Here is a 56093-nt window from a genome sequence, read left to right as displayed (position 1 = left end):
ACGGCGGGGCGGCCCTCGGCCTTGTAGGCGGCGATCTGCTCGGCGCTCAGGTCGCGGTCGAAGTTGTCGTAGCCGAGCTTGGGATCGCGGCCGGCGGCCTTGTGCCGGGCCTCGACTTCCTCAGGGGTGGAGAAGGATTCGTAGGCCTCCCCCGCCGCCAGCAGCTTGGCGACCACCTCGAGATGAAGGTCACGCCGCTGCGACTGCCGGTACGGCGCATAGGGACCGCCGACCTCCGGCCCCTCGTCCCAGGTGAGACCGAGCCAGCGCAGCGCGTCGAGGATCGCGGCGTAGGACTCCTCGGAATCACGTGCGGCATCGGTGTCTTCGATACGGAAGACGAAGGTGCCGCCGTGGTGGCGCGCGAAGGCCCAGTTGAACAGGGCGGTGCGGACCAGCCCGACATGCGGTGTGCCGGTGGGGGACGGGCAGAATCGGACCCGGACGTCAGTCATGTCTCTCTCTCGATCAGCGTTTGGCGGCAACGGGATTGGTGAGGGTGCCGATGCCCGACACGGTCACCGACACGCTCTGACCGGCCTGGACGGGGCCGACGCCCTCCGGGGTGCCGGTGAGGATGACATCGCCCGGGAGCAGCGTCATCACGGTGGTCACCCATTCGATCAGCTTCGGAATATCGTGCAGCAGAAGTGAAGTGCGGCTGCGCTGCTTCACCACGCCGTCGAGCTCGGTGACGATCTCCAGATCCGAAGGGTCCAGGGAGGTCTCGATCCACGGGCCCAGCGGGCAGAAGGTGTCGTAGCCTTTGGCGCGGGTCCACTGGCCGTCGTGACGCTGCTGATCGCGCGCGGTGACATCGTTGGCGACGGTGTAACCGAGGATCACTTCCTGGGCCCGAGCGGCCGGAATGTCCTTGCACGGCTGGCCGATGACCACGGCCAGCTCACCCTCGTAATCGACCTGAGAAGAGCTGGGCGGCAACACGATTTCCCGGTTCGGGCCGATGATGGAGGTGTTCGGCTTCATGAAGATAACCGGGTCGGCGGGGGCCGGGCCACCCATTTCCTCGGCGTGCGCCGCGTAGTTCTTGCCGATGCAGATCACCTTGCTGGCCAGGATCGGGGCGAGCAGGCGCACATCGGCCAGCGGCCAGCGCCGACCGGTGAACGTCGGTGTACCGAACGGGTGTTCGGCGATTTCGCGGGCGACGGCGTCTGAACCATCGCCTTCGATGCTGACGAAAGCGACTCCATCTGGGCTGGCAATTCGACCTAGGCGCATGGCCAGCATCCTATCGACCGGCCTCGACCTGCCCGAACGCGCCCGACCGCGGGGGTGGGGCGGGCCCGGCGCGCGGGCTCAGCGCACCGCCCGTCACCGCCGCGGGCGCACCGGCGTGCCCGCCCGCATCGGGGTCCCGCAGATGTGAAAAGCCCTTATACGCAAGACAACTCGGTACCGCAAGAGCCTTGATCAAGATCGGCTATCAAGTGTGAGCAAACAAACAGCGTGCCTCGGAAACGGCTTTGCGCATCAGGTGTACCGTAAGGTGCGAGTTCCAAGAAGTAAGATATTGGTTCCACATAGTGAGACACGAGGTGATGGTCATGGCCGCCGTACTGGAGCTGAGCTCGACCAAACGGTGGTCCATGCTGGCGCTCGGCGTCTTCGCGCAGACCGCGAGCGCGATCTTCGTCAATGGCACCCCCTTCCTGCTGCCGGCGTTGCTGGAGCGCGGCATGCCACTGCCCACCGCCGGTCTGCTGGTAGTGATGCCGCTGGTCGGGCTGTGCTGCACGCTGATCGCCTGGGGCTATGTCGTCGACCGCATCGGCGAGCACAAGGTATTGGTGGCCGGTCCGCTGCTGATGCTGGCCGCCGGGGTGGCCGCGGCGAACGTGACCGGCTATGTGGCACTGGGCATTCTGCTGTTCGTCGGCGGTATGGGCGCGGGCTCCACCAACGGCGCGACCGGCCGGGTCATCGTCGGCTGGTTCCCGCCGGATCAGCGCGGCCTGGCCATGGGCATCCGGCAGACCGCGCAGCCGCTGGGGGTCGGCATCGGCGCGCTGAGCATCCCCGCTGTCGCTGCGGCACACGGCTTCTCGGCCGCCGTCCTGGTCCCCGCGCTGATGGCGGGCGCGGCCGCGATCGGCTGCCTGGTCGGCATCGTGGATCCGCCGCGCCCCGAATCCACCAGCGACACAGGCCGTCCCGCCAATCCGTACCGCGGCGACCGCACGCTGTGGCGCATTCACGCCGTCTCGGTGCTGCTGGTCATCCCCCAGGCGACCATCTGGACCTTCGCCCTGCTGTGGCTGCACACCGACATCGGCTGGTCGCTGGGCGTGGCCGGAGCGCTGGTGCTGGTGGCCCAAATCCTGGGTGCTGGAGGGCGAATCGGGGCGGGCATGTGGTCCGATCGCGTCGGCAGCCGCCTGCGTCCGCTGCGCACGGTCGCCATCGCCGCCGGGGTCGCCATGGCCGGCCTGGCCTTCGCCTCCTGGCTGCACCTGTGGTGGCTGGCCGTTCCGGTCATGTTGGCCGCTTCGGTCATCACCGTCGCCGACAACGGATTGGCCTTCACGGCCGTAGCCGAAATCGCGGGCCCCTACTGGTCCGGTCGCGGCCTGGGCATCCAGAACACCGGCCAGAACCTGGCCGCGGCCGCGGTGGCCCCGGTCTTCGGCGCCCTGATCGACGCCTCCGGCTTCCCGATCGTCTACGCCCTGTCCGCCCTGATCGCCCTGGCCGCAGTCCCCTTGGTCCCCACCGCGTCCCGCCCGAGCTAACTTTCCCGCAAATCAGGAATGGCTGCGCCCGTTAAGTTTTCGCATCCGAATGCATGAATGCGATATTGCTCACGGCCGCACCAGGTTTGAAAAAACAAGGAACCCCTGGGTCCGAATTGCCTTCGGACCCAGGGGTTCTTGACGCTGTAGAGCTAGATCGCGGCGGCGATCCGGCTACCGATCTCGACGGTGGAGGCGGCGCCGGTGCGGGAGGCGAGGTCCTTGGCGATGGCGGCCTCGATGCGGGCGGCTTCCTCGGGCTTGCCGAGGTGGTTGAGCAGCAACGCGACCGAGAGGATGGCGGCGGTTGGGTCGGCCTTGGACTGGCCCGCGATATCGGGGGCCGAGCCGTGCACGGGCTCGAACATCGACGGGTTGGTGCCCGAGGCGTCGATATTGCCGGAGGCGGCCAGGCCGATGCCGCCGGAGACGGCGGCGGCCAGGTCGGTGATGATGTCGCCGAACAGGTTGTCGGTGACGATCACGTCGAAGCGGCCCGGATCGGTCACCATGTGGATGGTCGCGGCATCGATGTGCTGGTAGGCGGTTTCGATGTCGGGGTATTCGGTGGCGACCTCGGCGACGGTGCGGGTCCAGAGCGCCCCGGCGAACGCGAGCACATTGTTCTTGTGCACCAGCGTCAGGTGCTTACGACGCTTACGCGCGGTCTCGAAGGCGTAGCGCACCACGCGCTCGACGCCGAAGCGGGTGTTGGTGGAGACCTCGGTGGCGACCTCGTGCGGAGTGTTCACGCGGATCGCGCCGCCGGTGCCGGTGTACGGGCCTTCGGTGCCCTCGCGCACGACCACGAAGTCGATGTCCGGGTTGGCGGCGAGCGGGCTGGTGACGCCCGGGTACAGCTTGGACGGGCGCAGGTTCACGTGATGATCCAGTTCGAAGCGGGTGCGCAGCAGCAGGCCGCGCTCGAGCACGCCGGACTGAACGGACGGGTCGCCGATCGCACCGAGCAGGATGGCGTCGTGTTCCTTGAGTTCCGGAATCACATTGTCGGGCAGGATCTCACCCGTCGCATGGAACCGCTTGGCACCCAGGTCGTATTCGGTCTTCTCGACGCCGGGGACGACCACGTCGAGCACCTTGAGCGCCTCGGCGATGACCTCGGGACCGATACCGTCGCCGGGAATGACAGCGAGTTTCATGAGTTCAATGCTCCGTTCGGATATGCGTCCGCCACTTCGACGGCAACCCTAGCCGGTAGCCGTGTCAGCCCTGTCACCAGGGCGAACCGCTCCCAACCATTGGGATATGAGGGATGTCTCGAGACAGCACCGCGCCCCTCCCACCGGAGTGGAAGGGGCGCGGCGGGAGTTACTTTCAGTCCAGGTTGACCTGGGCGACCTTGACGGCGCCGACGGCCTCGGCGATCGCGGCCTGCACCTCGGCCGGGACCTCCTTGTTGACGCGCAGGATGACGGTGGCACCCTCCGCTTCGAGGTCCTGGGTCAGCTGGGCGGCGAGGATGTCGATGCCCGCGTCGCCGAGCTTGGTGGCGAGGCGGCCGAGCTGGCCGGGCTTGTCCTCGTAGTTGAGGACGGCCAGGTTCAGGCCCTCGGCGCGCATGTCGTAGTTGCGGCCGTTGATGTTGACGATCTTCTCGACCTGAGCGGGCTCGGTCAGGGTGCCGGCCACGTTCAGGGTGCGGCCGTCGCCGAACACGGCGCGCAGATCGACCAGGCTGCGGTGCGAGGGGCTCTCGGTCACGGTGGTGACGGTGGCCTCCAGGCCGCGGTCCTTGGCCAGCGCCGGGGCGTTGACGAAGGTGACCGAGTCCTCGATGAGGGCGGAGAAGACGCCGCGCAGGGCCGAAAGCTCCAGCACCGCAACATCTTCGGAGGAGAGCTCGCCGCGCACCTGGACCTCGAGGGAGACCGGGAGCTCGCTGGCGAGGGCGCCCAGCAGCGCGCCCTGCTTGCGGACGATGTCCAGCCACGGGGCGACGGTCTCGTTGACCGAACCGCCGGTGACGTTGACCGCGCCGGGCACGAACTCACCGGCGAGGGCGAGCTGCACGGACTTGGCGACATCGGTGCCCGCGCGATCCTGGGCCTCCGAGGTGGAAGCGCCGAGGTGCGGGGTGACGACGACCTGCGGCAGGTCGAAAAGCGGGCTGTCGGTGGAGGGTTCGGTCTCGAACACGTCGATACCGGCGCCGCGCACGTGGCCGGAGGTGATGGCGTCGGCCAGGGCCTGCTCGTCGATCAGACCGCCGCGGGCGGCGTTGACGATGATGACGCCCTTCTTGGTCTTGGCCAGGGTCTCCTTGTTCAGCATGCCCTTGGTCTCAGGAGTCTTGGGCAGGTGAATGGAGATGAAGTCGGCGCGCTCGAGGACCTCGTCCAGGGAGACCAGCTCGATGCCGAGCTGCGCGGCGCGGGCCGGGGAGGTGTAGGGGTCGTACGCGATGATCTTGGTCTCGAAGGCGGCGAGACGCTGCGCGAACAGCTGGCCGATGCGGCCCAGGCCGATGACGCCGACGGTCTTGCCGAAGATCTCGACACCATTGAACTTGCTGCGCTGCCAGGTCTTCTCGCGCAGGGTGGCATCGGCGGCCGGGATCTGGCGGGCGGCGGCGAGCAGCAGGGTGACGGCATGCTCGGCGGCGGTGTGAATGTTGGAGGTCGGGGCGTTCACGACCATGACGCCGCGCTCGGTGGCCGCGGGCACGTCGACGTTGTCGAGGCCGACGCCGGCGCGGGCGACGATCTTCAGGTTCTTACCGGCTTCCAGGACCTCGGCGTCGACGGTGGTCGCGGAACGGACCAGCAGCGCGTCGGCCTCGGGCACGGCGGCCAGCAGCTCGGGGCGGTTGGGTCCGTCGACCCAGCGCACCTCGACGCCGTCGCCGAGCGCGTCGACGGTCGACTGGGCGAGCTTGTCGGCGATCAGAACAACAGGACGGCCTGCTTGGCTCACTGTGGGGTACTCCTGAGGAAGAGATCCGGGATTTACGGGCGTCAGCTTAATGGGCGTGGATTCGGCCCGGCTTACCGCCTGGTAGGCGGATGCCATCAATCCTGTGACGTGCGGGTTTTCCCGGGCAGCGGAATCACTTCTGGTCATTTGACCGATTGCCCTGCGAAAGTGACTCGGCCATGGTTAAGTTCCCGCGCATGTCTCGGACGCATCGAATGGTCGCCGCCGCCGCCCTGGCCGCCCTCCCGCTGACCGCCGCCGCCCCCGCGCCCGCCGCACCCACCGTGAACAAGGTCGTGGTGATCGGCATCGACGGCACGCTCTGGAGCGAAGTCGAGGCTGCCAACGCCCCCAATCTGGGCCTGCTGGCCGCGCAGGGCACCCTCGCTCGCACGTCGATCGCCGGGCACACCACCATGTCCTGCGTCTCCTGGGCCACCGCGCTGACCGGTGTATGGGACACCAAACACGGCATCCAGGACAACGACTCCACCTGCACCGCAGCGCCTTTCGCCACCTACCCCACGGTGTTCACCCAGCTGGAGCGCGCGCAGCCGAGCCTGTCCACCGCCTCGCTCGGCACCTGGGACAAGATCGGCATGATCGCCCGGACCGGAAATCCCAAGGCGGACAAGGTAACCGTCACCCAGATCGACCCCACCGGCGCGGGAGTCTGTGAGACGACGGCGGATTCGAATGCCGCGGCACAGGTGGTCTCCGCGATCGGCGACGGCACCGATTTCACCTTCACGCATCTGGATCAGGTGGACATCACCGGCCACACCCTGCGCGGCATCTGGCCGCAGGCGTACCGGGATGCCATCAACCGGGTGGACGGCCTGGTCGGCAAGATCACCAAGGCGGTGGACGAGCGCGCCGCCGCGCACTCGAACGAGAGCTGGACGATCCTGGTCACCACCGATCACGGGCACAAACCCGAGGGCGGCCACGGCGGCCAGAGTGCTTACGAGACAGCCAGCTTCGTGATCGCACGCGGGGCGGGCTTCGCGGCCGGGGCCAAGGACAACGCCTACACCCTGGCCGATATCACCCCGACCGTGCTGGATCTGCTGGGCGCTCCCGCGGATCCCAACTCCGACGGCCGTTCGATGCGATTGGGCGGCTCGGGCAATTCTTCGGCTACACCCCCGAACACCCCCGCCATCGACTCCGGCGTCACCGGTTCGTCAGCAGGTTCCGCCGAGATGCTGATGGTGAACAATCCGCTCTGCCTGGTGGCCAGCGGCTCCGGCGGCGGCTCCTTCGGCAAGTAACCGGCGGTAGCCACCACCTGCGAAAAGTGGCCTCCGACACAGCAAAGCCGGTCACGGGTATAACCCGCGACCGGCTTTCCGGCTGCGTCCGACCCGGCGATCAGGCCGCCGGTTCCTCGGCGGCGATCATCAGATCGGCGACCGCGCCGTACGCGGCGGCCCAGGTCTGCGCCAGTTCCTCGGTCCACGCGTCCCCGTGGAAATGCTCCAGCGTGGCCAGTAGCGAAGCACCGGCAACCGGGTAGTGATCGGCCACCACACCCAGCTGCGCGTGCCGGCGGCCCAGCTGCTGCACGAACGACGGATCCTCGCCCAGGGTCTGCACATTGGTGAGGATCCGGCCCAGTCCGGACAGGAACCGCGCCCGCTGCTCGGTCAGGTCCTCGGCGAACATGCCCCGGACCTCGGGGTGCGCCGCGAAGAGGTGGTCGTAGAAGTACTCCACCGCCTCCGGTCCCACGGCCTCGACATTCTTCCAACTGGATTGCAACGCTTCGATATTCATAGGGCTGTCCCCCACTTCCGTTCCATGCGTGGACGAGTCAATTCTGTGACTGGTATCCGGCTCCGTCGACCGGTAGGCCCGGCGGCCGGAGCGAGTCACCGGACAGCACACCGGCGGTGGCCGTGGTGCCCGGCAGCGGGAGCAACGCCAGCTTGTCGACCTCGACCGCGAGAGTCTGGATCATCGCCTGCAATTGGCTGCGCAGCAGGTCGGAGTAGGCGCGCAGCTGCTCGTAGCGCTGGTCCTCCGATTCCGGGTCGAGGTATCCGCCGAACCGGTTGGCCCCCGCGGATTCCCTTGCCTGCTGCAACATTTCGCGTTGCTGCCCGCGCGCGACCGTCATCAGGTCGCGGGCGTGTTGTTCGGCTTGTTCGATAATGGCGTCGGCGGAGAGCTGCGCGCGATTGAGCACCGCCACGGCGCGATCGCTGATGCCGAGCTCGTCCTTCTCCAATTCGCCTTGCAGCCTCGCGATCTCCCAGTGCGCGTTCGCCAGCTGCTGTTGCAGTTCGGCGACCTCACCGGCCGAAGCCATGGTCTGCATCTGCATCTGCATGGCCTCGCTCTTGGCGGCCAGCTGCATGTTCTCCCGTTGCAGCCGGGAGAGTTCGGCGGAGTTGCTGGTCAGCGTGAGCTGCCGGTTCTCGCGCGCGACCCGCGCCATGGCGGCGCTGACCTTGTCCAGGTAGAGGTCGACGTCCTCGGCGTCGTAGCCGCGGCGGCCCAGGCGCGAGCCCTTGAACTTCGCGTTTCGAATCTCGTCGGGTGTCACATCCATTGGGCAACCTTGTCGGCGGTGCGCGGTTCGGCGGCCGGGGCCTGGCCGAACGTCTCGAATCTGATGGCGTGCCTGGGCATTCCGGCTCCGGTCAGTGCGGATACGGTGGCGGCGACCATGGCCGGGGAACCGCAGACCAGCGCGGTGACGCCGGCGAGTTCCCGCCCGCGCGCCGCGACCGCGCCGACCGCGCCCTGCACGCCGTGGAATCCGGAATCCTCGGAAACCACGGGGGTATAGGAGAACCAGGGATTCTCGGTGAGGGCGGTCAGCGCCTTGTGGTCGTAGAGGTTCCAGGAGGTGCGCACGCCGTGCAGCAATTGCACCCGCGGCACCACGTTCCCCCGCTGAGCTTCGCGTTCGATGCGATCGACGACGGCGCGCATCGGCGCGAGCCCGGAGCCGCCGGCGATGAGCAGCAGGTTGTCCACGGCATCGGGCGGGATCACGAAGGCGGTGCCGACGGGCGCACCCAGGCGGATCCGGTCCCCCGGCCGCACCTGGCGCGCGAAGGTCGCGCTGACCTCGCCGCCGTCGACGACCTGCACGTGAATATCGAAGGTGCCGTCGGATCGCGGTGCGTTGGCGGGTGAGTAATAGCGCCACAGCCGCGGCCGCTGCGGGATCTCGATGGCCAGCGACTGCCCGGCCTCGTAGTGGTAGTGCTGCAACGGCCGCACGGTGTGCACGGTGACGTCGATGCTGCGCTTCTCGGTGGCCACGATCTCGGCGTCCCACCAGGCCGGGGTGTCCTGTGCGGCCTGATCCGCGGCGGCGATCATGATGTCGGCGACCGCGAAGTACGCGTCGGTCCAGGTCTGGGCGAGCTCGTCGGTCCAGCGATTGCCCAGGACGTGCGCGAGGGTGGCCAGCAGCGAGCTGCCCGCCGCCGGGTAGTGCGCCTGCACCGCGCCGAAGCGCCGATGGTCGCGGCCGAGCTGGGCGACGAATTCGCTGTCCTCGGCCAGGGTGTGCACGTTGCTGACGATGCGGCCGAGGGCGGCGAAGAATTTGGCGCGCTGCCCGGTCATCCGGATCGGGAACATCTCCCGGACCTCGGGGTGCGCCAGGAACAGGTGCGCGTAGAAGTACTGGACGGCCTCGTCACCGGCCCGTTCGACATGACGCCAACTGGACTGCAATGCCTCGACGTTCATCCCTCACTCAACAACTCTCCACCGTTCCCGCCGGGCACGGCGCGGCCGCGTGAGCAGCTGCGCCGAATCCCTGGACGACCGTCCGAATAACGGCCAACATAGGGCATCGAGTGAGCGCTGTCGAAACGAAAGTACGCCAGCGACTTCCGGCTAACATTCAGCGAATCATGTACGCGCGAGGCGGATTTTAGTCATGCTAACCGACTATCACGGGAGCATCACAGATAGCCGAAAGCCCGGCCTCGGAGCTGCGGAGCCCAAGGCCGGGCTTTCGAAGTCTGATTATCAGACGGTCAGCAAGTTCACTTGCCGAACGAACCGGTCCACAGGGTGCTCAGCAGGCCGTGCAGGGCGGCGGAGCCGGTGTCGAGCAGGCCGTTCAGAGCAGCGGAACCGGTGTCGATGATAACGGGGATCATTTGAAGCCTCTCATGAATACCAATTGAACTTTCTGACATGAAGCGTATCGGGAGCATTTCGGGGCCTGTTACGGGTATTAGCACGTTGTGATGGGCGTCATAGGCAACTGGTCATGTGACCTAATCCATAGTTTTACCAATAACCCGTCTATAACGGGCAGATCACGCCCCCAATTCCGGGGGCATCGGACCGCATACGCGTGGACCGGAGCCGGGCACCGGGCTAGCCTCGAGCTCCATGACCCTGCGCTCGATTCCCTCCTCCATGGATCCCGCCGTGGTCGCCACGATCGACCACGAACTGGACCGGATCGAGCGCGACGACCGGGTTTCGGTGCTGCTCGCCATCGAGAGCGGCAGCCGCGCCTGGGGGTTCCCCTCCCCCGACTCCGATTACGACTGCCGCTTCGTATACCTCCGGCCGATCGAGGACTATGTGACGCCGTGGCCCGGCCGCGATGTCATCGAGCGGCCGCTGATCGGCCTGCTGGATGTGAGCGGCTGGGATCTGATGAAGGCGCTGCGGCTGCTCGTCAGCGGTAATGCGGTGCTTATCGAATGGCTGATGTCGCCGATCGTGTATCGCGGTGACGCGGAATTCCGCACGGAACTACGGGAACTCGCCGATGCGGTGGCCGAGCGCAATCGGGTGGCCCGGCACTATCTGCACCTGGGCCGGCGGCAATGGCAGCTGTTCGATTCCAATCGATCGCTGAAGAAGGTGTTCTATTCGCTGCGCCCGGCCATGGCATTGCGCTGGCTGCACGAGCATCCGGAGAAGTCGGTGGCGCCCATGCATTTGCCGACCCTGCTGGCGGAATGCGAGGTGCCCGCGGATTTCACCCGCGCGGTCGCCGAATTGACCGAGCTCAAATCGCGTACCCGCGAAATGGGTTCCGGCAGCGTCCCGGAACCCATCGCGAAATTCATCGGCACCGAATTCGAACGAGCCGCAGTGGAATTCACCGCCGACTCTCCGGAGCAGCGCGAGCGCGCCAAGGCGCTGGCGACGGCGTTCTTCAGAAGCCGCCTGCTGTGATCACGCGCACGCGTACCGCCTCCGGCCCCGGCTTGGTGCGGCGCACCTCGAATTCCACGCGCTGACCCTCGGCGAGGGATCGGAAGCCATCCCCTTCGACGGCGGTGTACTCCACGAACACGTCGGGACCGCCGCCGTCGGGGCTCAGGAATCCGAAGCCCTTCTCGCTGTCGAACCACTTCACCGTGCCGTGAACCATGCACCGAACCTTTTCGAACGTCTGGATGACCCCCGCGGACCGCGATCCATGGTGTCATGGGCGCGCATCGGCGGTGCGGTCACCCGGCACGGACATCACCGGGGCGGTCCTCGTCGCCACGCGACTCGGTCCCGGAACCACGCATGGCATAGACCCGTTCGAGGAAATCGCGGTGCGCGCGCAGCGTGGCGTCGAGCAGCTCCCGCCAGGTGCGGCGGTCCACTCGCTGGTCGCTGGAGAGCGAGGAGAGCGAGGCCGGGCCCAGGCGATCGATGTGATCGACGATGAAGGTGAGCCGCCGGCGCGGGAACTGCGCGCCGATGCGCGGGTTCTCCTCCAGAAAGCGATCGAGTTCGTAGAGGTAGTTGACGGCGCGGTTGTACTCGTTGTCGGTGAGGTGATAGTCCATGCGCTTGATCTCGACGATCCACAGTTCCCCGGAGTCGTGCAGCAGCACGAAATCCGGTTCGCGTTTCTCGCTGCCGATGGTCGAGGTGTGCAGGGCGACACCGAATTTCTGCGCGTACCAGCGTTCGAAGCTGGCGCGGACGCGTTTGAGCGATTCGTTCATGCCCAGCGGCGTCCATTCCGGGGCGAGCAGCCACGGGGCGCTTTCGATGAGTTCCTGGAACGGCCGTTCGAGGGAGCGGCGATCGTCGATGAGGGCGCGCAGCCGGTCCACGACGGCGACGCGTTCGCTGGCGATCTGGCCGAGGGAATAGATCTCGGCCACCCGGGCGCGCTCGAAAAGCGCCACCACCACATCCAATCCGGGATCGGCTTCGTCCTCGGCGATCTCCTTGAGCGTCTCCAGCAGGCTCCGTTGCGGGCCCAGGGAGAGCGCCAGGCGGAGCATGTTCTCGATATGCGCGGGATCGTCGAGCGAGGCACGGTCCTTGTTGGCCACCAGGATTCGCGCGGCGTCGATCACCGAATCGCGGAACATGCGGTCGCCCGGGGCGATCGCCTCCAGGGTCTCGTGCAGCCGCGAGCGCTCCACGAACTCCTCCCAGACCCGGCGGCGAATGGATTTCTCACCGAGCCTGCCGATCTCCTTGATCAGCGCGCGGCCCCAGAGCGCGAGCGCCTCACCGCGCTGCGAGCCCCACATGATGTCCTGGCGGTCGGAGCGGACCAGGTCCTCCTCGTCGTCGAGCCAGTCCACGTGCACCGCGCCGACCAGGTACGAGCGCAGCTTGAACTCGCCGGTGAAGCCGGAGCGGATACCGAAATCGCGGGTCTGGGCGACGATCTTGCCGCGGGCGTAGATGCGCACCCCCGCCATCGCCTCGTCACGGTAGGGCTGTTTGGAGTAGGCGATCCAACCGCTCACGGGCAGATACTGATTCCCCAGTCGCACCGGCACCCGCGACACGTCCAGGCGCGTCTCCTCCATCACGTCGATGGGCAGGTCGCTGAGCGTGAACGACTCGTCGCCGATGCTGTTGTGCACCTGCACCCGCCAGTCCGAGCGCTCGATGCCGAAGCGCGCCGCCAGCTGGCGGCTCAGCTCCGAACCGGAGTTGACGCGCTTGCGGGAGAAGTTGCGCAGGATGACGGTGGTGCCGCGTTCGGCGGCGTAAGTACCGTCCAGCGCACCGGGTTTCGGGTAGTAGTCGCGTTCGGTGTCGGAGAGCATATCGTCGAGATCCAGCACCAGATGCGCCACCGGCCAGCCGAGCGGAGTGCGGTCCTCGGAGCGGCTGCCCGCCGAGATCACCTCGATGGTGCGGCAGATCCCGAAGGCCGCCAGTTTCCCGATTCCCTTGCGCCCCATGACCGGTCGCCGCCGCTCGCGTGAGAGATCCGAGCCGGTGCGCACCCGCCGGTCGGAGCCGACCATGAGATAGTTCCGGTTGACCTCGTCCGCGGTCATGCCGTGGCCGTTGTCGGAAACGATTATCTCGTAGGGCGGTTCGTCCGCGGCCCGCACATTGCCGGTGAGCGTGACGCCCCACGGCAGCGTGACATCGACCTCGGTGGCGTCGGCGTCGTAGGAGTTGGCGATGAGCTCGGCCAGTACCGCCGAAACCCGGTCGTAGAGCCGGATACCCAGCTTGTCGATAGCCAGTCGGCTGATGCGCATCGTGTAGCGATGGTCCTCGTACTCGTACGCGGCCGCATGCACCCCTTTGTACATGGTGGGCCCCCAATTGCCCTCTCGGCAGCCTTCGTTCAGCTACCTCTGAAATCGATGCAACGCTCTTGTTCTAACAAGGGGCTTAACGTTTGCCGACCAGTTGATAACGGTGCCGTTCCGAGATTCACCGCCGGATTGCCGCATGCAACCGCAAGGTCTCGGCTATCACCGGTTTTTCGCCATCGCGGCTTCGTATGCGGCGGCCAGGCGTTGGCTGGCGCGCGGGCCGCTCCGCTTCGGAAGCGTTGTGCCCAAATGGGATTCGCGCAGCTCGTCCATGAATTCGGCCCAGAGCTGCGGCCCGCCCTGCTCCAGCAGTTCGGCGCGCACCCGCAGGCGCTCGGTGGTGGGGCGGTGGCGCAGGCCCCAGGAACCGAGCGCCGCCATGACGGGCACCAGCTGGATGGCCGGTTCGGTGAGACGGTACTCGGCCTTCTGTCCGGGCTTGGCGTCGTCGCGGCTGAGCAGTCCGGCGGCCACCAGGCGCTTGAGCCGATCGGACAGGATGTTCGAGGCGATGCCCTCCTCGGACCCGGCGAGCAGTTCGCGGAAGTGGCGGCGATTGCCGAACATGACATCGCGCAGCACCAGCAGCGTCCACTTGTCGCCGATCACCTCGATGGTCGCGTTGATCGGACATCCCGACCTGGGCTCCATCCGTGCCTCCCATAGTTTTTCACACCAACCGATTGCAAATCGCAACCGCTTGCTCCTATCATAACTACCGATTGCAAATCACAACCAGTTAGGGAGCAGATCATGCCGAAACTCCGCGTACACAACCTGTCGATCTCCCTGGACGGCTACGTCGCCGGCCCGAACCAGAGCGAGGAGCATCCGCTCGGGGTGGGAGCCGAAGCCCTGCACGAATGGATCTTCGCTACCGACTTCGGCCGGGCGATGATGGGCGAGGAGCCGACCGGCGTCGGCGGACTGGACGAGGAGTACGCCTCTCGGTGGGGAGTCGGCATCGGGGCAACCATTATGGGCCGCAACATGTTCGGACCAATCCGCGGCGAGTGGCCGGACTATTCGTGGACCGGCTGGTGGGGACCGAACCCGCCCTACCACCACGACACCTTCGTCCTCACCCACCATCCGCGGCCGTCCCTGGAAATGGAGGGCGGCACCGTATTCCACTTCGTCAACGACACCCCCGAAGCCGTCCTGAAGCGCGCCTACGAAGCGGCCGACGGCAAAGACGTGACGCTCGGCGGCGGCGCGTCGACCGTGCGCCAGTTCCTGCGGGCGGGCCTGGTGGACTCCCTGCACCTGGCGCAGGCGCCGATCCTGCTCGGCGCGGGCGAGCGACTCTTCGACGATGTCGGCACGCTGCCGGGCTACGAGTGCACCAAGCTGGAGAGCTCCCCGGCCGTCACCCACCTCACCTTCGAACGCGTGGCGCGCTGAAATCGACGCCGGCGGGCACACCCGGCCACTCCGCCGGAATGCCCGCGGCATTAACCGGGCGGGCCGCCCGCGCCGGCACAGCGGTCGCCCACGTCAGCAAGGTGGCGCAGACCAGGCCCGCGGCAGCATTTCCGCGCGCCCGGTGAGGTCGGTGGCGGCCAGGCCGATCGATGCCGGGGCGGCCGTTCCACTCGTGCGAGACAACAATGATTCCGTGCCAGACGCTTCGAAAGCCGCGTCGACCGCTGCTCGTATTGTCCTGCTGCCCAGTGACAATGTGCGGTCGGTGTGGGCAGAATGCGGGCGGCGGTTCGTCCGCTTCCGATCTAGGTGAGGGGCATACGGGTGGCGAGTTTTTCCGGATTGCGCGGCATGGCGAAGCTGGGCGGGCGGTTCGCTCCGGGGGTGATCGAGCCGCCCACGCTCGCGGCGACCATCGCGGCGCGGCGGCGGTTCTTCGGGGATGCGGCGGTGGACCCGGAGACCGGTGCGGTGCGGGCGGATCAGGTGCTGGTGGCATGGTTCGGATGCGCGTCCTTCGCGATCGCCATGGGCGGCACCGTGTTCCTGTGTGATGCCTGGGTGCCGCGCGGCGTGACCTCCGGATATGTGCCGACCACGCCCGCGGAGGTCGCGGCGCTGCGGCCGGTGGCGATCTTCATCGGGCACGGGCATTTCGACCACGCGGCGGATGCCGGGCCGATCGCGCAGGCCAGCGGGGCGGTGGTGCACGGGACGGCGGAGCATTGCGCCACCGCGCGCGGTCAGGTGCGCGGCGCCGAATTCCCTTGCAAGGAACTGGGTTCGGCCGATTCGTCACCCGGCGATCGGTATGACTTCGAACTCGCGCCCGGGTTGTCGGTGACCGCCATCCGGCACATTCACTCGGCCCCCACCCGCCGCGCTGCCGGGCCGGGCGCCTCAGCGCGCGTCATTCCGGCGCCTTGCCTGTGCGACATCCGCACGCACCCACCGACTCTCGCCGACGCCGGCCATCTGGCGCGCAATATCTCGGCTCCGGAAGGCGGGGTGCTGCTCTACCAATTCCGTACGGAGAGTTTCACTCTCACCTGGCACGACTCGTCCGGACCACTGGTGGAGAAAGCCCCGCACGTGCTGGATGTGCTGCGCGGCCTGCCGCGCTCGGATGTGCACATCGGAGCCATCCAGGGGTTCAACCAGTTCACCAACGGCCTGCGCGATCCGCGCACCTACATCGAGGCGCTGCGGCCGAAGGTGTTCGTGCCCAACCATCACGACAATTGGCTACCGGTGATGACCGCGCGCGGCGAAGCGATGCGGACGCCGTTCCACGATGAGCTCGCGCGCATCCCGGCGGCTGATCGGCCGGAGGTCCGCATGCTGCTGGACCCCAGCGACTACCTCGCGTCCGGGCGGCTGGCGTTCGACGCGGGCTGATTCGCCGGTTCGCCCGGCGATGTGGACGCCGGACTTTTGCTCCACTTTTGCCCTCCCTCAGCACTTTTCGCGCAGAAACCGGCTGACAGTGGAGCAAAAGTCCGCCCCGGACGACCGGGCCGTGCGTCAGCAAAAGCGCAGTACCATTGTGACGCTGGTACCGCCTGCGGCGTTGGTGATGTCGCTGCCCGGCAGGTCCTGGAAGCCGAGGCGCTGGTACAGCGCGCGGGCCGGATTATTCAGGCGCACACTCAAACTCAGCGCATCATGTCGCTCGCGGGCGGCGGCGATGAGGCTTTCCAGCAGCGCCGTGCCCAGACCGGAGCCGCGCGTTCCCGGGGCTACGGCGATCGCGAGTTCGGGCGTCCGCTCATCCACGAATCCGTAGGCCGCATTATCGGCGGTGAACAGGCGCGCCCACGCCGCACCCGCCGGGCTGCCGTCCACATCGGCGACGACGCCGAAATCGCCTGGCGCACCCCAGCCTTCGACATACCGGGCCAGGGCGGGGATGTCGCGGAGTTCGTCCGGACTCGTCCGGCCCAGGTCCGCGGAGTGCGAGGCTTCGAACAGCATCGCCCACAGGAATTTCTCGTCATCGGCCACGGCGGGGCGGGTTGTCATCGCGCACATCGACGCGACTATACGAAGGGATCGCATGCCGTGCATGCCCTTATCCGGCCGCCCCGGTCACGACGTGGTCGCGGGGAATCCGGGCCCGGCCTCGGGAATCACATCCCGCGCGCTCATCTCCGCGCCGCATTCGTCGCAGGTGAGCCGCGCGTGTGCTTCGCCCGTGCAATCGCGATGCCGGTAGTGCACGGGCTTGCCGTCCGGAGCCATGTGCTCGTCGCCCCAATCCCGGAAGGCGATCAGGATCGGGTACACATCATGTCCTTTGGCGGTGAGCCGGTATTCCTCGTGCGCGCCGGTCTCCGGGCGCTGTTTGACCAGGATGCCGTGCTCCACCAGCCGGTCGAGGCGATCCTGCAAGCGCCCTTTGGAGATTCCGAGATACGCCTGGAAGCCGTTGAAGCGGCGCACGCCCGAAAAGGCGGCCTTGAGGATCAGCAGTGTCCACCGATCGCCGAAGACCACCAGCGATCGCGTGATCGAACACGGCTCCTCGGCCAGCTCCTCATAACGCATCTTCCGATCCTACCGAATCGGTCTTAATATGAGACCGAATACAACCGGTCTCGAAATGAGACCAACTACGAGGGGAACCGCTGTGACCGACCGCTACACCACGCTGCAATCGCTGCTCGACGAGCGCTACACCTGCCGTGCGTTCCGGCCCGACGCCGTCGACCGGGGGACCATCGAATCGATTCTGCGGCTGGCCCAGCGCACGCCGTCCTGGTGCAACACCCAGCCGTGGCAGCTGGTCGTCACCGAGGATCCGGCGGCGACCGAGCGGTTCCGTAAGTCTTTGCTGGAGCACGTCAACGGGGCCACACCGCAATCCGACATTCCGTTTCCGGCCGCGTACAACGGGGTGTACCGCGATCGGCGGCGGGAGTGCGGCGGGGCGCTGTACCGGGCCGTCGGCGTGGAGCGCGGCGACGGGGCCGGGTCGATGCGCCAGATGCTGCGCAACTTCGAGCTCTTCGACGCACCGCACGTGGCCATCCTGACCACGGAGGCCGACCTCGGCGTCTACGGTGCGGTCGACTGCGGGCTGTATCTGACCTCGTTCCTGCTCGGCGCGCAGAGCCTGGGCGTGGCCACCGCACCGCAGGCGGCGCTGGCGACGTACTCGCCGTTCCTGCGCGAGTACTTCGATCTGCCGGCGCATCGGCAGGTGGTGGCCGCGATCTCCTTCGGATACGCCGATTCCGAGCATGCGGCCAATGGGTTCCGCACCAGCCGAGCCGATCTCGGTGAGGTTGTCACCTGGCACGCGGGCTGACACCGCGCGACACACCGCGGTGGCGGCGGGAGTTCGGGCAAAGCGGCGAACCGGTCAGCCGCTGTGTAAGGATCCGTGGCATCTGAACAGGCATTTTCCAGCGATTGCCGCTGCCCGAGAGGGCCGCCGTCGAGAGCGGAAAGCATGTGAAAAGCGCACCGCGACTACTTGCCCGGCTCGCCGCGACGCTGGCCCTCATGGCCGCGCCGTTGTTCCCCGCCGCCGGGCACGCCGATCCACTGGGTGAGCTGATCGACCCGCCGCACGAGCTGGCGGCGGTGCTGCCGACGGCGCTCGACGATCCGTTCTACGTACCGCCCGGCGGTTGGCGGGAGCGCCGGCTCGGCGAGGTGCTCACCGTGCGCGCCGTACCGAGCTGGTTCCTCACGCCGGTGCGGGCCCTGGAAATGCTGGTGCGATCCACCGATGCGCGCGGGCGGCCGGCACCGGTGAACGCGACCGTCTACCTGCCGCGATCGCCATGGACCGGCCCCGGGGAGCGGCCGCTGGTCTCCTACAACATTCCGACCTCTTCGCTCGGAAACACTTGCACGCCTTCGTATCAGCTCAAGCGGGGGTTCCAGGCCGACATGGTCTCGATCCAATTGCTGCTGTCGCGGGGTTATGCGGTGATCGTGCCCGACCATCAGGGGCCGCGGCAGGCGTACGCGGCCGGGCATATGGGCGGGCACGCCGTACTCGATGCGGCGCGCGCGGCCCTGCGCCTGAGCCTGACCGATCTGGGCCCGCGCAGTCCCGTGGTGTTGAGCGGCTACTCCGGCGGCGCGATCGCCACCGGCTGGGCCGCGCAACTGGCGCCCGCCTACGCACCCGAACTACCGCTGGCGGGCGTCGTGATCGGCGGACTCCCAGCCGATTACGACATGCTGCCGCGCACCATGGACGGGAATGCGGCCACCGGTGTCTTCCTCGGCGCCACGCTCGGCTTGGCACGCGAATACCCGGAACTGCTCGCCTTGCTGAACGACAACGGGTGGCGGCTGGCGCACGCGCTCCGCGACGCCTGCGTGGGACTGCAAGCCGCGCTCGGGCTGGCCGCACCGCTCACGCTCGACACCTTCACCGATCCGCCGGACCCGCTCGCCTCGCCCATCGCCCGAAAAGTGGTGTCGGAGAACAAGCTCGGCGCGGCGGCACCCACCGTTCCAGTCTTCCTCTACCACGGCCTGGACGAATTCTGGATTCCGCTGGCCGGCGCCGAACAGCTCTACGAGAACTGGTGCGCGAACGGCGGATCCGTTCGGCTGCAAACCTTTCCGGGCGAGCACTTCACGGTCGGCATCATCATGGTCCCGACCTTGAGCCGCTGGGTGGACGAGATCATCAGCGGCAAACTGGTGCCGCCCGGCTGCGTCCGCTGAACCCTCAATCCGTCCGGCGCTTCAGCTCGGCGAGATAGCCCCGCAGCCCGGACTTCAACTCGCGCAAGATATCCGGATCACCGTTCGAATCGAGCCGAAACGCCTCCTGCATGAGCGCATCGGCCATCAACTGCACCGCCACGCTCACCTGCGGCAGCCATTCCCGATCCGGAAGTATGTGCTGCGCCAGGATGATCCGCCGCAACCCGTCCGCCATCTTGTGCTTGTGCTCCCGATCGGCAACCCGGATCGCCTCCGACATGTGCCGCCCGAACCACAGCGCCCGGAACCCCGGCTCCCGCCGGTACACCTCGGCGAAAACCTCCACCAGCCCATCGATCGGATCATCCCAATGCTGTTGCCCCGCAGCATCGATCAGCTCCGCCATAGTCCCTTCGATCCGCTCCAGATACTCCCCCGCCAAAGCCTCCAGCACCGCATCCCGATCCGGCAGATACTGATACAGCGACCCCACCGAAACCCCGGCCGCACTCGCCAGCCGCACCATCCGCAGCGCTTCCACCCCCTCGGTGGCCAATATCCGATCCGCCGCCGCCAGCACCCGAGCCACCCGCTCTTTACTCCGCGCCTGCTGCGGCACCCGCCGCGCCGTCGTCTCCACCACGCCCTACTTCCCGAACCAGAATGCGAATCCCATTCAGATTTCGTACATTAGCCCCATGCCCACCCCCGCGCTCGCCGACCGCCACCAGATAGCAGCAGCTTGTCACCGCCTGGCCGCCGCCGGGCTCTTGATCGGCACCGCGGGCAACGTGAGCATGCGAGTAGGCGACGAGGTGGCCGTCACCGCCACCGGCGCGGTCCTCGCCGAACTCACCCCCGACCAGGTGACCTTGGTGAACCTGGACGGCACCGTGACCTCCGGCGATTACGCCCCCACCTCCGAACTCCAACTCCACCTGGGCATCTACCGCTCCCTCCCCGCCGGTGCGATAGTCCACACCCACGCCCCCAAATCCACCGCCTTCGGCTGCGTCCTGGACGAACTCCCAGTCCTGCACTACCAGCAACTGGTGCTGGGCGGTGCCACCCCGGTCGTCCCCTTCCACCCCTTCGGCACCCCCGAGCTAGCCGAAGCCGTGCTGTCCTCCCTCTCCACCGGCAAACAAGCAACCCTCCTCGCCAACCACGGCGCGGTAACCCTCGGCTCGTCCCTGAACCAAGCAGTCGAAAACGCCCTCCTCCTGGAATGGGCCTGCGCCCTCTACCTCGACGCCGCCACTCTGGGAACCCCCCGCCCCCTCACCGCCTCCCAACAGCAAGCCGTAATCGACGTAACCCTCCGAACCGGCTACGGCACCACCAAATCCCTCGCCAAGGACCACCAATGAACGTGATCTGCATGGGCGTCCACGTCCTCGACGTCCTCGTCCACCCCGTCTCCGAACTCCCCACCGGCCAGCAAACCGCCCTGGTCGAAAACATCCGCATGACCCCCGCGGGCACCGCCGCCGGCACCGCGGTAATCCTCGCCAAGCTGGGCGCCACCGTCCGCACCGCCGGCGCCATCGGCACCGACCCCACCGGCGACCTGCTGCTGATGCTGTTGGAGCGCTACGGCATCGACACATCCCTGGTGGTCCGCAAAAGTGGCGCCCCCACGTCGACCACAATCCTCCCCATCCACCCCAACGGCGACCGCCCCACCCTTCACCTCCTCGGCGCCAACCCCTTCTACACCCCCGAAGACATCAACTGGGATGCGTTAGCGACAGCCGACCACCTCCACCTGGGCGGCCCGGAATTACTAGGCGCCCCGAATGCGGCGCGAATCCTCCAGCAAGCCAAAGCATCCGGCCTCACCACCTCCGCCGACCTCCTGGCCCCCGGCTCGCTAGGCAGCATGGAAGCCATCGCCCCCGCCCTCCCCCACCTCGACTACCTCCTCCCCAACGAAGACCAAGCCCTCGGCTTCACCAACACCACCGACCTGATCGCCGCCTGCCACGTCCTCCACTCCGCAGGAGTAGGAGCCCTGGCCATCACCCGAGGCGCGGACGGCGCACTCCTCTTCGCCCCCAACCAAATCCAAGAATTCCCCGCCTACCCCACCATCGTGGTCGACACCACCGGCTGCGGCGACGCCTTCTCCGCCGGCTTCCTCCGCGCCCTCTCCCTGCACCGCGACCTCCCCGCCGCCGTCCGCCTGGGCGCCGCCACCGCCGCCCACGTAGCCCAGGGCCTGGGCACCGACTTCGGCGACTACACCCTCGCCACCATCGACGATTTCATTGCGACCCACCCGATCTCCACAACCGAAGACGTCTCCACACCCCAGCCATAACCCCAGCTCACCAAGCTCCCGTACCCGATTGGCCCTGCGACCCTCAAACGGTGATACATACCCGCGCACAACTGCTCGCCACCGGCATCCCCTCCAGCACCATCCACGCCCGCTGCACCAGCGGCCACTACACCCCACTACTCCCCGGCGTATACACCACCGAATCCCCCACCTACTTCGCCAAAATCCAAGCCGTAATCGCCTGGCTCCCACCCGCAGTCATCTCCCACACCACCGCAGCATGGCTCCAAGGCATGCTCCCCGAACCGCCCCTGATCCACGCCACAGTCCCCAAAGACGTGCGCCGCACCACCCCACCCTGGCTCCGCCTCCACCGCCGCACCCTCGACCCCACCTGGACAACCGATCTCGACGGCATCCCCCTCACCACACCCGCATTGACCCTGCTGGACTGCGCCCCCCCCTCCCCAAACCTGCCGCAGCCGCCCTGATAGACCATCACGTCGGCCAAGTCGTCTCCCCCCAATCCCTACTCACCCTCTGCACATCGAATGTCCGCGGCTCCCCCACCCTCCTGAGGCAACTCCGAGAAGCAGCCACCAATTTCGCCTCCGAACCCGAACGCCTCTTCGCCCGAGCTCTCCACGAACGCGGCCTCCACCCCCTCCCCAACCACCCCATCGGCAACTACTACGCCGACTTCTACGACGAACCGTCCCACACCATCATCGAAATAGACGGCCGCGAATTCCACAGCGCCCCAACAGTCTTCCGCCAAGACCGCCGCCGCCAAAACGCCCTCCTCCTCTCCGGCTACCTGGTCCTCCGCTACGCAGCCGCCGACATCTTCCACTCCCTCCCCGCCTGCGCAGACGAAGCCGCCACCGTCATCCGCCGCCGAAGGCGAGCCCGCTGGAAGCCATAACTTGGAGTTTTGCTCCACTTTCACCCCATCCCAATCAGTTTCCTGACTGAATCACCCCCAAAGTGGAGCAAAACTCCAACTACCCCCTCTCCCCCACCAACCCCACCAACGCCGCCCGCACCAACTCCGGCCGCTCATCCGCAATGAAATGCCCACACCCCGCCACCGTCTCCAGCCGATAGTCATCAGCCCGCGCAGTCTCCGCCGCCGCCAACGACACATGAATCGCCCCATCCTCCACCCCGAACAACGCCCGCACCGGCACCGTCGCCCGTCCATGCTCCGGATGCCGCACCGCCGCCGGCACCTCCCGCAACAAGAACGTCCGATACGTATCCGTCGCAGCCCGAGCCACCACCGGATCCCGAAACCGCTCCGAGTAAACCCGAACCGTCTCCCGATCCACCTGCGCCCCAACCCCGAACAGCCACTCCAAATACCGCGTCCGCCGCTGCAAAGGCACCCCGAAGGTGGCCACCAACGGCTGATACAACAAGAACCGCCAAGCATGCCGAGCCATCGTCTTCGCCGGCACCCAAGGATGCGCCATATTCAGCACCAGATACCCCCGAAACCGCTCCGGCTCCCGCAACACCATCCGATACCCGATATACCCACCCCAGTCATGCCCCACCAACACAACCTTCTCGTCCAACCCGAGCGCATCCATCAACGCCAGAATGTCACTTGCGACATCATCTTTCGCCCACCGATGCGGCGGAGGCCCGGACCACCCGTACCCTGGCAGATCCGGCGCAATGATCCGCAATCCCTCCGGCGGGTTCGCCAACAGATCCCGGTATGCGTAGTGATGTTGCGGCCACCCGTGCAGCGCGAGAACCGGCGTCCCACTTCCTGCTTCGGTCACATGGAACCGGACTCCCCGAGCTTCGACAAACGTCTGCCGTACACCGGCGATCACGGGTGGACTCTGATCGACAGCCATAGACCACGCTATCCCAGTCCAAGCTGCGTCACACCGCTATCAGTACTACGCAGGCAAATCTTCGATAGGAACCGGAAACACGCTGTCAAGCCAAGCCTGCACGGATGCTACGTCCGCAAACCCCTGTCGACGCAAGGTTTCCACTACATCACGGCCGCAAACCAGAGCAATCTGACGGCGATCCGTAGCGATCTCTCGATATACAGACTCACCGAAGACAGACAGTGTCACAAACACACCGAACTCACGATGTCGCAGGCTCGAAAATAGGCGACTTACGTCGGAAATGGGACGACCCACGGCTCCCGGATCAGCTTCCAACACAAAGCCTACAGGTATCTTGTCACCAGGAGGTCCGATCAAATACTCCCCCCCGAACCGTCTGCGATATTTTCCCCCTTGAGACGACGCATTACTCCCCGTACCCGGCGCCATGAACCGCCAGATCGCTAGCGCAAATTCGCGAAAACTTTGCTCATCACGAAAGTGCCGACGAACTGTGTTGAGAATATCCTTCCCGACAGGATCCGACGGAAGCTGTGCGTCTGACTTCCGAAACAAATCTGTGGAAGGTGCCAAAAGAGCTTTGTAGGTTCTGTTTTCCACCCATTCACGCCAAGCCGGAGGACACCCTTCACTTAATGGCGATTCTCCCGCCAATAGAGAGTCGATCCATTCATGCGGGATGACCGCAGCATCCAGGATGGTGAACCGGGCGAAGTAGTTTTGAAAACGTTGCCCTTCCTTGCTCCACCAAAGCGCTTCCAGCTCTTCAGCCGCAGTCAGCGCAGCTGCGCCAGGAGCAGCTAGCCCCCGGAATCGCACCAGCGACCCTTGTTTGCTCACCCGCTCAAAGTAAAAGAAGGGTGAGACCTTCGCACGATCTTCAGGCGTCCCCCGACCGGCGGAAAAGGCGTTTCGCAGCGCGACATTGCCATTCAAGTGAGTTTCGAGTAGTGCACGTCCCGGATGCCTGTTATCACCGTAATATTCAAGTAATCCCTTTTGAATATCCAGCCGGTCTCGCCAGTCCGGCTCATCACCGGTCGAATACAGCACAACCAGCTGAACAGAGTTCTTGACCGCCGAGCCTTTGAACCTGATTCCACCTTGAACACCAACTTTGAAGATCTTGCTCAGCGGGTCTAAACTCCTACCATTCAAAGTCTTACCCGCATATATTCGATCCACATGCAAATCTGCCGTGTCCAGATCGTCAAATGGAACTATTATGCGTTTGTCGAGCAAGTTTCCTCCCAGGTCAGGCCAGAGATATCGATGCCGAGTATCACGACACTTGGCCGGCAATCCATTCTCTTACCGATGCCGCATCTGGACACCCATGCATTTTGAGTGCGTCGACTATGTCCTGCCCACAGACGACGACTACAGGCTCACGGTCGTCACGGATATGGCGATATACATCGTCATCGACGTAGGACAACGTGAGTAGTACCCCAAAATGGTTGCTACCTATCCGAGCGATAAGGCGATCCATCGATGCATGGCCTACGCTCCGCCCAGCTTGTGTGCAATAGGCGTCGAGCACAAAATCCAGTTCGATCGGATCTTCCGCCGGCCCGAGCACATACTTTCCAGAAACTGCGCTCACCCTGGCCGTGACCGCGCGGTCAACCTCACATACTCCCGTGGACGGCGCGACAAGCTTCCACAGCGCAATTGCACATCGAGAGAACTCCGCACCCTCCGCCTTGAATCCTTGCCGAATAGCATCCAACATGGCCACTTCGGTGGGTTCTACCGGTATCTGCTTGGCGTTCGCCCGCACACTCGAATTGCCAATTTCGAACGATACGTTTCGCGCAAACGTAAAGTTCTCGACTGTGTCCGTTCCGCGTTGATTCGGTTTTGGCAAGCCGTCCGCGCTCAACTTTTTTATAAGTGAAGCGTAAATCGTTGAGAGATCGAGAAACTCTCCCCCGCCCGACACACCTACTCTAATAATATCAACGAGCGCATTAGTGAAGGAGGTTTTTGTCTCAGCACCTTGCACGATGGGGACGTGTGCGGCCTGCTCAGCAGCACTCAAGGTGTATGCCCCGGAGATTACAGTTGTATTCGCGATCTGAGATTCGGTGCTACTGAGTGAATCTATCGCCTTGCCCGAGTTGCAGCAATCCAGGATTACGATTTTGACGTCAGCGATGCTCCCCTTCAGGATCGACCTGATCTTATCGTACTCCAGACTTGTGAGTTCCACATGCTTCTGCTCGGTCTCCCCTACGACCAAGCAGAGATCGTTCGTTTCGCTCAATTCGCCGTGGCCCACAAAGTAGACGAGCAAAGCCCCCGTTGCCTCGTCTGCGGCATCTCGAATGGGCCGCCCGATATCTATCGGCCGCCGCGGATCTTCAATTACGGTAACACTACCCTCTGGCCACCCGCAGAGATCCGGATCCGTAAGGATATCCTTTACGGCTCGCACACTGTTCAAAGCAGCGGGTACATCTTTGAAATTCTCATCGTCGTACTTGGAGACGCCGATAAGGACGGCCCTCCAACCCCCCTTATCACTCACTCTTCAACCTTCGGCTCACCGAGCATCTCGAAGAGCTTCTTCAGATCTCCGACATTTTTTCCATCAATTTCGATGCTGTTATCGCCCCGCGTGAGTCTGATCGTTGTCGGCCGGCGCCTGGTCCGAAGCCACGCATCCAAGCTCGCTGCAAGAACCGCAAATGTTCCCCCGGAGCCAACAGCCGCTGTGAGAAGCTCCCATGCGCCGCCCAACGCATCGTCGGACTGCTTCGCCCGCACTAGGTTGACCGCGCTTGAAAGCCCCCGTTCCCGACGTAACCACTGACTCAGGGCGACCAGGTCGTCGTCAGACCGGTCTGATGCAACTCGGATTTCCAGCTCCATGTTCCTTCTCCGCTGTACGGATCCCGCAGGGGTAAGGCTGCGCAGCCACTCCGGGATCTTCACTAGTCGTGACGCAAGTTGACCTTCACCACATCGATATTTACCACGCTTTCCACTCGCGGCGTGGGAGGCGCCGAGCTCATCGCGCAAAGCAGCAGGACAGGGGTGCTCGACCCATATGCATTGGCTCCCAACAAGTCTCACGTCAAACACGCTCGCCATCGATCCTCCCGGCAAACCTCACGACGACTGATCCTCGTCGTCGTGGACTTCGACTATGGCTTCCTCCGACGAATCTATGGTCGTGAAGCGGACAACGCGGTCGTCGTGACCGCGGGCTGATGCCGGGGCTACGAAGCCGAAGCCGATGACCAATTTGCCCGGATCGATGTGGCCTTCGGGCGAGACATCGGCGCTGAAGCGGGGTTCGACCACCGGGTAGATCATGACGGCGCCGCGGCGGATGGACACAAGGTTTTCGGTGTTGGGGTCGCCGGAGTCGGGCAGGCCGCCCGCGATACGCATGGCGATGCTGCGATGGCGGCTGGTGGAGATTGCACCGAAGAGGGGGTCGCGGCGGCGGACTCGCTCCCAGCGAGTGAACGGGCGGGCGGAGTTGCCGAGGATGACGTCTTTGGTTGCGCCACGCATGGTTTGGGGAGCTAGGACGATCCAGTCGTCCACCTGGGGGCTCGGACCACGAGTGATGGAGGCGAGGTATTCGATGTGGGGGTCGAACTGGCCGGGCACCAGCCAGCGCATGCGGTCGACGATTTCCAGGAAGGATTCGGGGGTGAGGCGACCGGTCAAGGCTGTGACGCGGTGCCGGATGTCCTTCCCCGGAAAGTTGTAGGTGAAATCTGTTGTGTCGTTGGAGAGTTGATCGAATATCGGAGACCAGAGGGCGGTGTTGTGACGGAGATCGGCTGGGCGGCTGGGGTAGCCGAAGGGTTCACGCCAAAGGCCGGGTGAGCGGATTTCGACCAGCTTGGCGTTGTACATCTTGTTGGCACTGGTCGGCTTGAGGGTCGGAAGGTGTTGGGAGACAAGAGGAGGTACCTGGGCGGGGGTCACCTGAGGTACGCCGTCGACCATTACGGCGTACTGTTCGAGTTCGTTGCGGAAGCTCTCCTCGTCCATACATACGGCTTCGAACGCCTTGTAGAGGTCGACGCCTTGTTTGCCGTTGTCCTCGTCACGGCCGATGTAGAGGCGAACCAGGTCTCGGTAGCCCTTGCGGAAGCCGAACCAGCGGCCCATCTGCATGAGGGCGGAGGCGTTGGCGGAGCGGCGGCGGAAATAGGAGACGGTCAGGCCTTCGACGGTGAAGCCGCGGGACAGCTTCTGGCCGCCGATGAGAATCTTCCAGATGGAGCGACGGTCGAAGTCTGCGTCGTCGTTGAGGTCCTTGTCACCGTTGATGACGAGGATAGGGCGTTGGTCGCCGCTGATGTTCTGGACCGCGACACCGACCCACTTCTGGAGAGCATCGTATGACGGCGGAATGGAGAAGTCACCGGCCCGTTTCGCCGATACCGGGGCGATGTCGGTGTCGAAGAGGGCGCGTAGTCGTTCGTGGCCGCGGGAGCTGGAATAGCCAGCCCTCCACCACAGTTCGTTGACTCGGCCGCTGAGCTCGCGGTGTACCTCCACCCAGTTGGATTCGTGAATGAGCATCGTGTGGTGGCGGAAGTAGTTGTCGCCCAGGCCATCTACGTGCTGGCGATACAGCTTCATCGCACCGGCGAGTACGAACATGTCGATCGCGCGTTCCAAGGGCGCGGTGTCGTCTTCGTCCTCGACGATCACATCGCGCACATGCGCCAGTTCGTTCGAGTTGGCGAAAGTTCGTTCTTCGTCGGGGTCTTCGCCGTCCAGGTCGTGGAAGTCGGCTGCACCCATGTATCCCGCGGGGCGTGGGAGGGAGATGATGAAGTCTTTGGGGAAGATATCGGCGGTGTCGCTGGGGTCGATGAACACGTTCGCGTACGGCGTGGCCGTGTAGCCGACGTATTGGGCGCGTGGGAGCAGCGTCAGCAGTTCGGAGATCTTCTGGTTGATGGCGGTGCGTTCGACGTCGGGCTTGGGGCGGGAGGTATTGACGGATGCCTCGTCGGACTCGTCGTCGATGATGAGGACGGGAATCTCGTCGAGTGGAGTGCGGATCTTCTTGAGATCCCGCACCAGTTTCCCGAGGACGGTCTTGTTCTTCTTGACGACCATCAGGCGGGCAGAGGAACGGTGCAGGTTGCGGGCGTCCCAGAGCGGTAGCGCCGGTTCCTGCTTCTCGAATTCCAGCGCGACGATGCCTTGTAGTAGGGCCTTGTAGTCGTTGCCTCGGGTGGTGAGTCGGACGATATCGAATCCGCCCAAAGCCGATGGCATGGCACCGAACTCGACGAACTCGCGCTGGATCCATTCGGGATCGTCATAGTAGTCCGCTTCGAATTCGCTGGCACCGCGGAGGATGTTCTCGCGACCGACGAGTTCCTTGTCCAGGCGACGCTGAGTCTGATCACGGAGCAGGTTCAACGTGCCACCGAGGACGATGACCAGCCGATACCCAGCATCGATGGCCTTGGCGATCACCCCGGTGAAGTTCGCGGTCTTGCCGGACTGCACATAGCCGACAACCAAGCCTTTGGACTGGTAGGCATCCGAACGCGTCGGGTCGGCCAAGCGCTCCACCACGCTCTCGGAGGCAATATCCAGTGCCGCGACGGCCTCCTGCGGCCAGCCCTTTTCCGACAGCAGTTTGTTGTAGTGCGGCCAGTACCATTCGCGCCCGTGCCGAGATTCCTTCGTACGCCAGGGCGTGAAGACCTTGCTGATGACGACGGGAGCGGCGGCGAGGGACAGCGGGCAGCCGTTGTCGAGCAGTTTGACAGTTTCAGGTGCGATGGCCAGCGCTCGATACACCTCGTTGCGACGCTCCTCGGTGCGCGGCTCGGTGGACGACCAGGCCGGGTGCTCGGCGAAGTCCCACTGCATCAACTGCTTTCGCCACATCTCCAGCAACTGGTCACCGGAGTCTGCGGCGCGCAGCGCCTGCTGGAAATCGGCTTCGGTAGCATACAGCGCCGCGCCGGCAATATCGTCGGCCTGGTATTCCATCGCTCGGACGAGCCGCTTGGGGCGACTGCCCACCATGTCCGACAGCACCGCATGGTGCAGGGCCAAACGAGGTACGGCATCAACGGAATGCGAAGGCTGCACGGTCATTCTCCATCCCGATCGCCGAGACGATCCATTTCGGCGCGGGCGGCGGCCAGCAGTACCGATTGCCAGAGTTGCAGGTTGTCTTTGTCGCGCGGGCCTATGCGTTCCCGTTGGAACAGTTCGTGGACGGTCAGGTAGAGGAGGGATTTGACCATGGGTACGTCGTTGAGGGTGCCTCGACGGCCGCCGAGCAGGGCGGGGCGGTATTTCTGGTTGAGGATGATCATACGTTCCTCGCGGTCCAGGTCGAAGAAGGAATCACCTTCCAGGGCTTGCCATTTGAAGGTGATCGGGTCCTCGCCGGGCAGGGGCGGGAGTTCTTCTGCGATCACTTCGCGGATGTCGGGGTCCAAGCCTTTGCCGGGTGGTATTACCGGTTTGCGTTCTACGCCTGCGCGTTTGCGGGCGTCGCGGTATGTGGTGTCGGCGGCGGCGAGGTATTCGGTGAAGGTGTGGCCGGTGTCGTCGGTGGCGTGTTCGAGGGCTGTGATGAATTCCGGGGATATTTCGACGCCGTCTTTTTTGACGGTGAGGCGGAAGGTGTCGGCGGCGTTCGGGGGCAGTTCGACTGCTACTCGGGCCAGGGAGTGGTGTTGTTCTGGTTGGCGGAAGTTGTTCCAGCCGCCGGCTTGGACGAGGCGGTCGTTGCGGTAGAGGTAGAAGCCTTGGGTTTCCAGGAGGGAGCCGATGCCGCGGAATTGGGCTACCGAGGATTTCGGGGGCCAGATGTGGGCTTGTAGGGGGATGGCGCCGGTCGAGGGAAGTTCCGCTTTGAAGATGCGCGGGTAGCCGGGGTTGCCGGAAATGGGGTAGGAGAACGGGTCTACGGGGAGCACACCGAAATCCATGACCACCATGCCGGTGGCTATGTCTTCCACGGCGATGGTGATGTTGAAGGTGCCGCGGGCGAGGAAGCGGTGTAGTTGGAGGCCGAGGTGCATGCCCAGTTTGCTGATGGTGCGGGAAAGGTAACGTTCGGTCTGCTCGGGGCCGCCGTTGCGGGGGAAATCCTTGACGCCGTCCCAGCGCACCACGGTGCCTTGCCAGGTGATCGGGTTGCCGGCGTAGCGGTCGATCAGGGATTGGGCATAGCCGGGATCGACTATGTCGCATTGGAATCCGGATTTGGCGTGGTCCATGTCCCAGCGGCGACCGGCGGGGCGGCTGGTGCGGGTGCGGCTGGTGACGGTGACTGCTCTGGCGTGGCTGAGCGACGCCGACTTGAGGCCGGTGCCGAACATGCCGAGGGCGTCGGGCCGATAGTTGCGGCGGCCACCGACGGTCATGGCTACGTCGAGTTCTTCCTCGGTCATGCCGACGCCGTCGTCGATGATGAGCAAGCTGACCAACCGGTCGCCGTCTCGGAGGAAGTGGATGACAACGTCTTTCGCGCCCGCGTCGATGGAGTTGTCGACGAGGTCGGCGACCGCGGCTTCGAAGTCGTAGCCCTGGCTGGTCAGTGCCTCCATGTAGCGGGGGTCCGGTGGAAGGTGTTTGCTGCCGACCGTCGGGACGTCGAACTTCCACTCTTCCGCCATGGCCACCCCTGTATCCGAGAATCGTCAGCACCTTAGCGAATGATTCGCGGTTCGGATGGTGGTGTTACTCGGGTGACCGGAATGACCGATTCGATGACCGATTTCGGGTCAGATGTACGGTGTGGGGCTTGGGGCGCAGGGGATTTCGGTGATGGTGTCGGGGGTGAAGGTGTTGAGGACGAGGGCGGCGACGGTGGGGTCTACCGAGACGCTGTTGTGGCCGGCGAGGTTTACGGGGCAGATGTCTTGGAGGACGATGTTGGTGGCGTTGGGGGCTTCGCGGATGCCGCTGGTGTAGGGGACTACTTCGGTGTCGGCTCGGGTTACCAGGTTGGTGTAGTGGACTTCGGGGGCGTAAACGCCTGCGGCTTGGAGGTTTTGGATGAAGGGGGAGGTGGGGAGCATGTCTACGCAGCCTTGGCAGATGGGGCGGAGGGCGGCGAAGACGGGGGCTTGGACGCCGAGGCCGTAGGCGGCGTTTATCAGGGGGTCGGCGGCTTGGGTGCCGGCCCAGATGGGGACTAGGTTGAAGGATTGGGCTACTGCCTTGTTGCCGCCGTCGAAGAGGAGGTAGTTGGCGGCTACCAGGGTGCCTTCGGACCAGGTTAGGAGGTCTACCTTGTCGGCTCCGGTGGTGGCGAGGACGCGGTTTACGAAGTCTCGTAATTCGGTGCTGGACTGTGGGACCGGTTCCAGGCCGCCCATGCCGGCGATGAGGCCGGCTTGGCCGGGGTAGATGCCGTAGGTGACGGAGAAGACGCAGTAGCCGTAGTTGTGCAGGAGGGGGGACATGGCGGGCCAGCCGGCGCCGTTGCCGGTGATGCCGTGCACCAAGACGACGGGGCGGGGGTGGGCGGCGTCGGGGAGACAAGACCAGTCGTTGCCGCCGGGCGGGTTGTAGGGCGGCTTGGCGTTGTTGGTGTCCGAGAACCATTGCAGTACCGAGTAGTTGACCGGAAGCTGGGTGGGTTCGGCAGCGGCGGTGCCGCCGGTGACCAGTAGTGCGGTGACCGCCGTGAGGGCCAGGCTCAGGCGACTCCAGATACGACGCAACACAACCTCCGGGTCCGGGTGCGAAACGGGTAGCCGAGAAGTCGCCGGGCGACCGATCGACACCTTAGCGCCGGATACCGGTGGGGGCGGTGGCAAAACGCCGATCAGACTCCGGCGGCCAGGGCGTGCAGGCAGCGGGAGACGAGTGCGGCGGGGAGTTCGGCGGCGGATGGCGAATCGATGGCGGCCCACTGTTCCAGGGCGATTCGGATGGCACCGGCGGCGGCTGCCGCCAGCAGTCGCAGGCGCAAGGGGTCGGTGTCCGGACCGGTGAGATCGGCCAGGACGCTTCGCAATTCGCGTTCGCCCTCCATATTGATGCGGTGCCAGACGTCGCGCAGCGCCGGGTCGCCGTCCATGGCGCGGAGCAGGCCGCGGGTGATCTCGAGGTCGTCGTCGTTGCCGTCCGCGGTCATGGAGGCGACGGCGGCGGTCTCGAGTTCGGCGAGGGTGGGCAGGCGGTGCGGGCCCGCCGCGATGGCCGCGAGCCAGCGTTGCGCGCCCGCGGCGAGCATCGGCTCGACGGCGTCCTCTTTGGTGCGGGCGTAGCGGTAGAAGGTGCGCAGGCCGATGCCCGATTCCGCGGCGATCTGTTCGGCGGTGACCGCGGCGGTGCCGTTCTCGGCGAAGAGGCGGGCGGCGGTGCGGGCGATATCGAGGCGGGTTTCGGCCTTGCGACGCTCGGCCAAGGTGAGGCGCGGCGTAGGGGTTGCGGGCACTTCGCCTCCTGTGAGCTGCGGGTTCGACAACGATCCTAGTCGATGGGATGCCACTATGGCACGACGTGCCATGTAGGCGTAGCGTGTCAGGTAGAGGCTGAAGAACCAATTAGGAGAGGTCGCAATGGAGCGTTTCACCGATCGCCGAGTACTCATCACCGGCGCGGGTTCGGGTATCGGGCGGGCTACCGTGCATCGCATTCTGAGCGAGGGCGGGCGGGTGGTCGCCGCCGATATCAACGAGGCGGGGCTGGCGGAGACCGCCAAACAGGCTGCCGAGCGGGGCAATGCCGAGCGGCTGAGCACCGTGACGGTGAACATCGGCGATGAAGAGTCGGTGAAAGATGGTGTGGCGCAGGCAGTTCAGACGCTCGGCGGGCTGGATGCGCTGATCAACGCGGCGGGCATCCTGCGCTCGGCGCACACCCACGAGATGCCGCTGGAAGACTTCAACCGGATCATCACGGTGAACCTGACCGGCACGTTCCTCATGATCCGGGAGACGCTGCCCGCGCTGCTGGAGTCGGACCAGGGTGTGATCGTCAATTTCACCTCCACGTCCGCGTTCTTCGCGCACCCGTACATGTCGGCGTACGCGGCGTCGAAGGGCGGCATCATGTCGATGACGCACGCGCTCGCCGCCGAGTATTCCAAGCAGGGGCTGCGCGTGGTCGCCGTGGCGCCGGGGTCGATTTCGAGCGATATGACCGATGGGCGCGGCCCGGGGCTGCCCGCCGACGCCGATCTGTCGCTGTTCATGAAGCTGGCCCCGGGCATCGGGCAGGGCTTCGCTTCGCCGGACACCGTGGCCAGCGTGGTGGCCATGCTGGCCTCCGATGACGGCAAGTTCATCACCGGTACCGAGATCCGCATCGACGGCGGCACGCACTACTGAGCGCGCTGCACCTCGGCGGCGACTCCTTCGAGGATCAGATTCAGGCCGAAGGTGAAGTCGCCTTCGGCCGATTCCGGTTGGGCGGGAATTGATTCGAACAGACCCGAATCGAAAAGTGCTGCGATATCGGGAAATCGAGCCGAATCCACGAGACCGGTCAAGTCGCCGACATAGTTTCGCAGCGCCTGCGCTTCGTCGACCTCGGCGGCGTCCCAGCTCTCTGCCAGCTGACGGTTCATGACGTACGCCTGCCGGACGTAGCCGCCGACCACGGTGATCACGCCGATCTTGGCGGCCCAGTCCAGGCCGGTGGGGCGCAGGGCGCGCAGGCCGGCGTCCATCCAGGCGATGGCATGGGGGCCGCGTGGCGGTCCGCTGATCGGCAGCTGCGCGAGCCACGGGTGCTGTTCGTAGACCGCCCGCTGCGCCGCCGTCCACGCCGTCAACGCGTCCCGCCACGGCTGTTCCACCGGATCGGGCGCGGGGCCGAAGGCGGCATCGGCCATCAGGCCCACGAGTTCGTCCTTCGAGCCGACATGACGGTACAGGGACATCGGCGTAACACCCAGCGCCGCTGCGATTTTGGGCAGGGTCGCACCCGTCAGGCCCGCGCGATCGGCCAACTCCACCGCCGTCGCGACGACCCGATCCACATCCAGCTCGGCCCGCCGGCCCAAACCCGAGCCGGTGTTCACCCGCCACAGCCGAGCCAGGTCATCGGGCCGCTTGCGGTCCGCCATAAACCACCTCCGATCGGCGGTAATACCGATCGCAAACTTTAGCATACCGCTTATAGTATAAGTCTTATACTATTGCGGATATGGACACAGCCACCCTCCGCCGGATCACCGGAACGGCCGCCCTCATCGCCGCCGCCTGCACATTCGTCGTACTCCCCCTCTACTTCATCTACGGCGGCCCGCCCCCGGACTGGAATATCTTGACCCGCACCGTATTCGGCATGGCCGGGATGACGATGACGGTCGTCTTCATCACCGGCTTCGGGCAGCTGGTGAAGCGCGCCGACCCCACCCTCGACTTCATCGGATCACTGCTCACCAGCGCCGGATCGCTATGGATGGCAATGGCTTTCGTAGGTCTCGGTCTCGAGACCGGAGCCGCCATCCAGTCACCCGAACCGATCGACCCGACCATCGCCGTCAGCGGCACCTACATCCTGTACGGCAGCATTTCGCGCATACTCGAAGCACTCTTCTGGGCCACCCTCGGTTTCGCCCTCACCCGAACCCGCCTGCTCCCCGCCTGGACCGCCCGCCTCGCCTACGCCCTCGCGGTCATCAACGCCCTCTTCATCCCGTCCCTCTATTTCGGGAACACCCCCGCCAACTTCTACGCCGCCAATGGCTGGGGCAGCACCGCCACCGTCGGCGGTCTCGCCTATCTCGGCATCCTGGCTATCGGGGTGCCCCTGGCGCGGACCTCAGTGGGACAACGGTTTCCGGACCGACCGACAGCTCCGTCGACAGCACAATGACCTCGATCGATGTGACGAAGGATAGCGAAACACGGTGCCTGAGGGCACATTCGGGATCTCGTGAAGCCCCCTGGATCCCCTAATTCGCCGTGAGGTCATAGCGAGTCGCACTAACTCTGCGGAAGAGTTACCGGACATGAAATCCGCTAAGTTCACGACTCCCCGGCAGGCGCTCGCACGAGTGGCGGCCGTCGGAGCTATTGCCTTGATTCCGCTTACCGCAGTTGTGGTTCCGGCTTCGGCCGATATTCCACTCACCGATCCCGACCCGTCGGTCGCCGCGGCCGACACCGGCGACGGCTTGATCACCGATGCCGCCCGCCCGCACTACGGCAACCACCATCACGGCTACTACTGGTATCCGCGGACCGGAAGCTGGTGAACAAGTGAAAAGGCCCGGCATCCATTGGATGCCGGGCCTTTTCGTGTCGAAACCTTACGCGGTTTCGGTGATCGGGCGATCGACCCAGCTCATCAGGCCGCGCAGCTTGGCGCCGGTGACCTCGATGGGGTGCTCGGCGTTGGCCTTGCGCAGACCCTCGAGCTCCTTGTTGCCGCCCTCGACGTTGGCGACGAGGCGCTTGACGAAGGTGCCGTCCTGGATGTCGGTCAGGATCGCCTTCATGCGCTCCTTGGTGCCGGCGTCGATGACGCGCGGGCCCGACAGGTAGCCACCGAACTCGGCGGTGTCGGAGACCGAGTAGTTCATGCGGGCGATGCCGCCCTCGTACATGAGGTCGACGATCAGCTTGAGCTCGTGCAGCACCTCGAAGTACGCCATTTCGGGGGCGTAGCCGGCCTCGACCATGACCTCGAAACCGGTCTTGACCAGTTCCTCGGTGCCGCCGCAGAGCACGGCCTGCTCACCGAAGAGGTCGGTCTCGGTCTCTTCCTTGAAGGTGGTCTTGATGACGCCGGCGCGGGTGCCGCCGATGCCCTTGGCGTAGGACAGCGCGAGGGCCTGGCCGTTGCCGGTCGGGTCCTGGTCCACGGCGATCAGGGCCGGAACGCCCTTGCCGTCGACGAACTGGCGGCGCACCAGGTGGCCGGGGCCCTTCGGGGCGACCATGGCGACGGTGACGTTGGCCGGAGCCTTGATCAGACCGAAGTGGATGTTGAGGCCGTGGCCGAAGAACAGCGCGTCGCCGTCCTTCAGGTTGGGCTCGATGTCGTTGGTGAAGATCGACGCCTGCGCGGTGTCGGGGGCCAGCACCATGATCACGTCGGCCCACGCGGAGACCTCGGCGGGGGTGCCGACGGTCAGACCGGCCTCTTCGGCCTTCGGGCGGGACTTCGAACCCTCGGCGAGACCGACACGAACGTCGACGCCGGAGTCGCGCAGGCTCAGCGAATGCGCGTGGCCCTGGCTGCCGTAGCCGATGACCGCGACCTTCTTGCCCTGGATGATCGACAGGTCAGCGTCGTCGTCGTAGAACATCTCGACTGCCACTTTGGGTTCTCCTTCTGGATTCTGTGTTTAAAGCTGTGGTGGATCCCAGCCGAAAGCATGCCGGGATGGCGGGGATGCGGCCGCCGCGGCGGCCGGTTACTAGCGAGTTGCGGTGATCGACTTCGGTCCGCGACCGACGGCGACCACGCCCGACTGCACGATCTCACGGATACCGTAGGGCTCCATCATGCGCAGCAGGGCGTCGAGCTTGGAGCGGGTGCCGGTCGCCTCGATGGTCAGCGCATCGGGCGAGACGTCGATCACCTTGGCGCGGAACAGGTTCACGGCTTCGATGACCTGGGTGCGGACGCTGGCGTCGGCGCGCACCTTCACCAGGATCAGCTCGCGGGCCACCGAGGAGTCGGTGTCCTGCTCGACGATCTTGATGACGTTCACCAGCTTGTTGAGCTGCTTGGTGACCTGCTCGAGCGGCAGATCCTCCACGGTGACCACGATGGTCATGCGCGAGATCTCGGGGATCTCGGTGCCGCCGACCGCCAGGGACTCGATATTGAAACCACGCCGCGAGAACAGCGATGCCACGCGCGCCAGCACGCCCGGCTTGTCCTCCACCAGCACGGAGAGGGTGTGGGTGGTGCTCATGCCTGCGTCCCCTTCTGGGCCTGCTCGTGCGACATCGCCTCGTGGATGATGGCCGGCTCGGCGATCGACTCGTCGTCGTCGAAGAGCGGGCGGATGCCACGGGCGGCCATGATCTCGTCGTTGGAGGTGCCGGCGGCGACCATCGGCCACACCTGGGCGTCCTTGCCGACGATGAAATCGATCACGACGGGACGATCGTTGATGGCCTGCGCCTCGCGGATCGCGGCCTCCACGTCCTCTTCCTTCTCCACGCGAATGCCATGGCAGCCGAGGGCTTCCGCGAGCTTCACGAAGTCGGGGATGCGCAGGGTGTGGGTGCCCAGATCGGTGTTGGAGTAACGCTTCTCGTAGAAGAGCGTCTGCCACTGCCGGACCATGCCCAGGTTGCCGTTGTTGATCAGCGCGACCTTGATCGGCACGCCTTCCACGGCGCAGGTGGCCAGTTCCTGATTGGTCATCTGGAAGCAGCCGTCACCGTCGATGGCCCAGACCTCGCGGTCCGGCATGCCCATCTTGGCGCCCATGGCGGCGGGCACCGAGTAGCCCATGGTGCCCAGGCCACCGGAGTTCAGCCAGGTGCGCGGCTTCTCGTACTTGATGAACTGCGCGGCCCACATCTGGTGCTGGCCGACGCCGGCACAGTAGATGGCGTCGGGTCCGGCCAGCTGGCCGAGCTTCTCGATGACGAACTCCGGCGACAGCGAACCGTCGGACGGGGTCTTCCAGCCCAGCGGGTAGGAGTCGCGCACGCCGGACAGGTAGCCCCACCATTCGGTGAGATCCAGCAGCGGCTTCTTGCCCTGCGCGGCCGGATCGGCCTTCAGGGTCTCGATGAGCTCGGTGATGACCTCGCGGCAGTCGCCCACGATCGGCACGTCCGCATGGCGGTTCTTGCCGATCTCGGCCGGGTCGATATCGGCATGGATGACCTTGGCGTTGGTGGCGAAGGAGTCCAGCTGACCGGTGACGCGGTCGTCGAAACGCGCGCCGAGGGTGATCAGCAGGTCCGACTTCTGAAGTGCCGCAACGGCTCCCACGGTGCCGTGCATACCCGGCATACCCATGTTCAGGGTGTGCGTGTCGGGGAACGCGCCGCGCGCCATCAGGGTGGTGACGACGGGGATGCCGGTCAGTTCGGCCAGCTCCAGGAGCTCGGCAGAAGCATCGGCCTTGATGACGCCGCCGCCGACGTAGAGCACGGGCGACTTGGCGTCCATGATCATGCGGGCGGCTTCGCGCACCTGCTTGCCGTGCGGCTTGGTGACCGGGCGGTAGCCGGGGAGCTTCATCTCCGGCGGCCAGGAGAAGGTGGTCTGCGCCTGGAGGACGTCCTTGGGGATGTCGACCAGCACGGCGCCCGGGCGACCGGTGGAGGCGAGATGGAACGCCTCGGCGATCATGCGCGGGATGTCGATCGGGTCGGTCACCAGGAAGTTGTGCTTGGTGCACGCCATGGTGATGCCCGAGATGTCGGCTTCCTGGAAGGCGTCGGTGCCGATCAGCGAACGGCCGACCTGACCGGTGATGGCCACCAGCGGCACCGAATCCATCTGGGCGTCGGCGATCGGAGTCACCAGGTTGGTCGCGCCCGGACCGGAGGTGGCCATACAGACACCGACCTTGCCGGTTGCCTGGGCGTAGCCGGTCGCGGCGTGACCCGCGCCCTGCTCGTGCCGCACCAGCACGTGGCGGACCTTGGTCGAGTCGAAAAGCGGGTCGTAGACCGGAAGAATCGCACCGCCCGGAATTCCGAATACCGTGTCGACACCGAGCTCTTCGAGCGAACGGACGACCGACTGCGCGCCGGTGACCCGCTCGGGCGGGACCTGGCGGCGATTCGGGGTCGCGGCCGGAGCCGCGGTCGGCTGAGTGGCCGAAGGCGCTGGCCTGCGGGCCGAGGGCCCGGGCCGGGCGGTAGGTGCGCTCACCGTCTTGGTTCCTTACTGCTTGTCGTTCCAGTCCATGGGACTTGCCTGAACACAAAAAAGCCCCCGACAGCCCAGGGCTGTTCGAGGGTGGCGCGTCGCAGCTGCGAGCTGACGTAATAGACCTACAGTCGTCGGCTCTAGCGCTGGACGCGCCGGCCGATTACGAGCAACTCGAATCGATTCACGCGCTCGACGGTATGTGCGCGTGGGTCGTTCAGTCAAACTTCTGACCAATTGGGTCCCATTATGTGAGACAGTGCGGTTGTTCGGGTCCGTTCACCATGATGCGAGGATATGGGTGTGTCCTCACAGCATCAGTCCGTGCCACCTGCTCGATCGTCCCATACCGCCGCGCCGGAATCGGACGCGGGTCGCGTGATCCGCCTCCCCCGGCTGGCGCACCTCGGGGTGTTTCTGCTGCTCTTCTCGGTGGCTTTCCCGTTCTTCGGGGCGCCGAAGGTGTTGTGGATTCTGTTCGCGATCCCGATCGCCGCGGCCGTCTGGGTCGAGCGGGTGCGAACCACGGTGTCCGGGAAGGGCATCGATGTGCGGTCCATGTTCTCCTCGCGGCATGTCGATTGGGAACAGGTGAAGGGGCTGCGGATCCCCAAGCGCGGCTTCCTCCAGCTGCACCTGAGCGATGACACGAATGTGACTTTGCCCGCTGTCGGATACGACCGGCTCTCGGATCTGGTCGCAGCATCCGGCGGGCGAATTCCGGATCCGTTCGCTGAGCCGGAGGACGCGGACGGCGCGGACGAAGAAGCCGCGGAGACCGCCGAGGCGACCGAGCCCGAGGGCGACACGCCGTAGTTCGGGGTGCGCGAGGTTGCTACCGGCGGTAATCGCCGGGTGCGCACGGGAGTAACGTGGAATGGCGCCGAATGACATCGGCGCGGTCGCCAGACAGCCCCTTGCGACACGGCGCCTTTGAAAAGAGCCCGAGGAATCATGCCACCACTTCGCTCACGCACCACCACCGCCGGACGTAATGCCGCGGGCGCTCGCGCCCTCTGGCGCGCGACCGGCCTCACCGACTCCGACTTCGGGAAGCCGATCGTCGCCATCGCGAACTCGTACACCCAGTTCGTACCGGGACACGTGCACCTGAAGGACGTCGGGGAGATCGTGGCCGAGGCGGTTCGCGCCGCCGGTGGCGTGCCGCGCGAGTTCCACACCATCGCGGTGGACGACGGCATCGCCATGGGTCACGGCGGCATGCTGTACTCGCTGCCCTCGCGCGAGATCATCGCCGACTCGGTGGAGTACATGGCGAACGCGCACACCGCCGACGCGCTGGTGTGTATCTCCAACTGCGACAAGATCACTCCCGGCATGCTCAATGCCGCGATGCGCTTGAACATCCCCGCCGTGTTCGTCTCCGGCGGGCCGATGGAGGCCGGTAAGGCCGTGGTGGTGGGCGGTGTGGCGCAGGCGCCGACCGACCTCATCACCGCTATTTCCGCCTCCGCCTCCCCCACCGTCACCGATGACGGGCTCGACGAGGTCGAGCGGTCGGCGTGCCCGACCTGTGGTTCGTGCTCCGGCATGTTCACCGCCAACTCCATGAACTGCCTCACCGAGGCGCTGGGTCTGGCGCTGCCGGGCAACGGATCCACGCTGGCCACCCATGCCGCGCGCCGGGCGCTGTTCCAGAAGGCCGGACGGGTCATCGTCGATATCGCCAACCGGTGGTACCGGGACGACGACGCGTCGGTGCTGCCGCGAAACGTGGCCAACGTCAAGGCTTTCCGCAATGCGATGGCCCTGGATGTGGCCATGGGCGGGTCGACCAACACCGTGCTGCACACCCTGGCCGCCGCGCAGGAGGGTGAGATCGAGTTCGATCTCCAGTCCATCGACGAGATCTCGCGCCGGGTGCCGTGCCTTTCCAAGGTGTCGCCGAACTCCGACTACCACATGGAGGACGTGCACCGGGCCGGTGGCATTCCGGCCATCCTCGGTGAGCTGCGCCGCGGCGGGCTGCTCGAAACCGATGTGACCACGGTGCACACCAAGTCGTTCGAGGAGTACCTCGACACCTGGGACATCCGCTCCGGCAAGGCTTCCGAAGAGGCCATCGAGCTGTTCCATGCCGCGCCGGGCGGCGTGCGCACCACCGAGCCGTTCTCCACCGACAACCGGTGGTCCTCGCTCGACACCGATCAGGCGGGCGGCTGCATTCGCTCCGTCGAGCACGCCTACACCGTCGAGGGCGGGCTGTGCGTGCTGCGCGGCAATATCGCCCCGGACGGCGCGATCCTCAAGACCGCGGGCATCGACGAGGACCTGTTCACCTTCGAGGGTCCGGCCGTGGTGGTCGAATCCCAGGAGGAGGCGGTCTCGCTCATCCTCGGCAAGAAGATCCAGCCGGGCGATGTGGTCGTGGTCCGCTACGAGGGTCCCTCCGGTGGTCCGGGCATGCAGGAAATGCTGCACCCCACCGCATTCCTGAAGGGCGCGGGCCTGGGCAAGGTTTGCGCGTTGATCACCGACGGCCGCTTCTCCGGCGGTACTTCGGGCCTGTCCATCGGGCATATCTCGCCCGAGGCGGCCAGCGGCGGCGCCATCGGCCTGATCGAGAACGGCGACCGTATCCGCATCGACGTGCACACCCGCGCGCTCGAAGTGCTGGTCCCCGATGAGGTGCTCGCCGAGCGACGCAGCAAAATGGAAGCGTCCGAGCGGCCTTGGCAGCCCGCGCACCGCGAACGGCCGGTTACCACCGCGCTGCGCGCGTACGCAGCGCTGGCGACGTCGGCCGACAAGGGTGCAGTGCGGCGCGTGCCGTAGACAGAGAGCAGGGGAATGACAATCGAATACGTCGGCAAGGCGGACAATATGCTTGCCGAGTACACGGCCATGCTGGAACGCAGCGATGCGCGCAACGCACAGGCGAAGACGCTGCTGGCCGAGGCCGAGGAATTGGCAGCACAGAACCGCCAGCTCGATTCCGCCGAAATCATGGCGGAGCCGGGCGAACTGGCGCAGATCGCCTCGCATCGCGCACTGCTGAACGAGCAGATCGACACCAAGTCGAACGAAGTGATGCGGTTGCACCAGGAGACGTACGACGAGTGGCAGCGGTTCAACTCCACCGAATGGTGAGCTGAGCGGACGCAGCGGCCGGGACGATCATCGGATCGTCCCGGCCGCTTGCTGTTTCGCCTACATCCCGCGGGCGTACCGCACCGACGCTTCGAAAGCCTCCATATCGATGGCCAGGTCCGGGTTCTGCTCCGCCACCTCGCGGATCTCGAGCATGGCGTCTTCGACGGAGCGCCGCCGCGCGGACGCGATCAGCTCCTGACGCACATAGTCGCTCAAAGGCTGCTGTGCCGCGGCCGCGCGATCCATGAAGACTCCGCACACCTCCGTCGGCAGATCGTAGAGATCGATCAATGCCATTGCCCCGTGATCGATTTCCGGTTCCAGCCCTTTGGGCCGCTCCTGCGCCAGAAACTCCACCACGGCATCCAGCGGCACCCGCCGCCCGGCCATTTCGATCAGTTCCCGGCGCACGTATTCCCGGGGCGGCAGCCCGGCGGCCCGAGCGCGTCTGCGCAGGACATCGGCGGTCATCGCGGGCAGGTCCTCGATTTCGATCAATGCCATGCCGACCAAGGTAGGCAAACGGCCCGAAAGACAGCAAAAAATGTCCGATACCCGCCGGACTCACGCGCGATGCCGACCGCGCCGGCGATGCCGGTCGCCGACCGGAATGCAATGGAACGCGCGGACATTCGCGGTGGGCGGCAGTTCGGTCGATACCGGCGGAGCAAAAGACCGATCCCACGAAACCGTCCGGTACGCGATGGCGATGAGTGCGGATACGGCTACGCCCCTGCCACGAAGGCAGCTCGGCCGATTGCTGCGCGCGGCCCGCGACCGAGCCGGGCTCACCGTGGAACAAGCGCGATGTTGATGGAATGGCACAAGTCCACCCCCAGCCGCCTGGAACGCGGCCTTACCGAGAAGGTCAGGGTCCGAGACATTCTGGGCCTCTGCGATGTCTACGTCGCCGATCTGGGCACTCGCGAGAACGTCGAAGTACGGCTGTTGCCATTTCGAGCTGGGTTCCCGCTGGGAATGCCGCTGACGCCGTTCATCACGTTCCAGTTCGGGAAGGACGCCCGAGGGAAGTTGACGGAGCCCACGGTGGTCTTCGCTGAAAGTTTCGCGGGGGCAATGTATTTCGAACGGCCGACCGAGGTGGATCTGTACCGTGAGGCATTCGGCAAGGGAGCACGACCGTGACCGATGATCCGAGCCGGGCCAAGTGGTTCAAGTCCACCCATAGCTCAGGCGGCCAGGACTGTGTCGAAGTCGCCTTCCTCGGCAGTGGTGGAGTGGGCGTGTGGGATTCGTTTGTCGCGAGGGTCGGGCGCGGCTGATCAGTCGAAGGGGCCGATGCCGGTCAACGGGTTGCCGCCGTGCAGGTAGATGTAGGCGAGGATGGCGGCGGCGATGGCGGCCACCAGGGCGGCCAGGGAGCCGAGGTAGGGCCTGGATGCCCAGCCGCGGTTGCGGTCGAAGGAGAGGCGGCCGGGGCCGGTGAGGATCAGGACCGTGGCTATGCCCGCGAGGATGGATTCGATTTCGGTGGAGTTGCCCTTGGCGGAGTATTGGAAGCCGGGGACCATGCTCTGCTTCCACATCCAGGCGTCGAGGATCACCGCCAGGACCGCGCCTGCCGCCAGCGGTGTGGCCAGGCCGAGGACCACCAGGATGCCGCCGCCGAGTTCGCCTGCGATGAGCAGGGGCGCGGAGAGGTCTACGTGTTTCCAGCCGCCGTTCTCCATGGCGGTTTTGATGCCGTCCAGGCCGGGGCCGTGGAACCAGCCGGTGGCTTTTTGCAGGCCGTGATAGATGAAGGTGCCGCCGATTATCAAGCGGAGCAGCAGGAGTCCGAGGTCCAGGGTGCCGCGGCGACTGTCCCGGCGGTAGCGGGAGGAGTCGGCGGGGGCGGTAGGGGCCGGGGGGATGCTGGCGAAGGCGTAGGTGGGGGCGGCCGGGTCGGGGGTGGTGGCTTTGCTGTCGGCCGCGCCGGGGATGGAGTTCTTCAGCTCCGAGTAGAGCGGGACTTCGGGGTCGAGGCCCAGCTCCTCGTCGGTGCGCGGGACCTCCTTGGTGAGGTCGGGCGTGGTGGGCTCGTCCTTGACCGATGCCGTGGCGAACACTTCGGTCGGCGAGTCGAAAGGACTGCGGACCGGTTCACCTACCGGCTTGGGCGCGGGCGTTTCGTCGCCCGCCGCACCGGCGGACGGCTCGTTCGGCTTCTCAGTCACGCGGTCAGATTAAGTGCTCGGAGCGTCATCCACACGACAGTCGGCGGGCGTGTCCATGTCGTGTTTGCGGCTTGCCGGCCGATCGCGCACCCCCGTCCGAGCGGAGGCGGCGGGTTTTCCGTAACGTCTCAACCATGAGTTTGGTTGCCGCGGGCCGGATCGGGGTGGGCGCACGCAGGGTCGTGCTGGGTGTGACGCTCGGTGCGGTACTGCTGTCCGGCTGCGGGCGTTTCGACGATCGGGCCTCGAGCCCGTTCACCACCGAGCCGAGCTGGCAGGACGCCGAACCCGAGACCAAGGATTCCAAAGCACCCCCGACCTCCGCCAAACGCCCGGATCTGCCGTGCGTGGATCCGGATACGGCAGTGGTGGTCTCGTGCCTGGACACCACCGGCGGCGTGCTGGTGCTGCCGGACGGCATTCACGGGCTGGTGGCGGAGCGGCTGACCGGCCGCATCCTGAAGGTGGAGGCGACCGACGAAGGCGCGCCGCCGGAGCCGGTCGAGATCGCCAGGCTGGAGGTGGACGGGAGCAGCGACGGCGGGCTGACCGGGCTCGCGCTGTCGCCGAGCTACGCCGAGGACGGGCTGATCTACGCTTACATCACCACCGGCAGCGACAATCGCGTGGTGCGCCTCTCCACCGAGAACGGTGGCGCGCCGAAGCCGGTGCTGACCGGAATCCCCAAGGGGCCCAGCGGCAATCGCGGCTCCATCGACTTCCACACCGGCAGCCGCATGCTGGTGCTCACCGGTGACGCGGGCAATCCGGGCGCGGCCGCCGACAACGGCTCGCTGGCCGGGAAGCTGCTCGGCGTGGACACCGCGCCCGGCGCGGCCCCGGAGGTGATGGCGAGCGGTATCGGTGTGGCGGGCGGCGTCTGCTCGGATCACGTGGACAGCATCTGGGTCACCGATCGCACCGCCACCGAGGACCGTTTGCAGCGCATCGCCCCGGACGGGTCCATCACCAAAGCCTGGAGCTGGCAGGACCATCCGGGTGTGGCGAACTGCGCGGCCGCCACCGACGGGGTGGCGATCGCATTGACCAATCAGAAGGCCCTGGCGCTCGCCTTGGCGGACAAGAACACCCACGCGGTGACCGCGGCGCCGTCGATTCTGGCGCAGGACAAGTACGGCCGCCTCGACGGCGCGTCTCCGGCGGGCAGCGGCATCGTCTGGGTGTCGACGGTGAACAAGACCGACGGGCAGCCCAATCAATACGACGATCGCGTGGTGCGGATCTCGGTGAATCCGCAGGGCGGCGGCAATGGCCCGGACTAGCCCGCGCTGACCCCGGAGACAACTGTGGCGCACGGCAACGGCCGTGCGCCACAGGCGTATTCGGAGGTTATTCGCTCACACCGCAGGCGGCCATGACCAGTTCGCGCACGCGGGCCGCATCGGCCTGGCCGCGGGTGGCCTTCATGACATCGCCGACGATCTTGCCGGCGGCCTGCACCTTGCCGGAGCGGATCTTCTCGGCGATATCCGGGCTGGCGGCCAGCGCCTTCTCCACCTCGGACTGGAGCGCCGAGTCGTCGCTGACCATGCCGAGCCCCTTGGACTCGACGATCTGCGCGGGCTCGCCCTCGCCCGCCAGCACGAAGTCGACGACCTGCTTGGCCACCTTGTTGTTGATGGTCTTGGCCTCGATCAGCCCCGCCACCTCGGCGACCTGCTTGGGCGTGATGGGCAGGTCCTCCAGGGACACCTCACGCTCCTTGGCCTTCTCGGTCAGGTAGGCGACCCACCAGGAGCGCGCCGCGTCCACCGAGGCCCCGGCGTCGACGGTCGCGATGATCAGATCCAGCGCGTCCGCGTTCACCAGGTCGCGGAAGACCTCGTCGGACAGGCCCCAATCGGACTGGATGCGGGCGCGGCGCAGCCACGGGTACTCCGGAATGGTGCCGCGCAGCTCCTCCACCCAGGCCGCGTCGGGCGCGATGGGCTCGAGATCGGGCTCCGGGAAGTACCGGTAGTCCTCGGCGGTCTCCTTGATGCGCCCCGAGGAGGTGGAGCCGTCGGACTCGTGGAAGTGCCGGGTCTCCTGGATGATCTCGCCGCCCGCGGCCAGCACCGCACCCTGACGCCGCATCTCGAACCGCACCGCGACCTCGACGCTCTTGAGCGAGTTCACGTTCTTGGTCTCGGTGCGGGTGCCGAACACCTTGGCGCCCTTGGGCATCAGCGAGACGTTGGCGTCGCAGCGCAGCGAGCCCTGCTCCATCTTGACGTCGGAGACGTCGAGGGACTTGAGCACCTCGCGCAGCGCGGTCACGTAGGCGCGCGCCACCTCGGGCGCCCGCTCCCCCGCACCCGTGATGGGCTTGGTGACGATCTCGATCAGCGGCACGCCCGCGCGGTTGTAGTCCAGCAGCGAGTGCGACGCGCCGTGGATACGACCGGTCGCGCCGCCCACGTGCAGCGACTTACCGGTGTCCTCCTCCATGTGCGCCCGCTCGATATCCACCCGGAAGGTGGACCCGTCGTCGAGCAGCACATCCAGGTAGCCCTCGGTCGCGATGGGCTCGTCGTACTGGCTGATCTGGTAGTTCTTCGGCTGGTCCGGGTAGAAGTAGTTCTTGCGCGCGAACCGCCCCCACGGCGTGATGGAGCAGTTCAGCGCAAGCCCGATCCGAATGGCCGATTCCACTGCCTTCTCGTTCACCACCGGCAGCGACCCGGGCAGGCCCAGGCACACCGGGCACACCTGGGTATTGGGCTCCGCACCGAATTCGGTCGGGCAACCGCAGAACATCTTGGTCGCGGTCCCGAGCTCGACGTGGACCTCCATACCCAGCACCGGCTCGTACCTGTCGATGACGTCGGAGTAATCCATCAAGTCGGCGGTAGCTGCGCTCATGCGGACCATCCTATGTAAAGCCGGTCCGCCCGAAGACACCACCGTCACCGCAGGCCATCGATCAGTCGGCGGCGATGGCCTCCACGATGGGCAGGCGGGCGGCGCGGACGGCGGGCGGGATGGAGCCGAGCAGGGCCAGGACCGTGGCGGCGACCGCGTAGACCAGCAGGAGGGGGCTGGGCTGGTAGGTGACCTTGATGGAGGTGGCGTTGCCGAGGGCGATGGTGGCCAGGTAGTGGACGGCCGAGCCGACGGCCAAACCCAGTGCGGCGCCCGTCAATCCGATGCCGGCGGCTTCGGTGAGGACCGAACGGAGCAGGAAGCGGCGGCTGGTGCCGATGGCGCGCAGGACGCCGAGTTCGCGGCGGCGCTCCAGGACTGAGAGCATCAGGGTGTTGAGCAGGGCGACGGTGGCCACCAGGACGACGATCCAGAGGATGGCGGCGCTGATGGAGGTGCCTTGGCGGACGCTGCTGGAGATGGCGTCCACCGATGCCTTGCCGGTGTCGACGTGCATGCCGGCGGGGACGACGGCCTTGATGGCGGCCATCACCTGGTCGGGATTCGCGCCGGGGGCGAAGTCGATGCCGATGATGGTCTCGCCCGGCCGCTGATACCACTGCTGCATGACGCCGAAGTCCAGCACGACGATGCCGGCGATGGCCGAGAAGTAGGGCACCACGCGCAGCACGGTGACCCGGTGCGTGCCGGTCGGGGTGGGCAGGTCGATGGTGGAACCCGCGGTGACGTCGAGTGAGCGCGCCACATCGCGGGAGATGACCACGCCCTCGCCGCGGGCCATGCGGTCCAGGTCGGCCTGACTGGTGCCGTCCAGGGCCGAGGTGCGGGCAACGCCGCCCTCATAGGATTGCAACATGACGCGGCCGCGCCCGAGGGTGGCGAAAGCCATTTGGGCGGAACCGGTTCCGCCGACGCCGGGGATGGCCTGGATCTTGGCCTTCAGGTCGGCGGGCAGCAGCGGCCCGGTCGGGAACTGCTCCATGGCGGTGGGGCTGACGTAGACGTCGGTGGTGCCGAGCGATTCGAAGCTCTCCGCGGCCGAGGCGACCAGGTTGCGGGAGGCATTGCCCATGGCCACCACGGCGGTGACGCCGATCATGACGGTCATGGCGGTGGCCCAGACCCGCCGGGGCGCGCGCTCGGCGGAGGTGGCGCCGAGCGCGCCGGGTGCGCCGAAGAGCCGGGACACCGCGGAGATACCGGAGACGATGGGGCCGGTGGCGACGAAGCAGAGCACCACGGCGCCGCCGATCGACAGCGAGATCGCGGCCAGCGAGACCGCGCCGAGGTCGGAGTAGGCCAGCGTGATGGCGCCGGCGATCATCGCCAGCCCCAGAACCAGTGCGGCCCAGCGCAATACCGGCTTCACCGCATCGGCGGAAGAGACTCCGACCGGGGCGAGGGCCTCGATCGGGGCGACCTTGTAGACCTGCCGGGCGGCCAGCGCGGAGGCGGTCACCGAGGCCACTACGCAGGCGGCCACGGCGACCGGGATGGCGTAGCCGGGCACCATGTACTCGGTTCGCGCCTCCACCGACTGCACCATGGCGGCGGGCAGGCGGGTAATGGCGGTGCGGCCCATGAACATTCCGATGACCGCGCCGATCAGCCCGCCGATCAGGCCGAGCAGTGCCGCCTCGGCGATCAGGTCGCGCACCATGGGGCCGCGCCTGCCACCGATGGCGCGCAGCAGCGACAGCGTCGAACGGCGTTGTGCCACCGCCATACTCATGGCGTTGTAGATCAGGAAGGCGGAGACGATGAGCGCCGCAGCGGAGGACGCCAGCGTCGAATACCGCACCAGCTGGATCGCGCCGCCGGCCTGCGCGGCCCGCAGATCCGGGTCGGCCACCACGGCGCGCCCCGAAACCACCTTGGTGAGTTCGGATCTCAGCTGATCCACGTTCGCGCCGGGGGCGGCGAGAATCTGCACCGAGTCCAGCCGCGCGGCGCGCCCGGTGATCTTCTGCGCCACCGGCAGCAGCGCCACCACGATGTGGCCGCCGTTGAGGTCGCGGGCGGTGGCGTCGTCGAGCACTCCGGCCACGGTGGCGTTCACCGAGCCGAGCTGGAACTGCTCGCCCTCGGCGCGCCCCAGGGCCGATCCGACCAGCACGCCGTTGGGCACGGTGAGCAGTTTGGCCGCTTGATCGCGCAGCGGGCCGTCCAGATCGCTGCCGAGCTCGGACATGGTCTGATCCGCGCCGACGAGCAGCGCCCGGTCGGCATCGGCGCCGATGGACTGCCGCAGCATGGGCACCGCGACCCGCACGCCGGTGACGGACCGGATCTCTTGCAGCAGTTGCTGTTCGAAGCCGGCGTCGGTGACCCCGGTGACCTCCAGCACGGCATTGCCGCCGAGCGATCGGGTGAGTTTGTCCACCGACCCGGTGATCGATCCGGAGATGCTGAACACCGAAACCAGCAGTCCCGCGGAGACTCCCATCACCATCATGGACATGGCGGTGCGGCCGCGGTGGTTGAGCAGTTCCCCGATATTGAACAGCCGCAACCGATCCCAGGCGGCGCGGATCATGCGCGCACCGCCTTGGCGTCGGCGGCGGCCGCCGCGTCCGAGGACGCGGTGTGCGAGGTGCCGTCCGGCTCGTGCACCACTCGCTCATCGGAGCCGATCTGCCCGTCGCGCAACGTGATAACCCGGTCGCAGTAGTTCACCGCGCCCATATCGTGGGTCACCATCACGACCGAATTCCCCGCTTCGGTGATCTCCCCCAACAACTTCAGGATCGCCGCCCCGGTCTTGGAGTCGAGATTGCCGGTGGGCTCGTCGGCCAGGATCAGCGGCGGATCCATGATGAGCGCCCGCGCCACCGCCACCCGCTGCATCTGCCCGCCGGAGAGCTCGCCCGGCCGGTGCTCGGCCCGGTCGGCGAGTCCGACCAGGTCGAGCAGTTCCAGCGCGCGCGGCTTGGCCTTGCGTAATCCGCTGCCGTCCAGCAGTTTCGGAATGGCCACGTTCTCCCAGGCCGACAGCGTGGGCAGCAGATTGAAGAACTGGAAGACGAAACCGACCTGATGCCGCCGGAATTCGGACTGCTGATCGTCGTTGAGCCCGCCGATCTCCTGGTCCCGGAACCGAATCGACCCGGAATCGGGTGAGTCGAGCGCACCCAGCAGGTGCAGCAGCGTGCTCTTGCCGGACCCGGACGGCCCGATGATGGCCGAGAACTCCCCCGCCTCGATACGCAGGTTGATCGAGTCCAGGGCGCGCACGGTCTGCTCCCCCACCCGGTATTCCTTGGTGACGTCGGTCAATTCCAGCATGCTGGTCTCCCCTGATTGTTTTGTCAGCTGGCGAGTGCGCGCGGGCGCGGGCGCCAGTAGAACGCATCGGTGTCGTAAACGTCCAGCACCGCTCGCAGCGCCGGCTGTTCGGCCGCCAGCTCACGCCGCACCTGGTCCACCGACTTCCCTTGCTCCAGTGCGTTGTCCAGTTTCACGGTCAGATGGTTCTCCCAGCGGTGCCGCAGCGCGAGCAGCACCCCGGACACCCCGCCGAAGAGCCGGTCCAGCTCGGGCAGGTCGTGGAAGAGCTTGGGATCGGCGGGATTTCGCGCCGCCCGGTCCAGCACGGTGTGCAGGATGTCGGTGCGAGCGTGCAGGTCTGCCCAGGACATGGCCCCCTACCTTTCGTCGCGCATCCGATTTCGGTGCCGGATGCCGTTGCCCTGAACGCTACGGACGGCCGGCAGCCGTGTCGTCGTGCCGCGGACGCGACTTGGTCTCCTACCCCGGTAGGAGAAGGGCCCCTGCCCTCGCACGATGTACGCGGGCATTTCCGGCAACTAGCCTGACAGGATGGACGTGACAGACGCCACCCCGCAACCGGTCGGGCGCGCGTTGCGGCGGTTACACGAATGGGCGCTGGCCAGCGGCGAACGCATCCGGCGGTTCGCGCGTAACCCGGTCGCGGAGTTCCGCAACAATGTCGAGCACTTCGGGTATCCGGTTCCGGTGGTCGCGGTCTTCGACGTGATGCTGCTGGTGATCGCGACGGTCGCGGTGATCCAGCGCTATCAGAGCGGTTACTGGCCGAGCCTGCTGCCGATTCTGGCGATGGCGCTGACCTATATCACCGGGCCGATGTACGCCTTCTTCGGCATCTTCCCGAAACCGCTGATCATCACGGTCCTGAACATGGCCTCGGCCGCGGTCTTCCTGTCGCAGCCGGTGCCCTCCGATGCCGCGCCCTTCGTGCTGATCATCGCGGTGGGTGAGATCGCGGCGTTGACCGTTCCGCTCGCCAGCCTGCCGGTGGCCGCCGCCATGATCGCGGAGTTGGCGTATTTCCAGTCCATCGGGCATGTCGATCAGGGGTTGCCGCTGTACGCGGTGGCGGTGCTGTGCGGGTGGATGACCGGGCAGTTCATGAATTTCCAGCGCCGCTATCTGTATCAGGAGCGGGAGAATCAGGAGGTCCGGACCGCGGCGGCCGCCGATGAGGAGCGCCGCCGGATCGCGCGCGAGGTGCACGACGTGATCGCGCATTCGCTGAGCATCACGCTGCTGCATGTGACCGCGGCCCGGCACGCGCTACAGACCGATCGGGATGTGGATGAGGCGATCGACGCGCTCACCGATGCCGAACGGCTGGGCCGCCAGGCCATGGCCGATATCCGTCGCACGGTCGGACTGCTCGATCAGCGGCCGGCGCTGCACAAACCGGAACCGGGCCTCGACGATATCGCCGAGCTGGTCACCGATTTCGTGCGCGCGGGAATGGAGGTCGACTACCGGATGAGCGGCGACAGCTCGGCGGTGTCGGCGGGCATGGGGCTGGCGCTGTACCGGATCAGCCAGGAATCCCTGGCCAATATCGCCAAACACGCGCCGGGCGCTTCGGCGCGGCTGCGAATCCAGCTGTGCGCCAAGGACATCAGCGTCGAGATCCGCAATACCCTGCCGACCGGCGCGGCCCTGCGCCCCGGCCGCGGCATGGGCATCGACGGCATGCGGCAGCGCGCCGTGCTGCTGGGCGGCGAGTTGCAGGCCGGACCGGTGGACGACGGCTGGCGGGTGTTCGCCCGCATTCCGATGCCCGGCCAGCTGTCCTGTATGGCCACCCAGGCCGAGGATTCGCTGCGCACCATGCTGCACAACATGACCCGTAAATCATCGACCGAACCGGCCGTGCCGGGCCAGCCGCAGGAGAGCATGTGACCGAGCGTCCGGACGAGGATCTCGTCGACGTACTGGTGGTCGACGATCAGGAGCTGGTCCGGGGCGGGCTGCGCCGAATCCTGCGCCGCCGTGACGGTTTCGTGGTGAGCGAATGCGCGGACGGGGACGAGGTGCCGGCCGCCATCGCCGCGCACCAGCCGGATGTGGTGCTGATGGATCTGCGCATGAAACGCATCGGCGGGATCGAGGCGACGCGGACGCTGCGGGCCTTCCAGGATGCGCCGCCGGTGCTGGTGCTCACCACTTTCGATGACGATCAACTGCTTTCGGGGGCGCTGCGCGCGGGGGCCGCGGGGTTCATTCTCAAGGACTCCCCCGCCGAGGATCTGATCCGCGCCGTGCGCACGGTCGCGGGCGGCGGGTCCTGGCTCGATCCGTCGGTCACGCCCCGCGTGCTCACCGCGTACCGGTCGGTACCACCCCCACCGGCCCCTACCCGGTCCCGGCTGGCGGAACTCACCGGGCGCGAACTCGAGGTGCTCGAACTCATCGGCCGCGGACGGGTGAATGCCGAGATCGCGCGGACATTGGGCATCTCGGAAGTAACAGTCAAGAGCCATGTGGGACATATCTTCGGAAAGCTCGGGTTACGGGACCGGGCCGCGGCGATCGTCTTTGCGTTTGACCACGGAGTGGTCGCACCCGGAGAATCCACTCCATAGGGTCGGGTCGCGGACATCTTCGTCGCGGCCCGATCGAGAGTTGGAGGTTGGACGGGGTGGATGCACCGCCATCGCGGGCCGGCGGCAGTTTCGGGCCGTACGAGTTGCGCTCGCTGCTGGGCAGGGGCGGTATGGGGGAGGTCTACGAGGCCTACGACACGGTCAAAGACCGGGTGGTAGCCCTCAAACTGCTGCCCTCGGATCTCGCGAAAGACCCCTCCTACCAGGAACGTTTCCGCCGCGAATCGCAGGCTGCGGCGCGGCTGGCCGAACCGCACATCATCCCGATCCACGACTGGGGCGAGATCGACGGTGTGCTCTACATCGATATGCGGCTGGTGCGCGGGCAGGATCTGCGGTCGCTGCTCGACTATCAGGGGCCGATGTCGCCGATGCGGGCGGTCGGGATCGTGGAGCAGATCGCGGCCGCGCTGGACGCGGCGCACTACTCGGGTCTGGTACACCGGGATGTGAAACCGGCCAATATTCTTGTCACTGATGCGGATTTCGCATATCTGGCGGATTTCGGGATCGCGCGGGCGGAGGGGGACACCACCCTCACCATGACCGGGACGGCCGTCGGCTCATATGCGTACATGGCGCCCGAGCGCTTCGACGCGGGGCCGGTGACCGGGCGGGCGGATATCTACTCGCTCGGGTGTGTGCTGCACGAATGCCTCACGGGGACCAAGCCCTTCCCGGCGGACAATATGAGTGTGCTGATCCGGGCGCATCTTTCGGATCCGCCGCCGCGGCCGAGTACCCAGCTGGCGGGGATACCGACCGCGCTGGACTCTGTGGTGGCGCGGGCGCTCGCCAAGGATCCGAACGCCCGATTCCTGACCGCCGGGGAGTTCGCTCGTGCGGCGCGCATGGCCTTGGCCGGAACCGCTGTTCCCGTCCCGCCCACCGAGATCCTGCCGCAGGGGCGCACCCTGCCGCCTACCGCAGTCGGGCCGGGGCACGGGGTTTTCGGAGCGCCCACCGGGCAGCAACCGACCACCCGCTTGCCCGCGGGCGGCCCTGCGACCGGGCCGTCCATGCCGGTACAGAACACGGATCCGACTGTGGTGCAACCGAATACCGGCACCTTCCGGGCGTACGTCACCGGCAGCTTCCCGGCCGCCGAAACCGATGAGAATCCCGGCACATCCGACCTTCCGGTCATCGTGCCCGCGGATCCGACGGTGGTGCGCGTCAGCGATTTCCACTACACGCCGCTGCCCGCCACCGCCCAGCCGCAGCAGCCGGTGTGGGGGCATCGGCAGCAGGAATTCCCCTACGCGCCCGCGCCCGACCCGTCGCTGTACCCGACCTCGGAGCATCAGCGCGTCGATCCCGCGCCGCAACGCTCGAGCTACCGGCCGCGCAGGTCCGCGGCGGTGCCGATCTCCATCGGGGTGCTGGCGATCGCGGTCGCCGCGGTCGCCGGTGCGATCGGCTGGCAAGTCCTCGATGGCTCCCGCAACGAACCATCGAATAATGCGACTGCGACACAAGGGAATCCGGGCACGGTGATACAGCCGTCCCAGAACAAGGGCACGACGACGACCACCACCCCGGCGGCCACCACGGTGCAGCTGCCGGTGGGGGCGTCGCCGTGCTCGCCGGTCTATCCCTCGACCAACGGTTTCACCACCTCCGCGACCGGATCCCCGGTCACCAGTTGCCCTTTCGCGGAGGAGGTGCGCCGGGCCTATGCCGCCGCGACTGGGGGTCAGGGCGGGTCGGCAAGTAATGTGGTTGCTGTCAGCCCGGTCACCGGCCGGGCCTACACGATGAACTGCACGGCCGCCGGGAAGTTGGTCACGTGCATCGGTGGCGAGAACGCGGTGGTGTATGTCTACTGACCCGAATGTGGCCTGTCGCAAGGCCATTGCTCGATGTTTCGCGGTGGCGACGCTGTTCGCCGTGACCGCGTGCAGCGTGCAGGTGAAGACCTCGGGTGCGCCCGTGGCCGATCCGGTACCGGTGGTGCCGGTCGCCGCGGCCGAACCGGCGACGGGGCTCTCCATGCTCGCGCCCGATCTGCCCGACCTGTTCGGATTGCCGAAATCGATCGGCCTGGCAGCGGATTTCGCGGACCTGCAAGCCGGGCTGGACGGTCGCATCGGACTGGCGGTAATGCCGGTCGGCGGCGGGGATATGACGCTGCTGGGCAACTGGAGCTCCGGCATCGCCTGGTCCACCATCAAGGTGCCGCTGGCGCTGGCCGCCCTGCGCCACGATCCGACCGGGCTGCGCTCCATCGCCGAGGCCGCCATCACCTATTCGGACAATGATGCGGCGCAGGAACTCTGGAACTCGCTCGGCACCGGCAATCAGGCCGCCGAAGCGGTCGAGTCGATCCTGCGCGAAGCCGGGGACGCCACCACCGATGTGGCCGCGCGCCACACCCGGCTCGCCGCACTGGATTCCGATGATCTGCTCGCCTTCGGCGCGACCGAATGGTCCCTCACCGACCAGGTGAAGTTCGCGGCCAAGCTGCCGTGCCTGCCGCGCGCCAACTCGGTCATCTCGCTGATGAGCGAGATCACCCCGAGCCAGAGCTGGGGCCTGGGACGGCTGATCGGCGCGGAGTTCAAGGGCGGCTGGGGGCCCGACGACGACACCGGCAAGTACACGGTGCGGCAGTTCGGGCTGGTGCCGACGCTGGCCGGGCCGATCGCGGTGGCGCTGGCGGCCGAGCCGGAATCGGGCAGCTTCGAGGACGCCACCGACATGATGGACAAGATGGCGGTGCTGCTCAGCGATCACCTCACCGACCTACGCGGCGGGCTCTGCGGCAACTGATCGCAGGCCCAAAAGCGGCCG

General features: G+C 66.3%; 56 protein-coding genes (1 of these 56 only partly in view). 25 read left to right on the top strand and 31 right to left on the bottom strand.

The window, feature by feature from the left end; genetic code table 11:
• A protein-coding gene (gene gltX / locus NI1_RS29445; protein WP_067827079.1) for a glutamate--tRNA ligase crosses the window boundary here: on the bottom strand, nucleotides 1–455 show its 5' end (the start). Its footprint begins 1012 nt before the window's first position; 455 of the gene's 1467 nt are visible here — the first part of the coding sequence; its start codon is at nucleotides 453–455; its stop codon lies off the left edge, out of view.
• Nucleotides 456–468: 13 nt separating this feature from the next.
• A complete protein-coding gene (locus NI1_RS29440) occupies nucleotides 469–1242 on the bottom strand; it encodes a fumarylacetoacetate hydrolase family protein (protein WP_067827757.1) in 774 nt (257 codons plus the stop codon).
• Here NI1_RS29440 and NI1_RS38230 point away from each other — a divergent pair.
• Complete coding sequence (locus NI1_RS38230) at nucleotides 1241–1390, top strand: hypothetical protein (protein WP_157535398.1); 150 nt, start codon at nucleotides 1241–1243, stop codon at nucleotides 1388–1390. The genes NI1_RS29440 and NI1_RS38230 overlap by 2 nt on opposite strands.
• Nucleotides 1391–1568: 178 nt before the next feature.
• A complete protein-coding gene (locus NI1_RS29435; RefSeq protein ID WP_067827755.1) occupies nucleotides 1569–2753 on the top strand; it encodes an MFS transporter in 1185 nt (394 codons plus the stop codon).
• Nucleotides 2754–2905: 152 nt separating this feature from the next.
• Here NI1_RS29435 and NI1_RS29430 read toward each other — a convergent pair whose 3' ends face one another.
• Together NI1_RS29430 and serA are read right to left on the bottom strand one after the other, a co-directional pair.
• Nucleotides 2906–3913, bottom strand: coding sequence for a 3-isopropylmalate dehydrogenase (locus tag NI1_RS29430; protein WP_067827075.1), 1008 nt, complete (start codon nucleotides 3911–3913; stop codon nucleotides 2906–2908).
• Nucleotides 3914–4088: 175 nt separating this feature from the next.
• Nucleotides 4089–5687 (bottom strand): phosphoglycerate dehydrogenase, encoded by a 1599-nt coding sequence (gene serA / locus NI1_RS29425; RefSeq protein WP_067827073.1) that lies wholly within the window; start codon nucleotides 5685–5687, stop codon nucleotides 4089–4091.
• A gap of 197 nt (nucleotides 5688–5884) precedes the next feature.
• Between serA and NI1_RS29420 the strand changes: the two genes are divergently transcribed.
• Complete coding sequence (locus NI1_RS29420; RefSeq protein WP_084523907.1) at nucleotides 5885–6961, top strand: alkaline phosphatase family protein; 1077 nt, start codon at nucleotides 5885–5887, stop codon at nucleotides 6959–6961.
• 100 nt (nucleotides 6962–7061) lie between these two features.
• Here NI1_RS29420 and NI1_RS29415 read toward each other — a convergent pair whose 3' ends face one another.
• The 3 genes from NI1_RS29415 to NI1_RS29405 are packed head-to-tail and all read right to left on the bottom strand — an operon-like array spanning nucleotide 7062 to nucleotide 9401.
• Nucleotides 7062–7466: a globin domain-containing protein gene (locus NI1_RS29415; RefSeq protein ID WP_067827067.1), complete on the bottom strand. Its 405-nt coding sequence runs from the start codon at nucleotides 7464–7466 to the stop codon at nucleotides 7062–7064.
• A 37-nt stretch (nucleotides 7467–7503) separates the two neighbouring features.
• Nucleotides 7504–8244: a DivIVA domain-containing protein gene (locus tag NI1_RS29410; RefSeq protein WP_067827065.1), complete on the bottom strand. Its 741-nt coding sequence runs from the start codon at nucleotides 8242–8244 to the stop codon at nucleotides 7504–7506.
• Nucleotides 8235–9401, bottom strand: a complete 1167-nt coding sequence (locus NI1_RS29405; protein ID WP_067827062.1) for a globin domain-containing protein — start codon at nucleotides 9399–9401, stop codon at nucleotides 8235–8237. The genes NI1_RS29410 and NI1_RS29405 overlap by 10 nt, the downstream gene beginning before the upstream one ends.
• A gap of 657 nt (nucleotides 9402–10058) precedes the next feature.
• Between NI1_RS29405 and NI1_RS29400 the strand changes: the two genes are divergently transcribed.
• A complete protein-coding gene (locus tag NI1_RS29400; RefSeq protein ID WP_067827059.1) occupies nucleotides 10059–10859 on the top strand; it encodes a nucleotidyltransferase domain-containing protein in 801 nt (266 codons plus the stop codon).
• Here the strand turns inward: NI1_RS29400 and NI1_RS29395 are convergent.
• The 3 genes from NI1_RS29395 to NI1_RS29385 all read right to left on the bottom strand — a co-directional run bounded on the left by NI1_RS29395 (nucleotide 10840) and on the right by NI1_RS29385 (nucleotide 13855).
• The gene (locus NI1_RS29395; RefSeq protein ID WP_067827057.1) at nucleotides 10840–11058 is read right to left on the bottom strand and encodes a cold-shock protein; all 219 of its coding nucleotides are present in this window, start codon (nucleotides 11056–11058) and stop codon (nucleotides 10840–10842) included. The genes NI1_RS29400 and NI1_RS29395 overlap by 20 nt on opposite strands.
• Before the next feature lie 79 nt (nucleotides 11059–11137).
• Nucleotides 11138–13198: an ATP-binding protein gene (locus tag NI1_RS29390; protein WP_067827054.1), complete on the bottom strand. Its 2061-nt coding sequence runs from the start codon at nucleotides 13196–13198 to the stop codon at nucleotides 11138–11140.
• A gap of 165 nt (nucleotides 13199–13363) precedes the next feature.
• Nucleotides 13364–13855: a winged helix-turn-helix transcriptional regulator gene (locus NI1_RS29385; protein WP_067827051.1), complete on the bottom strand. Its 492-nt coding sequence runs from the start codon at nucleotides 13853–13855 to the stop codon at nucleotides 13364–13366.
• Nucleotides 13856–13957: 102 nt separating this feature from the next.
• Between NI1_RS29385 and NI1_RS29380 the strand changes: the two genes are divergently transcribed.
• Together NI1_RS29380 and NI1_RS29375 are read left to right on the top strand one after the other, a co-directional pair.
• Nucleotides 13958–14608 carry a dihydrofolate reductase family protein gene (locus tag NI1_RS29380; RefSeq protein WP_067827048.1) on the top strand — a complete coding sequence of 217 codons (651 nt, stop codon included), beginning with the start codon at nucleotides 13958–13960 and terminating at the stop codon, nucleotides 14606–14608.
• Between the two features lie 345 nt (nucleotides 14609–14953).
• Nucleotides 14954–16027, top strand: a complete 1074-nt coding sequence (locus tag NI1_RS29375) for an MBL fold metallo-hydrolase (RefSeq protein WP_067827045.1) — start codon at nucleotides 14954–14956, stop codon at nucleotides 16025–16027.
• A gap of 126 nt (nucleotides 16028–16153) precedes the next feature.
• On the opposite strand, the gene NI1_RS29370 is transcribed toward NI1_RS29375, so the two are convergent.
• Both NI1_RS29370 and NI1_RS29365 read right to left on the bottom strand, forming a co-directional pair.
• Nucleotides 16154–16660 carry a GNAT family N-acetyltransferase gene (locus NI1_RS29370; RefSeq protein ID WP_067827043.1) on the bottom strand — a complete coding sequence of 169 codons (507 nt, stop codon included), beginning with the start codon at nucleotides 16658–16660 and terminating at the stop codon, nucleotides 16154–16156.
• Between the two features lie 57 nt (nucleotides 16661–16717).
• Nucleotides 16718–17176 (bottom strand): winged helix-turn-helix transcriptional regulator, encoded by a 459-nt coding sequence (locus NI1_RS29365; RefSeq protein WP_067827040.1) that lies wholly within the window; start codon nucleotides 17174–17176, stop codon nucleotides 16718–16720.
• Nucleotides 17177–17231: 55 nt separating this feature from the next.
• Between NI1_RS29365 and NI1_RS29360 the strand changes: the two genes are divergently transcribed.
• Nucleotides 17232–17939, top strand: a complete 708-nt coding sequence (locus NI1_RS29360) for a nitroreductase (RefSeq protein ID WP_067827038.1) — start codon at nucleotides 17232–17234, stop codon at nucleotides 17937–17939.
• 104 nt (nucleotides 17940–18043) lie between these two features.
• The gene (locus tag NI1_RS29355; protein WP_245663459.1) at nucleotides 18044–19321 is read left to right on the top strand and encodes a lipase family protein; all 1278 of its coding nucleotides are present in this window, start codon (nucleotides 18044–18046) and stop codon (nucleotides 19319–19321) included.
• A 4-nt stretch (nucleotides 19322–19325) separates the two neighbouring features.
• On the opposite strand, the gene NI1_RS29350 is transcribed toward NI1_RS29355, so the two are convergent.
• Nucleotides 19326–19946, bottom strand: coding sequence for a TetR/AcrR family transcriptional regulator (locus NI1_RS29350; protein WP_067827036.1), 621 nt, complete (start codon nucleotides 19944–19946; stop codon nucleotides 19326–19328).
• A gap of 55 nt (nucleotides 19947–20001) precedes the next feature.
• On the opposite strand from NI1_RS29350, the gene NI1_RS29345 reads away from it, so the two are divergent.
• The 4 genes from NI1_RS29345 to NI1_RS40180 are packed head-to-tail and all read left to right on the top strand — an operon-like array spanning nucleotide 20002 to nucleotide 22512.
• Complete coding sequence (locus tag NI1_RS29345; protein WP_067827033.1) at nucleotides 20002–20673, top strand: class II aldolase/adducin family protein; 672 nt, start codon at nucleotides 20002–20004, stop codon at nucleotides 20671–20673.
• Nucleotides 20670–21626, top strand: coding sequence for a carbohydrate kinase family protein (locus NI1_RS29340; protein ID WP_067827031.1), 957 nt, complete (start codon nucleotides 20670–20672; stop codon nucleotides 21624–21626). The genes NI1_RS29345 and NI1_RS29340 overlap by 4 nt, the downstream gene beginning before the upstream one ends.
• Nucleotides 21627–21676: 50 nt before the next feature.
• Entirely contained in the window at nucleotides 21677–22078 is a 402-nt protein-coding gene (locus NI1_RS39605; RefSeq protein ID WP_245663458.1) for a type IV toxin-antitoxin system AbiEi family antitoxin domain-containing protein, read from the top strand.
• A complete protein-coding gene (locus NI1_RS40180; protein ID WP_369690157.1) occupies nucleotides 21982–22512 on the top strand; it encodes an endonuclease domain-containing protein in 531 nt (176 codons plus the stop codon). Before NI1_RS39605 ends, NI1_RS40180 begins: the two co-directional genes overlap by 97 nt.
• A 79-nt stretch (nucleotides 22513–22591) precedes the next feature.
• Here NI1_RS40180 and NI1_RS29325 read toward each other — a convergent pair whose 3' ends face one another.
• From NI1_RS29325 to NI1_RS29295, 8 genes are all read right to left on the bottom strand, one after another.
• Complete coding sequence (locus NI1_RS29325; RefSeq protein ID WP_067827022.1) at nucleotides 22592–23458, bottom strand: alpha/beta fold hydrolase; 867 nt, start codon at nucleotides 23456–23458, stop codon at nucleotides 22592–22594.
• A 45-nt stretch (nucleotides 23459–23503) separates the two neighbouring features.
• Entirely contained in the window at nucleotides 23504–24706 is a 1203-nt protein-coding gene (locus NI1_RS37515) for a hypothetical protein (RefSeq protein WP_084523899.1), read from the bottom strand.
• Nucleotides 24707–24746: 40 nt separating this feature from the next.
• Nucleotides 24747–25997, bottom strand: a complete 1251-nt coding sequence (locus tag NI1_RS37510) for a caspase, EACC1-associated type (protein WP_084523896.1) — start codon at nucleotides 25995–25997, stop codon at nucleotides 24747–24749.
• On the bottom strand, nucleotides 25994–26341 hold the full coding sequence (locus tag NI1_RS29315) for an effector-associated constant component EACC1 (protein WP_157535397.1): 348 nt from the start codon (nucleotides 26339–26341) through the stop codon (nucleotides 25994–25996). The genes NI1_RS37510 and NI1_RS29315 overlap by 4 nt, the downstream gene beginning before the upstream one ends.
• A 240-nt stretch (nucleotides 26342–26581) precedes the next feature.
• Nucleotides 26582–29563, bottom strand: coding sequence for a Z1 domain-containing protein (locus NI1_RS29310; RefSeq protein WP_067827012.1), 2982 nt, complete (start codon nucleotides 29561–29563; stop codon nucleotides 26582–26584).
• Entirely contained in the window at nucleotides 29560–31098 is a 1539-nt protein-coding gene (locus tag NI1_RS29305) for an ATP-binding protein (RefSeq protein ID WP_067827750.1), read from the bottom strand. Before NI1_RS29305 ends, NI1_RS29310 begins: the two co-directional genes overlap by 4 nt.
• 108 nt (nucleotides 31099–31206) lie before the next feature.
• Entirely contained in the window at nucleotides 31207–32151 is a 945-nt protein-coding gene (locus NI1_RS29300) for a lipase family alpha/beta hydrolase (RefSeq protein WP_169815650.1), read from the bottom strand.
• Between the two features lie 104 nt (nucleotides 32152–32255).
• Entirely contained in the window at nucleotides 32256–32870 is a 615-nt protein-coding gene (locus NI1_RS29295; protein WP_067827009.1) for a TetR/AcrR family transcriptional regulator, read from the bottom strand.
• Between the two features lie 124 nt (nucleotides 32871–32994).
• Between NI1_RS29295 and NI1_RS29290 the strand changes: the two genes are divergently transcribed.
• On the top strand, nucleotides 32995–33765 hold the full coding sequence (locus NI1_RS29290) for an SDR family NAD(P)-dependent oxidoreductase (RefSeq protein WP_067827007.1): 771 nt from the start codon (nucleotides 32995–32997) through the stop codon (nucleotides 33763–33765).
• On the opposite strand, the gene NI1_RS29285 is transcribed toward NI1_RS29290, so the two are convergent.
• The gene (locus NI1_RS29285; protein ID WP_067827004.1) at nucleotides 33759–34505 is read right to left on the bottom strand and encodes a TetR/AcrR family transcriptional regulator; all 747 of its coding nucleotides are present in this window, start codon (nucleotides 34503–34505) and stop codon (nucleotides 33759–33761) included. The two genes, NI1_RS29290 and NI1_RS29285, sit on opposite strands and share 7 nt — an antisense overlap.
• 80 nt (nucleotides 34506–34585) lie before the next feature.
• Here NI1_RS29285 and NI1_RS29280 point away from each other — a divergent pair, with 80 nt between their 5' ends.
• Both NI1_RS29280 and NI1_RS38225 read left to right on the top strand, forming a co-directional pair.
• Nucleotides 34586–35260, top strand: coding sequence for a hypothetical protein (locus NI1_RS29280; RefSeq protein ID WP_067827000.1), 675 nt, complete (start codon nucleotides 34586–34588; stop codon nucleotides 35258–35260).
• A 136-nt stretch (nucleotides 35261–35396) separates the two neighbouring features.
• A complete protein-coding gene (locus NI1_RS38225) occupies nucleotides 35397–35642 on the top strand; it encodes a hypothetical protein (RefSeq protein ID WP_157535396.1) in 246 nt (81 codons plus the stop codon).
• A 54-nt stretch (nucleotides 35643–35696) separates the two neighbouring features.
• Here NI1_RS38225 and ilvC read toward each other — a convergent pair whose 3' ends face one another.
• The 3 genes from ilvC to NI1_RS29265 form a co-directional block, all read right to left on the bottom strand.
• Complete coding sequence (gene ilvC, locus NI1_RS29275; protein ID WP_174564540.1) at nucleotides 35697–36698, bottom strand: ketol-acid reductoisomerase; 1002 nt, start codon at nucleotides 36696–36698, stop codon at nucleotides 35697–35699.
• A 111-nt stretch (nucleotides 36699–36809) separates the two neighbouring features.
• Entirely contained in the window at nucleotides 36810–37313 is a 504-nt protein-coding gene (gene ilvN / locus NI1_RS29270; protein ID WP_067826993.1) for an acetolactate synthase small subunit, read from the bottom strand.
• Nucleotides 37310–39241, bottom strand: a complete 1932-nt coding sequence (locus NI1_RS29265; RefSeq protein ID WP_067826991.1) for an acetolactate synthase large subunit — start codon at nucleotides 39239–39241, stop codon at nucleotides 37310–37312. Before NI1_RS29265 ends, ilvN begins: the two co-directional genes overlap by 4 nt.
• 321 nt (nucleotides 39242–39562) lie before the next feature.
• Between NI1_RS29265 and NI1_RS29260 the strand changes: the two genes are divergently transcribed.
• The 3 genes from NI1_RS29260 to NI1_RS29250 all read left to right on the top strand — a co-directional run bounded on the left by NI1_RS29260 (nucleotide 39563) and on the right by NI1_RS29250 (nucleotide 42349).
• A complete protein-coding gene (locus NI1_RS29260; protein WP_067827744.1) occupies nucleotides 39563–40054 on the top strand; it encodes a PH domain-containing protein in 492 nt (163 codons plus the stop codon).
• Between the two features lie 138 nt (nucleotides 40055–40192).
• A complete protein-coding gene (ilvD, locus tag NI1_RS29255; RefSeq protein WP_067826988.1) occupies nucleotides 40193–42034 on the top strand; it encodes a dihydroxy-acid dehydratase in 1842 nt (613 codons plus the stop codon).
• Between the two features lie 15 nt (nucleotides 42035–42049).
• A complete protein-coding gene (locus NI1_RS29250) occupies nucleotides 42050–42349 on the top strand; it encodes a hypothetical protein (protein WP_067826984.1) in 300 nt (99 codons plus the stop codon).
• Between the two features lie 60 nt (nucleotides 42350–42409).
• Here NI1_RS29250 and NI1_RS29245 read toward each other — a convergent pair whose 3' ends face one another.
• Nucleotides 42410–42856 (bottom strand): hypothetical protein, encoded by a 447-nt coding sequence (locus NI1_RS29245; protein WP_067826981.1) that lies wholly within the window; start codon nucleotides 42854–42856, stop codon nucleotides 42410–42412.
• A 303-nt stretch (nucleotides 42857–43159) separates the two neighbouring features.
• Here NI1_RS29245 and NI1_RS29240 point away from each other — a divergent pair, with 303 nt between their 5' ends.
• Both NI1_RS29240 and NI1_RS39970 read left to right on the top strand, forming a co-directional pair.
• A complete protein-coding gene (locus NI1_RS29240; protein ID WP_067826979.1) occupies nucleotides 43160–43498 on the top strand; it encodes a Scr1 family TA system antitoxin-like transcriptional regulator in 339 nt (112 codons plus the stop codon).
• Complete coding sequence (locus tag NI1_RS39970) at nucleotides 43495–43635, top strand: DUF397 domain-containing protein (RefSeq protein ID WP_084523888.1); 141 nt, start codon at nucleotides 43495–43497, stop codon at nucleotides 43633–43635. Before NI1_RS29240 ends, NI1_RS39970 begins: the two co-directional genes overlap by 4 nt.
• Here NI1_RS39970 and NI1_RS29235 read toward each other — a convergent pair whose 3' ends face one another.
• Complete coding sequence (locus tag NI1_RS29235; RefSeq protein ID WP_067826977.1) at nucleotides 43636–44529, bottom strand: DoxX family membrane protein; 894 nt, start codon at nucleotides 44527–44529, stop codon at nucleotides 43636–43638.
• A 134-nt stretch (nucleotides 44530–44663) separates the two neighbouring features.
• On the opposite strand from NI1_RS29235, the gene NI1_RS29230 reads away from it, so the two are divergent.
• The gene (locus NI1_RS29230) at nucleotides 44664–45812 is read left to right on the top strand and encodes a PQQ-dependent sugar dehydrogenase (protein WP_067826974.1); all 1149 of its coding nucleotides are present in this window, start codon (nucleotides 44664–44666) and stop codon (nucleotides 45810–45812) included.
• Between the two features lie 67 nt (nucleotides 45813–45879).
• Here the strand turns inward: NI1_RS29230 and gatB are convergent, their stop codons facing one another.
• The 4 genes from gatB to NI1_RS29210 all read right to left on the bottom strand — a co-directional run bounded on the left by gatB (nucleotide 45880) and on the right by NI1_RS29210 (nucleotide 51053).
• Nucleotides 45880–47394: an Asp-tRNA(Asn)/Glu-tRNA(Gln) amidotransferase subunit GatB gene (gatB, locus tag NI1_RS29225; RefSeq protein ID WP_067827742.1), complete on the bottom strand. Its 1515-nt coding sequence runs from the start codon at nucleotides 47392–47394 to the stop codon at nucleotides 45880–45882.
• A 61-nt stretch (nucleotides 47395–47455) separates the two neighbouring features.
• Complete coding sequence (locus NI1_RS29220; protein WP_067826971.1) at nucleotides 47456–49951, bottom strand: ABC transporter permease; 2496 nt, start codon at nucleotides 49949–49951, stop codon at nucleotides 47456–47458.
• Nucleotides 49948–50700 (bottom strand): ABC transporter ATP-binding protein, encoded by a 753-nt coding sequence (locus NI1_RS29215; protein ID WP_084523886.1) that lies wholly within the window; start codon nucleotides 50698–50700, stop codon nucleotides 49948–49950. The genes NI1_RS29220 and NI1_RS29215 overlap by 4 nt, the downstream gene beginning before the upstream one ends.
• Before the next feature lie 23 nt (nucleotides 50701–50723).
• Nucleotides 50724–51053: a hypothetical protein gene (locus tag NI1_RS29210; protein ID WP_067826968.1), complete on the bottom strand. Its 330-nt coding sequence runs from the start codon at nucleotides 51051–51053 to the stop codon at nucleotides 50724–50726.
• A 181-nt stretch (nucleotides 51054–51234) separates the two neighbouring features.
• Between NI1_RS29210 and NI1_RS29205 the strand changes: the two genes are divergently transcribed.
• Genes NI1_RS29205 through NI1_RS29190 form a run of 4 tightly spaced genes read left to right on the top strand, consistent with a single transcriptional unit; the run spans nucleotide 51235 to nucleotide 56072 of the window.
• Nucleotides 51235–52596 carry a sensor histidine kinase gene (locus tag NI1_RS29205; protein ID WP_067826966.1) on the top strand — a complete coding sequence of 454 codons (1362 nt, stop codon included), beginning with the start codon at nucleotides 51235–51237 and terminating at the stop codon, nucleotides 52594–52596.
• Complete coding sequence (locus tag NI1_RS29200; RefSeq protein WP_067826964.1) at nucleotides 52593–53279, top strand: response regulator; 687 nt, start codon at nucleotides 52593–52595, stop codon at nucleotides 53277–53279. Before NI1_RS29205 ends, NI1_RS29200 begins: the two co-directional genes overlap by 4 nt.
• 56 nt (nucleotides 53280–53335) lie before the next feature.
• Nucleotides 53336–55129: a serine/threonine-protein kinase gene (locus NI1_RS29195; RefSeq protein ID WP_067826962.1), complete on the top strand. Its 1794-nt coding sequence runs from the start codon at nucleotides 53336–53338 to the stop codon at nucleotides 55127–55129.
• Nucleotides 55119–56072, top strand: coding sequence for a serine hydrolase (locus NI1_RS29190; RefSeq protein ID WP_067826960.1), 954 nt, complete (start codon nucleotides 55119–55121; stop codon nucleotides 56070–56072). Before NI1_RS29195 ends, NI1_RS29190 begins: the two co-directional genes overlap by 11 nt.
• Nucleotides 56073–56093: the final 21 nt, after the last annotated feature.

The sequence above is a fragment of the Nocardia inohanensis NBRC 100128 genome (assembly GCF_001612945.1).
Taxonomy (GTDB): domain Bacteria; phylum Actinomycetota; class Actinomycetes; order Mycobacteriales; family Mycobacteriaceae; genus Nocardia; species Nocardia inohanensis.
The sequence above is the reverse complement of the archived record's forward strand: the minus strand, read 5'-3'. Positions and strand labels throughout refer to the sequence as shown.

What these genes read in the sequence shown, in the direction of transcription:
- NI1_RS38230 (WP_157535398.1), top strand. Translation starts at nt 1,241, where the DNA reads ATGGCCAGCATCCTATCGACCGGCCTCGACCTGCCCGAACGCGCCCGA.
- NI1_RS29440 (WP_067827757.1), bottom strand. Translation starts at nt 1,242, where the DNA reads ATGCGCCTAGGTCGAATTGCCAGCCCAGATGGAGTCGCTTTCGTCAGC.
- NI1_RS29435 (WP_067827755.1), top strand. Translation starts at nt 1,569, where the DNA reads ATGGCCGCCGTACTGGAGCTGAGCTCGACCAAACGGTGGTCCATGCTG.
- NI1_RS29430 (WP_067827075.1), bottom strand. Translation starts at nt 3,913, where the DNA reads ATGAAACTCGCTGTCATTCCCGGCGACGGTATCGGTCCCGAGGTCATC.
- NI1_RS29420 (WP_084523907.1), top strand. Translation starts at nt 5,885, where the DNA reads ATGTCTCGGACGCATCGAATGGTCGCCGCCGCCGCCCTGGCCGCCCTC.
- NI1_RS29415 (WP_067827067.1), bottom strand. Translation starts at nt 7,466, where the DNA reads ATGAATATCGAAGCGTTGCAATCCAGTTGGAAGAATGTCGAGGCCGTG.
- NI1_RS29410 (WP_067827065.1), bottom strand. Translation starts at nt 8,244, where the DNA reads ATGGATGTGACACCCGACGAGATTCGAAACGCGAAGTTCAAGGGCTCG.
- NI1_RS29405 (WP_067827062.1), bottom strand. Translation starts at nt 9,401, where the DNA reads ATGAACGTCGAGGCATTGCAGTCCAGTTGGCGTCATGTCGAACGGGCC.
- NI1_RS29400 (WP_067827059.1), top strand. Translation starts at nt 10,059, where the DNA reads ATGACCCTGCGCTCGATTCCCTCCTCCATGGATCCCGCCGTGGTCGCC.
- NI1_RS29395 (WP_067827057.1), bottom strand. Translation starts at nt 11,058, where the DNA reads ATGGTTCACGGCACGGTGAAGTGGTTCGACAGCGAGAAGGGCTTCGGA.
- NI1_RS29390 (WP_067827054.1), bottom strand. Translation starts at nt 13,198, where the DNA reads ATGTACAAAGGGGTGCATGCGGCCGCGTACGAGTACGAGGACCATCGC.
- NI1_RS29385 (WP_067827051.1), bottom strand. Translation starts at nt 13,855, where the DNA reads ATGGAGCCCAGGTCGGGATGTCCGATCAACGCGACCATCGAGGTGATC.
- NI1_RS29380 (WP_067827048.1), top strand. Translation starts at nt 13,958, where the DNA reads ATGCCGAAACTCCGCGTACACAACCTGTCGATCTCCCTGGACGGCTAC.
- NI1_RS29370 (WP_067827043.1), bottom strand. Translation starts at nt 16,660, where the DNA reads ATGTGCGCGATGACAACCCGCCCCGCCGTGGCCGATGACGAGAAATTC.
- NI1_RS29365 (WP_067827040.1), bottom strand. Translation starts at nt 17,176, where the DNA reads ATGCGTTATGAGGAGCTGGCCGAGGAGCCGTGTTCGATCACGCGATCG.
- NI1_RS29360 (WP_067827038.1), top strand. Translation starts at nt 17,232, where the DNA reads ATGAGACCAACTACGAGGGGAACCGCTGTGACCGACCGCTACACCACG.
- NI1_RS29345 (WP_067827033.1), top strand. Translation starts at nt 20,002, where the DNA reads ATGCCCACCCCCGCGCTCGCCGACCGCCACCAGATAGCAGCAGCTTGT.
- NI1_RS29340 (WP_067827031.1), top strand. Translation starts at nt 20,670, where the DNA reads ATGAACGTGATCTGCATGGGCGTCCACGTCCTCGACGTCCTCGTCCAC.
- NI1_RS29325 (WP_067827022.1), bottom strand. Translation starts at nt 23,458, where the DNA reads ATGGCTGTCGATCAGAGTCCACCCGTGATCGCCGGTGTACGGCAGACG.
- NI1_RS29315 (WP_157535397.1), bottom strand. Translation starts at nt 26,341, where the DNA reads ATGGAGCTGGAAATCCGAGTTGCATCAGACCGGTCTGACGACGACCTG.
- NI1_RS29310 (WP_067827012.1), bottom strand. Translation starts at nt 29,563, where the DNA reads ATGACCGTGCAGCCTTCGCATTCCGTTGATGCCGTACCTCGTTTGGCC.
- NI1_RS29305 (WP_067827750.1), bottom strand. Translation starts at nt 31,098, where the DNA reads ATGGCGGAAGAGTGGAAGTTCGACGTCCCGACGGTCGGCAGCAAACAC.
- NI1_RS29290 (WP_067827007.1), top strand. Translation starts at nt 32,995, where the DNA reads ATGGAGCGTTTCACCGATCGCCGAGTACTCATCACCGGCGCGGGTTCG.
- NI1_RS29285 (WP_067827004.1), bottom strand. Translation starts at nt 34,505, where the DNA reads ATGGCGGACCGCAAGCGGCCCGATGACCTGGCTCGGCTGTGGCGGGTG.
- NI1_RS29280 (WP_067827000.1), top strand. Translation starts at nt 34,586, where the DNA reads ATGGACACAGCCACCCTCCGCCGGATCACCGGAACGGCCGCCCTCATC.
- NI1_RS38225 (WP_157535396.1), top strand. Translation starts at nt 35,397, where the DNA reads ATGAAATCCGCTAAGTTCACGACTCCCCGGCAGGCGCTCGCACGAGTG.
- ilvC (WP_174564540.1), bottom strand. Translation starts at nt 36,698, where the DNA reads ATGTTCTACGACGACGACGCTGACCTGTCGATCATCCAGGGCAAGAAG.
- ilvN (WP_067826993.1), bottom strand. Translation starts at nt 37,313, where the DNA reads ATGAGCACCACCCACACCCTCTCCGTGCTGGTGGAGGACAAGCCGGGC.
- ilvD (WP_067826988.1), top strand. Translation starts at nt 40,193, where the DNA reads ATGCCACCACTTCGCTCACGCACCACCACCGCCGGACGTAATGCCGCG.
- NI1_RS29250 (WP_067826984.1), top strand. Translation starts at nt 42,050, where the DNA reads ATGACAATCGAATACGTCGGCAAGGCGGACAATATGCTTGCCGAGTAC.
- NI1_RS29245 (WP_067826981.1), bottom strand. Translation starts at nt 42,856, where the DNA reads ATGGCATTGATCGAAATCGAGGACCTGCCCGCGATGACCGCCGATGTC.
- NI1_RS29240 (WP_067826979.1), top strand. Translation starts at nt 43,160, where the DNA reads ATGTTGATGGAATGGCACAAGTCCACCCCCAGCCGCCTGGAACGCGGC.
- NI1_RS29230 (WP_067826974.1), top strand. Translation starts at nt 44,664, where the DNA reads ATGAGTTTGGTTGCCGCGGGCCGGATCGGGGTGGGCGCACGCAGGGTC.
- gatB (WP_067827742.1), bottom strand. Translation starts at nt 47,394, where the DNA reads ATGAGCGCAGCTACCGCCGACTTGATGGATTACTCCGACGTCATCGAC.
- NI1_RS29220 (WP_067826971.1), bottom strand. Translation starts at nt 49,951, where the DNA reads ATGATCCGCGCCGCCTGGGATCGGTTGCGGCTGTTCAATATCGGGGAA.
- NI1_RS29215 (WP_084523886.1), bottom strand. Translation starts at nt 50,700, where the DNA reads ATGCTGGAATTGACCGACGTCACCAAGGAATACCGGGTGGGGGAGCAG.
- NI1_RS29210 (WP_067826968.1), bottom strand. Translation starts at nt 51,053, where the DNA reads ATGTCCTGGGCAGACCTGCACGCTCGCACCGACATCCTGCACACCGTG.
- NI1_RS29205 (WP_067826966.1), top strand. Translation starts at nt 51,235, where the DNA reads ATGGACGTGACAGACGCCACCCCGCAACCGGTCGGGCGCGCGTTGCGG.
- NI1_RS29190 (WP_067826960.1), top strand. Translation starts at nt 55,119, where the DNA reads ATGTCTACTGACCCGAATGTGGCCTGTCGCAAGGCCATTGCTCGATGT.